The following is a 57,671-nucleotide window of genomic DNA, read 5'->3' as shown; positions in this document are numbered from 1 at the left end:
ACAGCGTGGTCATACGTCCGGGGTCACGCGATCCGTTCACTCCTTTTCGTCTGGCCAGTGCCCTCTTCGAAGCGGGCCTTCCGGCCGGCCGGCTCTCAGTCCTTCCAGGAAGTTACGCGAGTGCGGATTTTCTGATCAGCCACGCAGATCTTGCGCTTGCGTACGGCGGTCCGGACAGTATGGCTCGCTGGTCGGCTGCGCCCTCGGTGGCTCTGCGCGGACCGGGACGAAGTAAGACGCTGCTGGCTCAAACGATTGACCAACAAGCCCTTGATTTTACCTGTCGTGCCATTGCCCACGATGGTGGAGTTCTTTGCACCAATACGTCTGCAGTCTTGACCATCGATGATCCGTTTGAAATCGCTTCGCTGATTGCGATGGAGTTCGATAAGGCTCCGCTGTACACGGCGACTGATACCCGGTGTGTACTTCCCACCTTCAAGCGTGGCCAGGCTGAAGCTCTGATCCGTGTCGTTAATGCGATGACATCGAGCAGTCTCCGCAGAATTGGTGGCGTTACGGATGACATTGTCGAACTGGACGATGGATCTGTGGTGGTGCGGCCTATCGTCTTGGCGACTGATGATCCGCATCATCCGGCTATCGGAACCGAACTCCCGTTTCCGTTCGCTCTCGTCGCGTCCTGGGACCGGGCGCTTGGCGCGGCTCAGTTGAGGAACTCACTCGCCTTGACTGTCATCGGTGCTCCGGATCTCGCGGAGGAAGTCGTGAGGGAGCCGACAATCCGTCGCGTGGTGATTGGGCCCGCAGACCCATGGGCTGTCCATCCCGGCTTGCCTCACGATGGTAGTCTCGTCGGATTTCTTACGGAGGCCAAGGCTCTGATCAAGTCGCCGTAAGTGGCAACCAGCGAATAAAGTGCAGAACGTGCAGTACGTGATCCACCTGCCATTCTGAGCGAGTGGATCGAGGCGGGCGGATGGTTCTTCGACTACCGCAAAGTAACATCGTTACGATGAGGAGTTCCGCAATGATTTTTCCCACTTCGGCCAGTATCGACGAGTCCGCCGCCGCCGTGTCCTCCAGCGTAGTGAATGCCTGGAACGAATGGGATCCGCTGGAAGAAATCGTGGTAGGGCGAGCAGATGGTGCATGCTACGACCCGGCCGAACCCGGGTATCGGCCTATTCTGCGCGGCCTTACACAACCGGGCGAGGTCTTTCCAACGGGACCGAAGCCGGCCGATGTGATCAAGCGCGCGAATGAGGAGCTCGATGGTTTGACGGCACTGCTGGAGTCGCAGGGTGTGGTCGTGCGGCGCCCCGACCCGATCGAATTCGACCGGTCCTTGTCCTCTCCGGAATTCACCGTCGACAGTCAATACTGTTCCGTGTGTCCGCGAGACGTTTTGATCACCGTTGGAAACCAGGTGATCGAGGCCACGATGTCCCGGCGTGCGCGTTTCTTCGAATATCTTCCGTACCGCTCTATCGTCCGAGAATACTGGGACCGGGATTCCGAGATGATCTGGACGGCGGCTCCCAAGCCCTCCATGGCCGACCATATGTATCGGAAGGAGTTCTGGGAGCTGGATGTGGACGAGCGTTACGCCCGCATGCACGATTTCGAGTTCTGCGTGACGCAAGACGAAGTGGTGTTCGATGCGGCCGACATCACAAGAATGGGTCGCGACATTTTCGTCCAGGAGTCGATGACGACTAATCGGGCTGGTATCCGCTGGCTTCGGCGCGAGCTCGAGCCGCGAGGTTTTCGGGTGCATGCTGTTCACTTTCCCTTGGACCTCTTTCCGTCGCATATAGATTGCACGTTCGTACCCCTGCGTCCTGGCTTGGTCCTGACAAATCCGGATAGGCCCATTAAGGAGAACGAGGCGGAGTACTTTTCGGATCATGGTTGGCAATTCGTCGACGCCCCCGAGGCCAGTAGCACGAACGACCAGATGCCGAAATACTGTCAGTCTTCTCGATGGCTTTCTATGAACGTACTGAGTGTGGCACCGGAGACTGTCATCTGTGAGGAATCTGAGAAGAATCTGCAGAGGCTGCTCGAAGCGCTCGGATTCAACGTACTAGTGATCCCTTTCCGCAGCGTCTACGAATTTGGAGGTTCTCTACACTGCGCGACGTGGGACGTGCGCCGTACCGGAGGATGCGAAGACTACTTCGACGGATCTGTCGGTATCGTTGATGGGAGGTGAAGTCGAGGCGAGTAACCGTGGAGGTGTTTTCTGATAAACCCGTGTCATCGAACTGCAATGCTGTCGATTCGAGACATGGAAATGGAGCTTGCGGCACGGATGACCTGAAGCGTCACCTTTTACTCTTGACCAGTATTCTGGTCCAGCCTGCATCGCCAACAAGGCTCGGAACTCGGGTCTTCTGCTTCTAGGTGGCGCCGCGCAGCTGCAGCATCGATGACTCCGCCAGGGTGAATGGCCAGCGCTTCGCGCCAATGGTCTTTGGCTTGGGCGATTTCGAGGCGGGCGAGTGCTGCATGTGCCATACCCTCATGAGCCTGCGCCACGTATCGCTCGGATCCGAAAGACAAACCTATGGACTCGACCTGGACAAACGAACGTTCAGCCGATTCTACGTCGCCGAGGCTGAGGTGTGTGTCACCGATGACGTTTAGCGCCTCACTCTCAAGCTGAAGCCAGCCGACTGAGCGAGCCAGGTCGACTGCTTCGCGGCCAGCTTCGAGAGCCCGGTCCTGGTCGTTTGAGGCCCGATACACGGCGGACAGTCCAACCAGAGCCTCCGCTCTCCCCCGGGGCGAGTTAATAAGACCGCTAAGTTCCAGTGCCTCTCTGTACCGCCTGTGAGCAGCACTCGTTTGACCTTGGAGGTTGAGTATTTCGGCGATATTGCAGACGATGTGCCGGCGCACGGTGTCGTCATCGATCTTGAGCTCGTATGCATGGTTGAAGTAATCGAGAGCCTCTGCGAATCGACCAAGGCCGCGGCTCGTTACGCCGAGGTTATTGGTGAGGCTTGCTTGGAGGTGAAGATCACCGGCCTGGGTCGCGAGATCCAGGGCGCTGAGGAAACATGCTCGGCTTTCATTGAAGTTACTCTCGTCCAAAAGTATGCCGCCAAGGTTTGTCAGCTGGTACGCTTCCGCCAGTAGGTTTCCACTTGCCCGGCTGATCTCGATCGCACGGGATGTGAGCTCACGCGCCTCGGAGGCGGCACCGCGAGCACGCCTCATAGAGGCCAGGCCTACGAGGCATGCCGATTCCGCTTTGTCAAGGCTCAAATGTCGCGCCGAAGTCAAGGCCATTGTGAAGAGCTCTTCCGCTTCACTCCATTGGTTGAGCCGAAAGAAGTAGGGCTGCATTATGCAGACAAGCTGCCACACATGAGAATCGAACCCACGTACTGCGGCATCTCTGACGGTAGCTGCGATGTTGCGGTACTCGTCCTCGAGCAGCGAAAGTGCCGCATCGCGGTTCGGGGCCCTTCGTGGGTGGTTTGGCTCCTCGTGAGGTTCGAACGTGTTATATGGATTCCCGGCTCCCACGGTCCGGCACCAATCGTCAGTCGATACGAGGTAGTAGTCAAGGAGCCTGCGAAGCGTGGACTGCCGCTCGTCATCCCCATCATCGCGGGTGTGCAAGTCTTGCGCGCAGTCTCGGACTAGGTCGTGGAAGCTGTAGCGTCCGGAGCGCCGTTGTTGCAGGAGATTGACATCGATGAGGTCTTCTAGACCATCCTCGGCCTGTTCCAACGAAAGCCCCGAGAGGGCCGCGGCGGTGTACGCGTCGAAGTCGTATCCGGGATGTGCGCTCAGTCGACGGAAGAGAACCTTCTGCGACTCGGAAAGGTGCTGGTACGACCAACCGATAATGGCCATCACGTTTCGGTCGCCGGCAACGAGCGTCCTGGCCCGGCCATCTCGTCGTTGCAGTTGGCCAACCAGATCTGCCACAGACCAGCTCGGGCGATCGCGTAGCCGTGCAGCGGCAATCTGGATGGCTAGTGGCAACCTCCCGCACAGGTCCAGAACGAGCTTGACTTCTTCCGGCTCAGCAGCAGCACGATCAGCACCAGCGATGTGGCTGAAGAGATCATAAGCATCGCTTTCAGGCATCACATCGAGAGAAAGCGGTACCGCACCCTCCAAAGCCGTCATTCGACGTCGACTGGCTATCAGCACAAGAGTGCCGGGTTCGGCAGGGAGCAGGGGGCGCACCTGCGTCACATCAGAGGCGTTGTCCAACAATACAAGCACTCGCCGCCCTGTTAAGGCGCTGCGCCATATAGCGCTACGCGCCGCGAGATCCTGAGGGATTGCCTCGGGAGGAACGCCGCTGCACCGGAGTAGCGTGTTTAGGGCGTGCATCGGAGACAGCGGTTCACTTCCGACGGTGAAACCTTGCAAGTCCACGAAGAACTGGCCGTCCGGATACTGATCAGCCAGCCGATGCGCGAGATGGACCGCCAGCGTCGTCTTGCCAACGCCGCCCATACCATCGATGGCTGAGATCACGAGCGCCGCGGTATCCGAGTTGGCGGCCTTGGCAATTAGGTGATGGATCTCCGCCTCACGCCCGGTGAACTCCGCAAGGTCTCGCGGAAGGAAATTTCCTCCCAGTGGCTCGGGCGTCCTGGCGGCTTCGGCTTTCACGGGCAGCGATGTGGAACCAGCTGACGGATCTGCCACACTGCCGCTCGCAAGGACCTGCCTATGCGCCTCCCGCAACTGAGGCCCAGGGTCCAATCCGAGCTCGTCTGCCAACCGGCGCCGGCCATCTTCGTAGACGGCGAGTGCGTCCGCTTGCCTACCGCTGCGGTACAACGCTCGCACAAGGATGGCCCGAAGTGACTCCCGGAGAGGGAATTCGGCTACCAACTCGGTCAAAACTCCGACGACCGAAGCAGCTTCGTCCAGTTCAATACTGATCGTCGACAGCTGCTCGACAGCGCTTGCTCGTTTCTCAGCCAGCAGGGTGGCTGTACTTAGGAGACTCGGAGCGTCGAACCCGCTCAGCGCTTGCCCGCGCCAGAAAGCGAGCGCTTGCCAGAGATGCTGACATGCTCCAGTGGGGTCCCCTGATGCGACCGCACTCTCGGCGGCAAGCAGCAGTGCCTCGAACTGGAGAACGTCAACAGTATCCTTCGGTAGGCTCAGTTTGTAGCCGGCATCGACCGTCAAGATGTCTGCTGTTCCAGCCGCTGGCCTCAACGTCCTTCGGAGGCCTGCGACGACATTGTGCACCTGCTGACGCGCCGACTCGGGCGGAACTTCCCACAGCACGTCGACCACTTGCTCTACCGGTACAACCCTGTTCGCGTTGATGGTCAACAACGCCAGCGCTCTTGCGGACCGGCCCCCGCCGACCGCGGCGGGTTGGCCGTCGATTTCGACTAGCAATGGGCCGAGTACCCGTATCGCGAGGCTAACTGGTCCGTGGGGACGCAAGCCGTGCTGCCCTGCGTCGTGGTCGTCCCCTGTCACAACCGATGATCCAATCCTTGTGTCCGGCCCGGCGTCCGTTACAGTGTTCGCGGCCACGCGAGACGAGTAGCAACTCGGTAGCCGTAAGGTAGCGCCGCCCCCCAAGCTCACTGTGTCCACCGAAGTGGGCACCAATGGTAGTCGAACGACCGCGCGAGAGGGATTGAGTTTTGAGACGCAAGATCATTTTTGCGGTGATCGCTACAGTTGTCGCGCTGTCAGCAGTCGCTGCGATGGGGACAGGTCCGCAGGCGCTCGTTGTCCATCCAGATGGCATGGATGCGAGTCCCATCAGCTGGGGTTGATTTCGGACATGGCAGCATCGCCAACGGCTGGCGAGCCTTCAAAGTCCGCCAGTTCGTTCGGGTTTGCTGTGACCTTCGCTATCCTCGTGACTGCCCTTGCTTCAACTCTGGGGCTTCAGTTGGTCACTAAGCTTCAGCCTTCATGGACAGGTAGCACTGGCCAGGCGTATCGGGCAATCTGGCCACAAGGTTGGTCATTCTTTGACAACTATGCCGATTCCGCCACCCTGTCTGTGTTCGGGATCGGATCGGACATGAAGGAACCATCGCCGTTAATTCCCCGACAGATGTCGTCGCGCAACCTTTGGGGTCTGGCGGACAGTTCCCAGACGCGCGCAGCCGAAGCTAATTATGTCAAAAGTATTATCCCAGCCGGATCGTGGTATCTTTGTGCCGATCCGGAAACGGCTCGTTGTTTTTCGTCTACCGCGCCGCTGTCGCTGGTCAACCAGACAAAGCCGGCATCTTTGTGTGGGCTAGTGGCGTTTGTGCTGACCTGGCCGGAGACGAATTCGGGGGCGAGGCGTCCCTCGGAGGTTGCGATGATCAATCTGATATGCTCGCCATGAAGCGGTTTCTTGAATCTGCCGCCTTCTTTGACCCGCGAGGTGAATCGCTTGCGGTCGCCCGCTCGCTGCTTGCAATGGCTCAGCTCAGTTTCATTCTGTTCGCGCCGGATCGTGACCTGCTTTTCGCCGTGCCGCATCCTGGGGATCCTGGGCCCTGCGGGGGAGTTGACCGGATCTCCCTGTGGTGTGTAGGTGGCGGGCAGCCGAGCGCGAACCTCGTGGCCAGGGTAGTCGCGGTGGCAATCCTCACCGCGGTGGTCCTGGGGCTGAGGCCTCGGTGGCTATGCATACCTCACTGGTATATCGCCTTCAGCGTGATTGCGCGCCTGGCGACCACTGATGGCGGCTCCGCTATCGCCGTGATAGCTTGCGGCCTTATCATCCCGCAGTCTATGGGTGATTCCAGGTCGAACCACTGGAGGCGCACAGACCAGCCACTTGCGCCGACCTGGCGTGGTAGCTCATACGCCGCGCACTTGGTGCTTCGAGCGCAAGTTGCCATTATTTACCTGGACGCCGCGTTATCGAAAGCACGGCATCCAGCGTGGCGCAATGGGCGGGCGTTGCGCATCATCATGCAAGACCCTCAGTACGGCGCACCAGATCTCGTTCGTTCTCCGATTGTCTGGATCTTGAAGCACGGCTATGTGGGGCAGGTGCTCACCTGGTCGGTGATGATCATCGAATTAGGCATCAGTGTTTCGATGTTCTGCGCCACCGTCTATCGGCGCTACGCGCTGGTGGTCGCTATAGCCTTTCATCTCGCTATCATGATTTTCATTGGATTGTTCAGCTTCGCCCTCATCATGATCGCGGTAGTCACCTTGGCGTCGCTCGAAACCTCTTTAGGAAAGGAAGATCATCATGTCGATGGAAGTCAGTCTGTTTGATCCGTTGTCTGCTTCTGAGGCTGATTTCGCCGAGCATTATGAGGTGATGAAGGCCGTCATGGGGCTGGACTATCCCGAGCAATCCCTGCCGACGCTCGAGGCGTACGTCACGCAGATGCGCCGACATGAGTCGGCGTCGAAACCAAGAGACCGTTGGGTAGCGCGGGAGGACGGCCACATCATCGGCAGTGCCTACGCGGTCTACCCGGAACTCGAAAATCGCCATCTTGCTACTGTGCGGGTCATCGTGACGCCGACACGGCGGCGTCAGGGTATTGGCACCGCGATGCTGCGCGCGATACTCCCGGCCCTACGTGACCACGGCCGGACCGTCGTGGTGGGGGAGGGCGTCAAAGCCGACGCCTCAGGTGACCTGTGGGCAAGGAAATTGGCCTTCGCCCGGACCCACGCGTGGGTCCGCCAGATCCTCACCCTCCCCGAAGTCGCTCCGGGTCTATGGCAACGCCCTGTACCCGATGGATTCCGACTCCAGCGCTGGACTGGTGGAGCCCCTGAAGAGCTACTGGAGCAGTACGCGCGCGGCCGTACCGCCATTCTAGACGCGCCGATCGGGGATTCGGCGATGGAGTTCGCGAAATGGACACCCGAGCGGGTCCGCGCGCACGAAGCGGACTTGGAGGCTCGGAATATCGAGAATCGCGTCGTCGTGGCCGTGCATGAATCGAGCGGTCGGGTAGTCGGCATCACCGAACTCCAGCTGTTCGCCCTCCAGCCCGACTGGGCCTACCAGGGGGATACCGCCGTCGCGGTTGACTTTCGAGGTCATGGCCTTGGTCTCGCCATCAAGGGCGCCATGCTGCGCTGGTTGAGCGCCGAACGCCCTGCGATCACGGCCATTCTCACTCAAACGGCCCACGATAACGCCCACATGATCCGCATCAACCACGCTCTTGGCTTTACGACGACGGCGACCACGGCTGAGCTCGAGGCCGAGATAGCCGCTGTCGCCAAGCAGCTGGGGAGCAGATAGGGGCCCTCGAGTGTACCGTTCCGACGTCAATCCATGCTTTCTCGTTTGAGCAGTAGGTCAGACGCCTGTTGTGACCTGCTGCCCAAACGGTGGTCCGTGGAGCAAAGGCGGAGCGGTTCAAGATCGAAACCCGTGACACATTCGGCTTCGGGTAGACGGTGTGGTCCAGGGTTGGTCCAGGGTTGGCTCCGAACCAGATCACCCTCAACTGGCACGCGATGACATCGGCTGCTCGACGAACATGGACAGAATGGTATGGGCTATCCCGGATTGGCCTAGCTTGACAGAACCGTGGTTGACAACATCGGCGCTTCTAATCCGATGGTCGCAGGTTCGAATCCTGCCGGGGGCACCGAAGTCGAACCCCAGGAAGCCCTGCTGACCTGGGGTTTTACGTTTCTCCGACTCGAGTACTCGAGTCGACTCGACCCGTAAAGTCGTCGAAACGGCCCCGTGTGATGACGGTGTGATGACGGCCGTAGCGACTCCGTATGGTGGCGGCCTGTTTTTCGCCGTGCCGCCGTATTGCTCGCGCTCCGGGCGGGCAGGGTCACGTCACCCGTTCGGGTTCCCGAACGCAGGCAATCTGACTTTTCCCAGCCCGAAGTCCCCGCCGAGTGCCCAGGTCCATTTGTTCAGAGTGTGGACCACTGGGAAGCCCGGTCGCCGGCGCGAATCGATGAGACCCGCTGTCGCAGGAACGTGTAGTACCGCTGGTCGGTGCGGGCCCGGCGAAGCGGCCCAGTGAGTTGCATCATGTCGCGCATGTGCATGAGTGCTTCGTAGCCGGGGGAGTCGGCCACGTTGTACCCGTATTCGTGTGCGAACGCGCTCGTCCAGGCATCGTCGCGGCCATATCTTCGTGCGGCGTGCCAGGTTGGCACGAGATCTATCTCTCGGGGGCCGTTGCTGACCCAGTCCCAGTCGCCGAGCAGCAGGCCGCCGGTGCGGCTGTCCGCGAGCAGATTTCCTGCCCATGCGTCTCCGTGAACAAGGCCCGGGGACGGGTGCCACTCGACGCTGGCGAGTTGTTCGCGCACCTCGATGATCTCCTGCTTGAGCCACTCGATCTCATCGCCGGTCAGCACGGTCTCGGGGATGTACTCGGTGAGCGCTCCTTCCAACGAGGTCAGGGGGACCCAGGGCGGAAGGGGAACCGGGATGGTGTCACCGTCGATCTTGTGCAGTCGGCGCAGTAGCGAGGCCAGATCGATGGAGGAGTAGGTCAGCTTGGCAGGCTGCTGGTGGAATTCCCAGAAGCTGGCTACGGATCCGGATGCCAACGGCACGGGTTCTACGGCTCCGAGCGGTGCCGTTGCGGGGTAGCCGCAGGACCGTGCGAGCCAGCGGGTCACGGTCTGGGTGAGCCTGACCTGCTCCAGATCCGCCGACCCGACGGTGATGCGAACGATCGCGTCGGCTGCCGGCAGTACATAGATCGCGTTGCTGTAGTGGTGAATGAGGCGCCAACCATCATCGCCGCCCGGGTCAGGAGCCGCACCGAATACCGTCTGATCACACGCCGGTTCGCAGAGACAGGCGAAGCCATCCCGACCAGCATGGACGACATTTCTCGGCACCGACACGGCTGGGGCTGCGCTGATGACGGCGGGTCCCGGCGAACAGGTCCACGGACGCCAGTTGCGGCGGATGAAGGGCGCTGCCCGGATCGGCAGCGCTCTTCGGTTGCGCCGGCAGCTTTCTACGGCTGCCTGCTCAGCCCTCGGTTAGTTCTTGGTCAGTGTGATGTCGTCGCAGGCGGAGGTGCCTGGTGTGGATCGGTAGCAGTAGATGTCGACGCTGGTGTTGGTCGCTCCGGTGGTGAATTGGGTGGTGAGTTGGGTCCAGGTTGTGGCGGTGGTGGTGGTGCCGGTGTCGTCAGCCCCGGTGGGGTCGCTGTATTTTTTGGTGCCCAGGTTGGTGACGCCGCCGTCGGTGAGGATCCATCCGGTGAGGGTGTAGGTGGTGTTGGGTGTGAGGCCGTTTACCACCTGTTCGATGGATCCGGTGCCGCCGGCCGGTGCGTTGATCTGTCCGGCGTACGTTCCCGAGTGGGGGTTGGTGGTGGTGACTCCGGCGTTGTAGGCGGCGGTCCAGCCGGCCAGGGATCCCGCTTCGAAGTCGGGGTTGGCGATGGTTGCCGCGGTCTGCGTGAGGCTGATGTCGTCGCAGGCGGAGGTGCCTGCTGTGGATAGGTAGCAGTAGATGTCGGCGCTGGTGTTGTTTGCGCCGGTGGTGAACTGGTCGGTGAGCTGGGTCCAGCCGGTCGCCGTTGTGGTGGCGTCCTGGTTGTCGCCGGCGGGGTCGTACTGCTTGGCGCCGAGGATGGTGCTGCCGCCGTCAGTGCGGACCCAGCCGGTCAGCGTGTAGGAGGTGTTGGGTATCAGTCCGCTGACGACCTGCTCGATGGACCCGTTGCCGCCGGTGGGAGCGTTGATCTGTCCGGCGTACGTTCCCGAGTGGGGGTTGGTGGTGGTGACTGCGGCGTTGTAAGCGGCGTTCCAGCCCGCCAGGTTCCCGGTTTCGAAGTCGGGGTTGGCCACGCCTCCCGCCGGCGGAGTGGCCAGCAGCGTGATGTCGTCGCAGGCGGAGGTGCCTGCTGTGGATCGGTAGCAGTAGATGTCGACGCTGGTGTTGGTCGCTCCGGTGGTGAATTGGGTGGTGAGTTGGGTCCAGGTGGTGGCGGTGGTGGTGACGCTGGTGTCGTCAGCCCCGGTGGGGTCGCTGTATTTTTTGGTGCCCAGGTTGGTGACGCCGCCGTCGGTGAGGATCCATCCGGTGAGGGTGTAGGTGGTGTTGGGTGTCAGGCCGTTTACCACCTGTTCGATGGATCCGGTGCCGCCGGCCGGTGCGTTGATCTGTCCGGCGTACGTTCCCGAGTGGGGGTTGGTGGTGGTGACTCCGGCGTTGTAGGCGGCGGTCCAGCCGGCCAGGGATCCCGCTTCGAAGTCGCCGTTGGCGACGGCCGGGCCGCTGAGGACGGTCACCTTGGTGTTAGTGGTGGCGCTGGTGCTGTTGGCGTCGGTGACAGTGATCTTCACCGGGTAGGTGCCGGCAGCGGCGTAGGTGTGCTGCGCGGTGGGGTTGGCTTGTGGTCCGACCACGGTGCCGTCGCCGAAATCGAAGGTGTAGCCGGTGATCCCCGCCGTGCCGGGGAACGATGCCGAGGCATCCGCGGTCATCGGCACGTTGATGATCCCTGTGGCCGGGGCGTTCAGACCGATGTTAGGGCCGGTCGTCGTCGCCGGTATCAGGTCGATGGTGTCGACGCCGATGTTGTAGCGGTTGCCAGTGGACGCGGAGTTAGTGCCGCTCGCGGTGAAGACGAAGCTGTGCATTCCGGCTGTGAGGTTGACCGTGCCGAAGTGGAACGGCGTAGTGGAGACCCCGGAGGCTTGCCAGCCGTCGAAGGCGGCCGGCAGGGCGGAGGGACTGGAGTCCACAGTGAGCGTGACCTGGCCGTAGTCGGCGGCCTTGGTCATGATAGGCGTCACCTCATAGAGCCCTGGGTAGGCGACGTAAAAGGGCAGAGTCATCGTGGATCCGGCAGCGGAGTTGGCCAGTTGCTGCTGTGCGCCGTTCGACCAGGCGCCTCCGCAGCAGTTGGTCTGTATGGACATGGTTCCACCGCTGTTGCTGCCCCATGGCGCGTGGAGGTTCTCCGCCTCCATCTGCTGTTGTACGCCTTGTTCGGTTGGCAGCGTGAATCGTTGCGCCGCGTCGGGTTGATTGGCCTTATCGCTACACGGCCACAGCTGGAACTGACTGCCGTTGGTGGTGGCGTAGTTGGTGTCGTCGAGGCACATGCCGGCGGAAGGGCTGTAGATCCAGAACCGGCCGGCCGCTCCGGGGGCTGGGATGGTGCGCCACTGCTGTGAGGAGTTGATGCTCTGGGTGCTGTTGCAAGTGTTCAGCATGATGGGCGCGCCCTGGATGACTGCGCCGCCGGTGTCCAGGCACATGCTCGACGGGCCGGGCGGGTTCGGTCCCAAGGTGCGAATAGTGTTGTCGCCTTCGAAGGTCCACGCCTGGGGCCACGTGCCGTTGCAGTCGAAGATGTCGACCACTGCCCCGTTGGACTGGGAGCCGTTGAGGTCGTCGAGGCACTTCTGTCCGCTGGGCCCGCCCGTGACGTCGGAGATGATTTGTCCGGTGTTCCTCGCCGTGATGGTGGCTCCTTGCAAGTTGGTGACGGAGGCTCCGGTGGACCAGGTTGGTGTTGTGGCGGTGCTTTGACTCTGGGCGTTCAGGTCGATGGTGGAAGACAGCGGCCCGAACAAGACGTCCATGCGGCCGTTCTTCATGGTCCAGAGGTCGGGGTTGCCGTCGCCGTCGAGGTCGCCCGCCGAGTTGACCCAGTCGTAGGTCTTGAACTCGCCGGGACTGCCGAGCATGGTCTTCGCGCTCAGGTCGCCCAGTCCAGTTCCGGGCAGACCGGTGTCGGAGCGGTTCGTGAACTGCCAGAGACTGCCGCTGTTGTCCAGTGCCCACAGATCGGGCATACCGCCGGCGGTTCCGGGGTGGTTGGCGGCGTTGCCGGGCGCGATCAGCTTGGTGGTCGTCCAATCCCAGTCGGGCGTGGAGGTGGACAGGAGTACCGGGTTGCGGAGCTGTCCGATGCCGGCGGGGCTGAACATCCACACTCGTGCCGGGCTGTTGCCGTCGGTCTCCACGGTGATCAGGTTTGTCTTGCACGCGATGGTCGGCGTCTTGATTTTGCAGCCGCCGAGTACGGGGCCGAGGGCCAGGATTTGTTTGACGTCGTTCCAGGATGTCTGGTTGTAGCCGATACACCAGCCGTTTGTGGCCGATGGTGTGCAGGTTGGTGAACCGCCCCGGGAGAGGTCCAGACTCTAGTGTTGGGTTGTGAGCTGGGTTGTTGGCTGGTTTTGGTAGAACTCTGTTTCGTATTCTGCGGGTGGTTTGTGTCCTATCTCACCGTGGAGTCGGCGGTTGTTGTACCAGTCGGTCCATTCGGCGGTGGCGAGTTCGATGTCGGTCAGGGTGCGCCAGAGGCCGTGTCGGTTGATCAGTTCGGTCTTGAACAGGCCGATGGCTGATTCCATGAGCGCGTTGTCATAGGCGTCGCCGACTGATCCGATGGAGGCGGCGATGCCTTCGACGGCCAGGTGCGCGGCGAGCCGGAAGCTCGTGTATTGCGATCCGGCATCGGAGTGGTGGATCAGTCCGTGGCGCGGCTCGCCGGTGCGGTCGCGTTGCCACAGGCCCATCTCCAGCGCGGCGAGCACCAGGGGTGTGGTCTTGCTGGTGACAGCGGACCAGCCGACGATCCGCCGGGAGAAGGTGTCCAGGACGAAGGCCACGTAGACGGTGCCGGCGTGCGTCGGCACATAGGTGAAGTCGGCAACCCACACACGGTTGGGTGCCGGGGCGACGAAGGCGCGATTGAGCAGGTCCGGTGCCCGGTCGGCGGCCGGATCCGGCACGGTGGTGCGGATTTTGCGGCGGCCGCGGGTCGCTCCGGCCAGGCCCAACTCGCGCATCAACCGCTCCACGGTGCAGCGGGCGACCTGCTCTCCTTGCCGGTTCAGTGCGGCCCAGATCTTGCGGGCGCCGTAGACGCTGTAGTTGTCGGCGTGGATATCGGCGATGAGTTTCTTCAGCTCGGTATCGCGGATGGTCCGGGCCGAGGGCGGGCGTTTCTTGAAGTGGTAGTAGGTGGAGGGGTCGATGCTGCAGCCGTGCTGGGTGAGGGTGGTGCAGATCGGCTCGACGCCGCCGAAGCGGTCCCGGTGCTCGTCGATGAAGGCTACGAGCGTCTTAGTGGCCGGTCGAGCTCGGCCGCGAAGAAAGACGCCGCGGCTTTGAGGATCTCGTTGGCCCGCCGTAGCTCGGCGTTCTCCCGCTCCAGCGCCTTGATCCGGGCGGCTTCCTCGGTGGTCACACCGGGGCGGGCGCCGGCGTCGATCTCGGCTTGGCGGACCCAGTTGCGCAGCGTCTGCGCGGTCCCGATCCCCAACTTCGCCGCGATCGACTTGATCGCGGCATCCCGGGACGGGTACTGGTCGGTCGTCTGCAAAACCAGGCGGACTGCCCGGTCCCGCAGGTCGGCGGGGTATGGCTTGACATGAGGCATAACGACTTGATCCTTACAAACTGATCGAGTCTGGATCAAATCCGGAGCAGTTCATGGTCTGGTGATCAGTGCCTGTTGGGTTTGGGAGTAGACGTTGATGGTACCTGGGGGGACGTAACCCGGTTGTGTGGACGCTGATGCGGTTTGGGTGTTGTAGTAGTAAAGGTGCCCGGTGCCGTCGCCGGTTTTGTCCCAGGCGAAAAGGTCGTCAGTTGGTTGTACACGTTCGGCACCGCGGTGGGTGTACAGCGCGGTCGACCAGGACACGCCGTTGGGAGCGGCAGTGGCCGGGGCGACTTGGATCGCGTTGGCGGATGCGGTCATGTCTTGGTTGGCCGGATAGACGATAAGGTTTCCGGCGCTGCTGACGCCCATCAGGTTGGGGGTGCCGTCGCCGGTGACGTTGCCGAAGGAAACCGGCTGGAAGGCCTGGGATTCGAAGAAGTCGAAGCGACCGTATTGAGAGACGTTGCCGGCGGCGTCGATGGCGGTGTAGTAGATGTAGTTGTTGCCCCAGTGCTCGCCGTTTCCGGGACCGGCTGGAATGGTGATAGTGCCAGTGGCGTCAAGGCTGCTGCTGACGGACACGGAGCCGTAGTTGTTGCCGGCCAGGGTGCAGTTTCCCGTGCCTTCGTTGGTCGAGGCGGTATTCAAGGCCCAGTCGAAGCGGACGATCGGGGTGGTGGGTGCTTTGGATTCGATGGTGATGTTTCCGCCGTTGCCGACGGTGGGGTAGGAGGCCAGGTGTTGGCCTGTTGGCTGGTATGTGGTGGATATTTCGTGTGGTTGGCGCGGGGGCGTAAGGGCAGCGGTGAACATGCAGGCGATTCCGCCGGTGGCCCCCTTGGGCCCGGCTGGCAGGGGATAATAGGTGACGCCGGTTAGTGGATCACCGGCGTAGGGGATGACGGCGTATTGCCTGCCATCGACGAAGTTGTAGGACAATGGAAGGTCGAAGGTTTTCACCGAGTTGGCGACGGTATACTGCTGGGTTTCAGACCAGCCGGTTGTGGGTGTGGCGTCGTTTCCGATGCCGGCGTTCAGCGCGTAGCCGAGGACCAGGCTGTGTCCAGCGTCCTGGTCGGTGACGCCCATGTGAAGAGTGACCGGGGTCGATGTAATAGCAGGTAGCCGGCGTCGGCCCAGCTGTTGGACCCGCAGATTTGGGTTCGGGCACCGTGGTTGCTGACCGGTGCGGTGTCGACGCTGAAGCTGGCCACCGTGGGTGAAGCCCACCAGTGCGCGGTGAGGGTGGGTTCGTAGCTGCCCCAGTAATTGGTGCCTGAGGCGAAGTAGGCCATGTAGTTCGAGGCGGAGTGGTTGGCCTCGTTCGTGGCCTGCAGGCCGATGGTGATGGTGGGCCAGTTGTTGGAAGCGGCGTTGCGAGCTTGAGCCAGGTCGCTGAAGGTGAACTGTTGCCCCGCGTTGGAGGTGGGGCAAGTCAGGTTTCCACCTGGGATGGGACCTGCGGTGCCACCAGTCCAGATGTTCTTGCTGCCTTAACAACTCCACCCCACCCGGAAGCTGGGCCTCCTGGGCCGACAACCTTCCAGCCCAAACCGTCACCACCTACGACGGGATGTCCCGGCCTCTCACCGTCACCCAGAAACACAACGGCGTGACCGTGCCCGGTGCCGTCACCACCACCGCCTACCCCGGTGTGGACCGCACCGACGTCACCGGCCCGGCAGGTAATGGGACCGGACCGGTATCGGCCACCTCGACCTTCACCGACGTCCGCGGCCGCACCACCGCACTGTGGACCTATCACAACAGCCCGCTGAGCCCGACCGGCAACCGCGCCGACGCCGACGTCACCACCTACGGGTTCACCTACAACCCCCACGGCAGCCCGGGCTCCACCAGCACCGTCACCGACGCCACCGGCAAAAACACCTGGACCACCACGATCAGCGACCTCGCCGGGCACTCGGTCGCCACGACCGACCCGGACACAGGAGTCAGCACCAGCTTCTCCGACGACGCAGGGCTGCTGATGGACACCGCGGACGGCCGCGGACATTTGTTGGCCTACACCTACGACGCGCTGGGCCGCAAAACCGCCGAATTCGACGGCGGCACCATCGCCGACCGCGGCACTCTGCCAAACGCTTACGCAGGCGCGGTCGCAAACAGCGCCAACCAATTGGCGAAATGGACGTACGACCCCGCCGGAAACAACGGCCAGCCTGACGTCTCAATCCGGTATGTCGGCGGCGCCGCTGGTACTCCGTACACCCAACAGGTCACCGGCTACGACGTCGACTACCGTCCCCTCGGCTCCAAGACGATCATCCCGCCCGCGGAAGGGGCGTTGGCCGGCACCTACCAAACCAACAACTACTACACGGCGATGACCGGTCTGGTAGACCACTACGACACCCCAGCGGTGCCCAACGCTGGCCTCGGTGCCGAAACCATATACAACTCCTACAACCAGTACGGGCTGCTGCTCTCCACCGGCGGAAACGCCGACTACCTCGCCGCCACCCAATACGACCACGACGGCAAAATCCTGTCACGCACCGTCGGTGACTACCCATTCCAAGTCGTTCAGCAAAACCTGTACGACGCGGCAACCAACAGGGTCAGCAACACATTCCTCGACGCCACCGCCGGGATGTCCACGGTCGACCCGTCCCAAGTCAACTCCTACACCGTTGACGGCGTGTCTTACACCTACGACGCGGCCGGGCGACTGACCAGCGCCGCAGACTTGCAGAACTGGAGCGTCTCCGGGTCCTACAATCCCGGGCCATCCCAACGCGACCTGCAGTGCTACACCTACGACTACGCCAACCGTCTCACCAACGCCTGGACCGACGCCGGCGACCAGACACCCCCGGCCACCACCAACCCGAGCAGCCCGACCACCGCCACCGGCGCCCTCGGCTCCTGCGCATCCTCGACCACGAATAATGCGCCGACCGCGACCAGCGCCGCGACCCAGATCGGCGGCCCAGCACCGTACTGGCAAAGTTACGGCTTCGACACCACCGGAGCCGCAGGACTGGGCAACGGCGCCCTGACCGGCAACCGCTCCACCGTCGTCGACCACGACCCGGCTGGCAACACTGCCAAGGACACCACTCGCACCTCCGCCTACCCGGCTGCGGGCACCGCCAACACCGCTGGTTCGAACGCCACCACAGGAACCGGGCCCCACCTGCTCGGCCAGGTCGCCACGACAGGCGGCACCACCGCCACCGACACCTACAACTACGACGGCGCCGGTAACACCACCACCCGCACCCTGGCCGCCGGCCCCCACCAAACCCTCACCTGGAACCCCGAAGGCCGCCTCGACACTGTCACCGACACTTCCGGCGGCACTACCAAAACAGCCAACTACCTCTACGACGCCGACGGTAACCAACTGATCCGCCGCGATACTGGAGCGGGCAACGCCGGCGTCACCCTGTTCCTGGGCGCCACCGAGGTCCATCTCACCGGCACCGGCACCGTCACTGCCAATCGCTACTACGACTATCCCGCCGCGCCCAGCATCGTCGCTGACGCCACAGGTGCCATCACCTACGAAATCAGCAACAGCCAAGGCAGCGGTGCTACCACGATCAATGCAGGCACCGGTCAAATCGCGGCCCGGCGCTACTTCAAGCCCTATGGCGACCAGCGCACAACGGGCACGACCATTACATTCGGAACATTTCCTGACGACCACACCTTCCTCGGTAAGACCACCGACACCGCAACAGGACTGGTCGATGTCGGTGCGCGCAAGTACGACCCCACCACCGGCCGCTTCATCTCCGCGGACCCGCTGTTCCAGGCCGGCAATCCCCAGTCGATCGGTGGATACGTCTACGCGGACGACGATCCTGTAAACGGTGCCGATCCCACTGGTTTGGCCAACGAATTTCAGCATTACGGCCCCACTGGTGATGACACTGGCACCGACGCTCCGATATCCGTGCAGCACAGCTCGCAAGTCGGCTCGCAACCCGCGAAGGGGCACAAGCCGTCGAAGACGTGGCTCAACAGCATGCGGAGTAACCACAACTACAACTACAGCGGCTCAGACGATTTCACATGGGATGACGCCTACCAGTTTGCAGCACAGAGCGAGAACGACTGGGACTATGTGTGCTCGATGGTCATTGGCGGCAGCCCAGGGGCCTGCAGCTACGACCCGTTTACGGGTGACAACATCGGCGAGCCATCGACAAAAGACAGTTTCATCGCGTGGGGCGTGGCCGTTGGCGCACCCGCCGCGGTCGGGCTGTGTCTTCTTGGAGGCTGTGCTGTAGCGGCCGACGCTGGGGAAGCCTGCGCAGCGGCTGCGTCACTGTGCGCCGCACGCGTCGCCACCGCAGCTGCCGGACTGGCAGACGGATTCTTCTCCGGCGGCGCGATGGCAGCCACGGGAGCGTTTGGCGGTGGCGCCGCATTGGCGGCCGCCGCGGAGGACACTGCAGGCAGCGACGCCAGCGTTGGAACAAGAATGGTTGCGGACGCAGGCTGCCACAGCTTCAGCGGTGAAACCAAGGTCCTGATGGCAGACGGGACCACGGAGCCGATTGCGGACGTCAAGGTCGGCGACGAGGTTGAAAACGCCCAGCCAGACGGACGCGACGAGAAGCACCGTGTTGATCAGGTGCACGTCACCCGCACGGATCAGGACTTCACCGACCTCACCATCGCCACACCGACGGGTCCCCACACCGTAACCGGTACGCAGAATCACCCGTATTGGGACGCTACTGACGGCAAGTTCACCGACGCGTCCCAGCTGAGGCCTGGCGACCGCCTCCAGACAACAGGTAACGACGTTGCAACCGTGCTCGCGGTTCGTAACTACCGGTCGTCGATGATCACGTATGACCTCACCATCGATGGCTTGCACACGTACTATGTGGTTGCTGGGGACACTCCGGTGCTGGTTCACAACACCAGTTGTGGCCCATCCTTCAACTCAGATATGTCTGCTTGGCGCCACTACATGGACCATGTCTTCGGGGTACCCTTCAATGCGAAGGGTAACTATACGGGCATGAAGGCGTGGCAGGTTCCGGATTTGCCAGAGTTCAACGGGGCCAATGGGTTTGCTGAGTACAAGCAGGCTGCCAGCGACTTTCTTTCAGGTGGTCCCAAGAGGGGTGATCTGGTTACTGATGCTGGTTCGATAATTCGGATCGACGCGCAGACTGGCTATTTCGGAGTGCTGGATAACCGAGGAGTTATTCAGACCTTCTTCCGACCCGACGGCGACCTGACCGCTTACTTTGCGGAGCAGCAGCGACTGTATAGAGGTAGCATTGTTCCGTAACTGCTGCGATGTGGATTACCAGCAAGCAGCGGAAGGGTGATGAACGTGGCTTCACGACAGTTCATTGATAGGTATCGGCAGCTCCAGCTCGATGTCGGCCGTTCCCGCTTTCGATCACATACGGCTGATATTGAAGCCTGGCAGGGTTTCGTGCGATCCTGCGAGTCGGGCTATGACAACACAGTTTATGACTACCTTGATGAGCTAAGAGTCCGCGACTTCATCGAACTTGCCCTCTGCGACAGAGGGCTGATAAATGAAGACGGATATGCCGAGTTTGCGCAAACTATAGATGATATTGACGAACGGTTTCGCGCACTCGTATCGGAAGTACTTCCACCTTCACGCGTGGATCGCCTCGGCTGGTGGTGGAGACGTGTGCCAGGATTTGGCGGGATCGATTTTGTTGACACTCTTTTTCGGGAGTTTGGCGTTGTCGCTCGTAATATTGAGTGAAATCAACTTGTCGAACTCCGACCCGCTTCCGGCGTTGAGCGTGTCGGAAATCCTGTTAGCTGCGGGATCTCTTTGCTGTCGACAACCGATGGCGCAGGGGCGCCGTGCAATGCGTCGTCGTTCACCTCCGTTGCCGGCAGCGTTGCCGTCGTAGGGTCCTGATATTTGCTTGTGGATGTCCTACAACACGCCGCGGCTCGGGAAGCGGTGCTGTCGTGGGTCGGGCAGGCTGTGCCCGTCGACGGGTTCTCACCGGGGGGCAAGGCGTGGGTTTGGCCTTGCCCCCCGGCGAGGTTCCGTCGTAGTCCTTCGGATGCACGACCGGCGGCAACGCCGCGAACTTGTCGCCTGCTCTCGGAGAGAGGGCCGGGTGTGGGCGGAGCCCACGAGTGCGTGTCGGACCGCCATCCCGTGATCCGCTGTGGCCGGACAACCGTTGGCGTTCACGAGGAAGGTGCCAGTCGTCTCGAAGCGTGAGCCGTTGCCGAGACCTGGTCGTCCGGTGCATGCTGGGGCGGTGGGCTGGGCGGGCTGCTGGGCCGAAGGCAGGAAGCAGCCCCGTGGCCCAGATCCTGCCAGTTCACGACGTTCCGGCTTGACCGCCGCCCGGTTCGTTGCCGGTGGGCTTGCGCCGGGATCGCGAGGTCTTGGTCGCCGGCTGTTTCCCCTCGGCGCGGTCCTGGCGGGCCTTCTGCTGGGCCGCTTCGATCCTGTCCAGGTTGCGGCGGGCCCCCGCCATGTCCTCGGGGGTGGGTCGGGCTGCCATAGATAATCCACAGGTAGGTCGGCATGCCCGGAGGTGGAAGCTCGCGGTCCTCGTTCGCGCCAACGTAGCGCAGGAAGTACAGCGTGGTGGCGATCAGCGCAGGGTTGGCTTCGAACATGACCTTCTGGGCTTCGGCGTCGGTCTTGTCGCCTGCCTCCAGTGCTCGGTTGAACGCCTCCATCGCTTGGCCCACCTTGGCGAAGGTGGCGTCCGACGGTTCGGTGTACTGCTCATGGCTGCAAGGCGAAGACCGCAACGAGCAAATCAGCGCCGACGGGCTCGCCGCGCTGCCCTGTGAACGCCGGCCAGCCGCTTTTCTGACGATGCGTTGACGGGCTCGTTGAGCGGAACGACAAGTCGGGTCGTTGAATGCATCTCCCGACACGGCTGAACCGGATGGCCTTCCGCAATGGTTGCGTTGGCCCCTGCGCCAGCACCGTGGTGTTGCTTGCGTTGTCGTTATAGGATTTTTGATATACACAAGTCGCTCGTAGGTCTTCTACGAGATGCTTCGGCTCATGAACGAGGCGCTGCCATCGGTTGAGCAGGCTTGACCGTCGACGGGTTCTCGCTGGGAGCAAGGCGCGGGTTTGGCCCTGCTCCAGACCTGCAACAGCTTTGGCTCGGCGTCGGCGTCCAGCAGCCGATTCAGAACCCGCTTTCAAGCCGCTGCCGATCAATTGATCCCGGCACCGCGACAACACGCTGTGATCGAATCCCGGATCAGCGAGTCCGAAGCCACGCATACTTCCGATCGATCCGGGCTGCTGCAGCGGGTGGAGCCTGCTGCAGTCGTGGCCGCCCACCCACGAGGGCGCGCGGCACGACGTGGCCGGGTGATGCCGCGACCGGGCGGACGCCCGGTCAGGATCCGCCGTCCAACTGGGCGGCGAGGCTGCGGGGCCGCATGTCCGTCCAGTTCGCGTCCACATACTCCACGCAGGAGGGCCGGTCCGCTGGGCCGTGCGCTGTCGTCCAGCCTGCGGGGACCTGGATGTGATCCGGCCACAGGGAATGCTGGCCCTCGTCGTTGATCAGGACGAGGAATCGGCCGTCGGGATCGTCGAACGGGTTGGTCATGGGATGGATCCTTCCTGGTGGCGATCGACAGCTGACAGCAGGGTGTTGATTGTCGAGACGACGGCGGGCAGATTCGGCTCGACGAAGAAGTGGCCGCCGTCGAACTCGGTGAGGCTGAAATCCGCGGAGGTCTCGGTCGCCCACCCTTGCATCAATGAGGGCGCCGCGTATGGATCCTGCCGTCCGGCGAGCGCGGCGATCGGGCGGTCCAGCAGCCGGTCGCCTTGGTGCGGCCAGGTCGCGACGGCGGTGAGATCCGCGCGAACCGTGGGCAGCATCAGTTCCATCACCTCCGGCGCCGCGGCGACTTCGGGTGGTACTCCGCCGGTTCCGACGAGGTAGGCCGTCAGTTCCGCGTCATTCTGGTTCCAGCCCGGTACCGCCGTTCGCAGTACGGGCGCGGGGCTGGCGCCGACGATCAACATCTCGGGCCGGTGCAGCCCGGCCTGGTGAAGCGCCTGCGCTACGGCGAGCCCGACCCGCGCTCCCATGCTCATGCCGAACAGCGCGAACGGGCGGTCCAGCAGTGGAACCACGTGCTCCATGACGCCGTCCACCACCGGCTGCATCCGGTCGAGCGCGGGTTCCTGGAATCGCTCGGACCTGCCGGGCAACTGGACGGCGAGCATTTCGGTGTCCGGGGCCAGATAGCGGGCCCAGGACCGGAAGGCGGCGGCGGTGCCTCCCGCGTGGTGGAGGCAGACCAGGGTTTTACTGCTGTCCGGTCCTCCTGCCAGGAGGTGGGTCCACGAAGCGGCGGTGCGGTGGTCCGTCATTCCCGGACCACCGCGGTGGCGATGCGCTCGGCGATGAGGTCCGTGAGGGCTGGTCGGCCGCGGAGGAACTCCCAGTGGTCGCCGGCGAGGGCGTGGTGGGTGGCCTCGGTACATTCCGACCAGGAGCTCGGCCAGACTGTCTCCGGGGGTACGACGTCGTCCGCCGACCAACTGATGACGTCGACGGGGCAGGGCAGTGCGGGGTCGCCGCTGTACTCGTAGCCGCGGATGAGCCTGAGGTCGATCATGAGGATCTCCGCGACGACCTCGCGCAGGTCCGGCGGCAGAGTGGAGCCGTACCGGGCGAGCGCGGCCGTGTCTATCTCGGCGTCGATGTCCAGGGTGTCCAGGTCGGCGAAGTTGAGCCGGCCGTACAGTCCCTTGTGCGGGGCGCCCCAGGACGAGGCGAAGATCCGGACCGGGGCCGGGCGTCCAGCGCGCACCAGCGCCAGCGCGGTGTCGGCCATGTAGGGCATGGCGCCGCAGTGCCCGACGAACGCGTAGGGACGGTCCGTGTGCGGACTGAGGGCGTCGGCCAGCTCGCTGACGAACTGTCCGAAATCCCCCACGGGTTCCTCGAGGGTCCTGCTTTCTCGGCCCGGTGGTTGGAGCGGGCACAGCTGTCCTTCACCGATGCGTTCAGGCCATTCGCGATAGCTCGCCACCGCGCCTGTCCCGGCGTATGGGAAGCCGAACAGCAGGAAATCGCTGTTGCCGGGCGTGCCGTTGAGGAGCCAGGGGTTCGCCTCGCTCGGCAGGCGTCGGCTGTCGCTCATGCTTCTCCTCCAGAGCACGGGTGGTCAGCCGTACGGCCGGCCATGGCTTCCGTCTTGGAACGGGAGGTCACTGCGATCGGCAATGACGTGATGCCGTTGATGAAGTTCGACTGCAGATGGGTCACCGGGCCCGCCACTGCCAAGCCCTCGGCGATGTCCAGCACTTCCTCAAGCGTTTGCCGGAGCACCAGGCGGGCGCCGGGAGCCCCGTTGCAGTAGTGGATGCCGAAGCCGAAGGCCAGGTGGGGATTGGGGCGACGGCCGACGTCGAACCGATAGGGGTCGGCGAACACGGACTCGTCGCGATTGGCCGAGCCGATCCAGGCCGCGACCAGTTCGCCCTCCTCCACGGTCCCCCCGCTCAACTGGAATGTGCGCGTGGCTCGCCGCACCAGGTGGTTCGTCGGAGTGGCCCACCGTGCCGCCTCCTCCACGGCGCGCGAGGTCAGCGCCGGATTCGCGTGGAGCCTGCGCCACTGGTCCGGACGCTCGGCCAACGCCAGCAGCATGTGGGAGGCCACATGCGGTGTCGTCGTGTTCGCCCCCATGACGAGGCTGTAGCAGTTGAGGATGACCTCGTCCAGGCTCAGCCGCACCCCGTCGACGGTCGTGGCGATGAGTGTCGACACCAGGTCCTCGGCGGGGCGCCGCATCCGTTCCCGGACCAGGTCGTGAAACAACGCGAACAGCTCGAAGTGGGCGCTGCGCAGTGTGGCCTGATCTGTTCCGTCGGCGTACACGGGATCCTCGGGGGCGACGCCCGTCATGCTCCAGGACGCCACGTCCCGCCAGTGCTCTTCGGGGACTCCGATGATGTCGCCGACCACGGTCATGGCCAGACCTGCGGTGAGCTCGGCGACGTCGACGGTCTCCGCGTCCCTGAGAGGTTCGAACGTCTTGCGGACCCGGGCCTTCGTGCGTTCGGCCAAGCGCAGGACGGCTCCGGTGGACAACTGCGGCATCGTCGCACCGCGCAGAGCACTGTGGCGAGGTCGGTCCATCAAGTTGATGGTCCTGCCGGCCGCGCTGTCCCCACCGAGTACGGCGAGGATCGTCCCGTATTCGGAGCTGAAGCTCTGATGGTTCTTGATCACCGCCAGCACGTCCTCGTAGCGGGTCACGGAACAGAACTCGGTGTCGTTGCCAGCCCTCTGACGCCACAGCGGCGCTCCCGCCCGCAGCGTGTGCCAGGACGGGTGTTGGGAGCCCGTGCTGAAACGGGTCGGATCGAAGAGGTCGATGTTCTCCGGCGCGAGGGGCGAACCGGGCGCGTGGCCCGGGATCAGCATCGAGGCCGGGTGGTCGGGAGCGCGGTGGATCGGCTCATGTCCTGTCTTCCTGTCGGGCAGGCGCACGCCACCAGGCGTCCGGTGGGCTCGCTGCGATGCTCTGTGTCAGGTCCCGGCCACACTGGTGAGCTGTGCCGGCGTGGAATGGGCGAAGAACTGGCGGGCGGTGACGTGGACTCCGCGGCTGCGGAGTTGCTCCAGGACTCGGACGGTGCGCAGCGAGTCTCCGCCCAGCTCGAAGAAGTTGTCGTCGGCGCCGACCCGGTCCAGCTGCAACACGTCCATGAACGCGTGCACGATCACGGCCTCGGTCTGGGTGCCCGGCTCCCGGAACGGAGGAAGTATTTGGCTGTACTTCTCTCGCGGCGACAGCACGGTCGGCAAGTCCTGGCGCCGCACTTTGCCGTTCGGGTCCAGGGGCAGCCGGTCGACGACCACGAAGTTGTGCGGTCTCATGAACTCCGGCATCCGGTCGGCGATCCAGCTGCGCAGTTCTGTTCCGTCGAGATCGGAGCCCTTGACGCCGACCGCGTACACGACGACACGTTTTCCGTAGGCGTCCTCGTCCACCACCGCGGCCACGCCGCTGACGGACTCATGGGCCTGCAGTTCGGCTTCGATCTCACCGAGCTCCACCCGGAAGCCGCGGATCTTCACCTGCCGGTCGACGCGCCCGTGGAACTCCACCTCGCCGTTCGGCTGCCGGCGGCCCAGGTCTCCGGTCCGGTACATCCGCCCACCGGACTCCGTCGAGAACGGGTCGGCGAGGAAGCGCTGAGCGGTCAGCGCCGGCATGTCGTGGTACCCGCGGGCCAGGCCCGGGCCGCTGATGTAGATCTCTGCGATCTCGCCGTCCGGCGCCGGGCGCAGATCCTCATCGAGGATGAGCAGGTGCTTGCCCGCTATGCCGGTGCCCAGCGGCACGCGTTCGCCGATGGGACTCGCCGGCGTGACGGGGTGCAAGGAGGCGAACACCGTCGTCTCGGTGGGCCCGTACGCGGCGTACAGCTGCCCACGGGCCCGGGCGGATGCGGTCTGCACGTGGTGCGGCGAAAGGATGTCGCCACCGGTGATCAGGACTCCGATGTCCGCCAACGACTCGGCCGCTTGTTCCACCAGCAGATGGAACAGACCGGTGGTCAGGAACAGCCAGTCCAGCCGCGCCGACCCGAGCCAGGTCCCGAGTTCCGTCGTGCTCATCAGCGTGTCCCGCGCGATGACGACGGTGCCGCCGTGGCACAGCGGGGCCCAGATTTCGAACGTGGCCGCGTCGAAGGCCGTCGGTGCGAGGTGGCCGACTCGGTCGCCCGGCTGCATGCCCAGTTCTCCGGCGTCCCGGACGAGGTTGACGACGGCCTCGCGGGGGATTCCCACACCCTTGGGCGTTCCGGTCGACCCTGACGTGTAGATGATGTAGGCCAGCGCGGCGTCGGGTACGGCAGGGAACTCATCAGGCGCTTCGGAGGGCGTACCGGCCTCGGATGCCAACCGCAGCGTCGGGACGTCGGCCTCGGTCTCCGGACCCGCGTCGTCGACCAGAACGAGTTCGGCTCGCGAGTCCGCGAGCATCATCTTGCGCCGGGCCTCGGGATACCCCGGATCGATGGGTACGTAGCAGCCGCCGGAGCGCAGGACGGCGAGGGCCGCGACGACGAAGCCGGCCGAGCGCGGGATCGCGATCGCGATGCGGCTGTCCGGACCGACACCGCGGTCGCGCAGCGTGGCGGCCGTGCGGTCCATCGACAGCGCCAGTTCGCGGTAGCTGACCGACGTCGATCCGTCCTCGATCGCGACGGCGTCGGGACTGTGGGCTGCCCAGTGGCAGACCGAGTCGACAAGATCCCTGGGAATCGGGACGTCGTCGGATACGGAAATCGACATCATGCCCCCATGAGTGTTCTGTACCCCTGTCCGGACGCTCAGATCCCACCGCGAGACGACCGGATACCGAGCGACTCTACTGACGGCGCGATCTCTAAACAAGTACGGGTCCTGATTGCGGCGGCGCCCGCCCGCGCGGCCCGGGCGAAGCGTATGAGGCCACGTACATCAGGCTATTTAGGCGGCCGGTGGGATGTGGCATAGTGCGTTCCAACCGTATGGAAGGGGTGCGCCATGGCCGTCATCTATCACACCACGATCACACCTACCAAGGTCGAGTTGCTGGCCGGATGGCTGCCGGGCCGGCCGTGGTACGACGGGCCGGCTGAGCCTGAGCTGGCCGAGACCGGCGGGTTCCGGCTGGACGACCCGCAGGGCGAGGTCGGCATCGAGTTCATGGTCGTCACCGAGATCTCCGAGGGGCGCGAGCGCACTTATCTGACGCCCATGACCTACCGCGGCGACCGCCTGGAGGGGGCGGACCACGCGCTCATCGGCACGACCGAGCACGGTGTGCTCGGCAAGCGCTGGGTCTACGACGCGGCCGGCGACCCGGTCGCCGTGGCCGAGCTGGTCGCCCTGCTGGCCGGCCGCACCGAGGCCCAGATGCAGTCAGACAGCGACCGGGTCGACTCCGACGTCCGGGTGAGCTGGGACGGCCCCGGCCTGTCGGGCGCGGTCGACTCCTTCAGCACCTCCGACGATCCCGACGGTACGCAGGTGAGCGTCCGCTTCGTCGGCGCGCCGGCGGACGCGCCGCAGCACGCGGTGATCCGGCTGGCGCGTGCGCTGGAGGTCGGCGAGGGGCCGGCTGCCGACGGACGTGTCGTGGCGCACTGGCTGTCGCAGGACGGGGCGACAGCGCGCGGCTGCTTCCTCTGGGCTCGTCCGGACTCGCCGGCTTCCTGAGTTCTAGTCCATCGGATAGCGGCGGAAGCCGACCGCGTAGTCGCACCCGGCGCCCATGCCGACGTAGCCTGCCATGTCCCGGAGGAACCCGTCGGCGTCGAAGTCGCCGCCCAGGCCCTCCAGGTAGGCGCGATGCTCGCGCAGGGAGGCGATGCCGGCTTCGATGGTGCCGGTGACGTCGGCGAAGTAGTTCGGGTCGTCGACCGCCGCCACATAGGCGTCCTTGATGCCGGTCCAGGGCGGGCCGGCGTCGGGGAAGATCCACTCGTTGGCCGCGTCCCGGCAGGCGTCCAGGACGGCCAGTCCGACGGCGCGGTGGTCGGCGTGGTTGACCGGACCGTGCTCGCCCCAGGTCAGGTCGAAGCTGGTGGTGATCACCACGTCGGGGCGCGCCCGCCGCAACGCGGCGGCCAGATCGCGCCGCAGCGGCACCCCGTACTCCACGAGGCCGTCGGGATGCTCCAGGAACGACACCGTGTCCACGCCCACCAGCCGCGCGCTGCGGGTCTGCTCCTGTACCCGCAGCGGCCCGGTCTGGTCCGGGTGCAGGCCGGCGATGCCGGCCTCGCCCTTGGTGACCAGCAGGTAGTCGATCTTCTTTCCCTGGCCGGTCCACCGGGCGACGGCGGCGGCGACGCCGTATTCGAGATCGTCGGGGTGCGCGACCACCGCCACGGCGCGGTCCCAGTCCTCCGGCATCGGCTTCATCAGGCTCATCCATTCCCCGTTGGGCGCGTCGGCGGACAGGTCCTGCCGGCCTGCGAGGCCCGGCTTGCCAATGCCGGACTGCTTGCCAGCCGATCCATGGTCAGACTACAGTACCTACGGGCTCTGATCTCAGCCTGCTGTCAAATATCAGAACTCAAACTCGGTCCGGCAATCTTCGTATCCGCGCTGTATCTGAGGCGCTGTTCTGCCCGGGGACCCGTCAATTCGGTCGACGGGGGCTGGCAGCGTTCTTCGGCGGGCTCCAGGCAGGCGGTTCGGAGCCGACCGCTGGCTCACACGGGGAAGTGAATCTTCACATGGTCAATGACGTGCGGCATGAGTGTCTCCTCAAGCGGTTTGTGCGCGGATGAGGCTCAGTCAGGAAGCGGAAAAGTTCTATTCACTCCCTGAGCTGATCTCCCTGGTCTCAGCTGATCGGCTTCAGGCCGTCTCCCGCGACATCGCGGCCGCGGGCTGCTACACGCCGACCCCGGATGAGCTGCTGGCCGGGGCCAAGATCGCCTGGCGCAACCACGCCCGCTGCTCCGGCAGATACAGCTGGCGCAGCCTACAGCTCCTGGACGCCCGCTCGTGCGAGAGCCCCGAAGAGGTGGCCGAGGCGTGCTGGGATCATCTCAGAGTCTCCACCAACAACGGCCGGCTCAGGCCGGTGGTCACGGTGTTCAAGCCGCGCCTGGAGCCCGACAACCAGGTCCGGATCGCGAACGCGCAGCTCATCCGGTACGCGGGGTACAAGTCTGCGGACGGGCGGGTGACCGGTGACCCCGACCAGGTGGAGTTCACCCAGCGGGTCATGGACATGGGCTGGCGGGGAGCGGGGACCGAGTTCGACGTGCTGCCGCTGGTGATCTTCGTCGACGGCAAACCCCCGGTCCTGTTCGAGATCCCCCCTGAACACGTTCTGGAAGTGCCGATCATCCATCCGCGGTTCGACTGGTTCAAGGACCTCAACCTGCGCTGGCACGCCAATCCCGCCATCTCGAACATGTGCCTGGAGATCGGCGGCCTGCGGTACACCGCCGCACCGTTCAGCGGTTGGTACGTCGGCTCGGAGATAGGCGCGCGCAACCTCAGCGACGTGGGCCGGTACAACGTGCTCCCGCGGATCGCCGAGAAGATGGGGCTGGACACCCGGCGCAACGCCTCGCTCTGGCGCGATCGGGCGCTGCTGGAGTTGAACGAGGCCGTCCTGTTCAGCTACGCCGAGGCCGGTGTCTACGTCGTGGACCACCACACGGCGGCCGCGCAGTTCGTGGCGCACATCGAGCGAGAGACCGCGGCGGGCCGCGCCGTTCCCGCGGAGTGGTCGTGGATCAATCCGGCCATGTCGCCGAGCACGACTCCGACGTTCCACCGGACGTACGATCCTCCGGACTTCGACCTTCGGCCCAACTTCGTGAAACAGGACCCGCCTGAGCCCTGGTCGACCGACACGCAGGGACTGTGATGCCGGTTCTTCTTCTTGTGGCCGGCGCGGCCCTGGCCTTCTTGTCCCAGTACGCGGTGCGGACCTGGCGTGGCCGCTCCGCCGCGGACCGCCCCGTGGCTGCGCCCGCCGCACTCGAGGAGTCCAGCCGGGTGGTCCTCGGCATCGCGACACAGGGCGTGGCCAGGCTCTTCGAGGACGATCCGGAGCTGGCCAGGCAGATCGCGGCGGAGACCGCTCAACAGACTGATTCGCTGGCCCTGGTGGCCTACGCGAGCCTGGCCGACCCGAGCGTCCTGGCCGCCGCCGGGTCGGTGTTCTCCAACGTGACCGCGGAGGGCTATCCCGGACGGCGTTTCCACCCGGGTGCCGAGCACTTCGACGCGGTCGAGAGGATCGCCGTCGACCGGGCGAAGTCCCTCTTCCACGCCCGGTACGCGAACGTCCAGCCGCACTCCTGCACCTCGGCGAACCTCGCCGTGCTGTTCACCCTGCTCAAGGCCGGGGACACGTTGCTGGGCCTGGATCTGGACTCCGGCGGCCACCTGACGCACGGATCCCGGGCGTCGGTCACCGGAAACCTGTTCAACGCCGTGCCCTACTCCGTGGACAAGGCCGGCCTGATCGACTACGACCAGGTCGAGGACCTGGCCCGGAAGCACCGGCCGAAGCTCATCATCGCCGGCGCCAGCGCCTATCCCCGGATCATCGACTACGAGCGGATGCGCGCGATCGCCGACGAGTTCGGCGCCTACCTGCTCGCCGACATCTCCCACATCGCCGGCCTCGTCGCCGGCGGCGTGCTGCCGAGCCCGGTGGACGTCGCCCACGTGACGACGACCAGCACCTACAAGCAGCTGGGCGGACCACGCGGCGGCCTGATCCTGATGGGCGCCGACGGCGATGTGCCGGCCGCCGACGGGGCGCCCTTTCCCGACGCCCTCGACCGTGCTGTCTTCCCCCGGTCGCAGGGGACGCCGAATGCCGCCGCGATCGCCGCGAAGGCGCGGGCGTTCGAACTGGCGGGGCGCGAGGATTTCAAGCGCACGGCCCGGCTGATAGCCGAGGACGCGGCCGCGCTGGCGAGCGCCCTCGACGACCGCGGATTCACGGTCCTGACCGGCGGCACGGACACCCACATGGTCCTGGTCGACGTCTCGGCGTCCGGTCTCACCGGCGTCGTCGCCGAGCGGGCCCTGCAGGAGTGCGGGATCCTGGCGAACCGCAATCGCACGCCCGGCGACACGCGTCCGCCGCTCATCGCCAGCGGCCTGCGGTTCGGCACCAACATTCCGGCCCAGCGCGGCATGACCGCCGACCAGATGTCGGAGTGCGCGCGACTGGTCAGCCAGGTCCTGTCCTGCGTGCAGCAGGACGGGGCCGACACGTACTCCCTGCCGTCGCCGGTACGGCAGAGCGTGCGTGCGGAGGTCGCGCGGCTTTGTGCGGCCTTTCCGTTCCGGGCGTACGCGTTCGACGGCCAGAGCCCGCTCTAGTCCTCCCCGACTCACATCCCCCAACGCCACTTCGTCTGGAGGTTCGCCACCGATGATCACCGCTCGCGCAGCGCTGCTTTACGGGCCCGGTCAGGACTACGTCATCGACACCATCGAGCTCGACGAGCCGGGCCCCGGCGAGGTGCTGATCGAGATGCGGGCCTGCGGGCTGTGCCACTCCGACGAGCACGTGCGGACCGGGAACCTGCCGCTCCCGAACTACCCGGTGATCAACGGCCACGAGGGCGCGGGCGAGGTCGTGGAGGTGGGGGAGGGCGTCACGTCGGTGACGCCCGGCGACCACGTCGCGATGTCGTACATCCCGTCCTGCGGATCGTGCGGGCCGTGCCGGGTCGGCATGGGGTTCCTGTGCGACCAGGGCGCGAGGCTCTTCGACATCGGGATGATCACCGACGGCCGGGTGGCGCACCGGGTCAAGGACCAGCCGGTCGCGCGGTTCTCGCAGCTCGGCGCCTTCGCCGAACGGCAGGTCCTGGCCGAGTCCTCGGTCGTCAAGGTGGACTCCGACATCCCGTGGCCGGCGGTGGCGCTGGTCTCCTGCGGGGTGGCCACGGGGTTCGGCTCGGCGGTCAACCGCGCCGGGGTGCGTCCCGGCGACACGGTCGCCGTCCTGGGCATCGGCGGGGTCGGCGCCAGCGCGATCCAGGGCGCGCGGGTGGCGGGGGCCCGCCGGATCATCGCCGTGGACCCGGTGGAGTTCAAGCGCGAGCAGGCGCTGCGCTTCGGCGCCACGCATGTCTTCGCCTCGCTCGACGAGGCCATCACCGGAGTCGGCGCGCTGACCTGGGGTCAGATGTGCGACTCCGTCATCTGCACCTTCGGCGTGATGCTGGGCGAGCTGCTCGAGCCGGCCCTCACGCTGACGGCCAAGGGCGGCACCTGCGTCGTCACCGCCGTGGCCCCGCCCGCCCAGAAGCAGGTCGACCTCAACCTGTTCGTGCTGGCCATGGAGAACAAGGAGATCAAGGGCTGCCTCTACGGGTCGGAAAGCCCTCGCACCCAGATTCCCCGGCTGCTGAACATGTATCGCGACGGCATCCTCAAGCTGGATGAACTGATCACCAAGACGTACACCCTCGATCAGGTCAGCCAGGGCTACGCCGACATGGAGGCCGGCCGCATCCTGCGCGGCGTCATCACCTTCTGACCCGATCCGCCATCACAGGAATCGCCCGTCCACCGACGGCGAGGAAGGACCCGGAACCCGTGCCCGACCTGAGTGACGAAGCCAGTGAGCCGTCCATGACGATCCCGAGTCTGCCCGGCTTCGGCCCCCTCGACGAGCCGCCGCCGACTGCCGCCCACGCCCACGGCGTGCAGTCCGTCGGCACGAGACTGGACGCCGACCTGGTGGCCGGTCTGCGCGCCTGGGCCGGCGCGGGCCCGGTCACGGTGCGGCGCCTGGTGCTTGCCGCCCTCGCCTGCGTCACGGCGCGCTACGGCGACTGCTCCACCGAGGTGCGGATCTCGGTCGCGATGGACGCCGGGGCCGAGGAGTCCCGGCGGCGCACCATAGCGCTGCGACCGGATGCCGACATGTCCTTCGCGGACCTCGTACACGGCGTGGACGAGGCGTTGTCCTCCGGCGAGACGGCCGCGGGAGCCTCCTCGACGGGATTCGGGGCCGGCCCGGCACAGGCGAAGCCGCCTTATGCGCTCGCTGAAGGACTCGCTTACGACCTCTGTCTGACTGACGACGGCGGTGACGACGGTGACGACGGCGGCGTCGAGCTCGGGGTCCGGTACCGCGCGGACCTGGTCAGCGCCGACGCCGTGTCCGCACTGCTCGGGCACATCGTCACCGTGCTGACGGCGGCAGCGGCCGACCACGGCGGCACCCGGCTGAGCCGGCTGCCCCTGCTGACCGCCGCCGAAGAGCAGCGCATGCTCGTCGAGTGGAACCAGACCGCGGTGGAGTGGGACGGCGACGCGTGCCTGCACGAGCTGTTCGCCCAGATCGCGGCGGCCTCCCCGGACCAGCCTGCGGTGATCTACCAGGACCGCCCGCACAGCTACGGAGAGATAGACCAGGCCGCCAACAGGCTCGCCAACCACCTGCGCGCGATGGGGGTCGGGCGCGGCAAGCGCGTCGCGGTGTGCCTGGACTGTGGTCCCAGCTTCCTGACCGCGATCATGGGCGTCCTCAAGACGGGCGCCGCCTACGTGCCGTTCGATCCGCGCTACCCGGCCGGCCGCCTTGAGTACATGGCCGAGAACGCCGAATGCTGCGTGCTGATCAGCGAGACCGAGTTCCGCTCGGCGGTGCCGAACCAGGAGATACCCGTCGTCCTGCTGGACCGTGACGCCGCCCAGATCGCGCAGTCCTCCTCCGACTGCCCGGACGTGGGCAGCCGGCCCGACGACCTGTGCTACGTGATCTACACGTCCGGCTCGACCGGTCAGTCCAAGGGCATCGCCCTGCGGCATCGCGGCGTCGTCAACAACCTTCTGGACCTGCGCACCCGCTTCGGCATCGGAGACGGGGACCGGCTGCTCGCGCTGTCCTCGATCAGCTTCGACATGTCCGTCTTCGAGTTCATCGGGATGACGATCTCGGGCGGGACCGTCATCGCCCCGGCGACCTCCCAGGCCCAGGACCCCAGCCAATGGGACGCGCTGATCACCAAGTACTCGATCACGGTGTGGAACTCGGCACCGGCGCTTCTGGAGGCCTACCTCGCGCACCTGGAAGTGGGCGTCACCGCGACGCGTCCGCTGCGACTGGTCCTGTTGGGCGGGGACTGGGTCAACCCCGAGACGCCCGACCGGCTCCGCAAGTTCGCTCCGGACGTGCGGGTGATCGTGATGGGCGGGGCCACCGAGGCGTCCATCCACACGACGCTGACCGAGGCGGGCTCACCGCTGCCGGGCTGGAACAGCATCCCCTACGGGCGTCCGATGGCCAACCAGCGGGTCTACATCCTCGACGGCTCGCGTGCCCCGGTTCCGATGGGGATCTCCGGAGAGCTGCACCTGGCCGGTGTCGGGCTCGCCGAGGGCTACATCGGGCGTCCGGAAGAGACGGCCGACAGGTTCTTCTCCTGGTCGCACGGGCCTGTCTCGGAACGGCTGTACCGCACCGGAGACCTGGCCAGGTTCCGGCCGGACGGACAGGTGGAGCTGCTCGGCCGACTGGACTTCCAGGTCAAGATCCGCGGACTGCGGATCGAGCTCGGCGAGATCGAGGCGACGCTGCGCCGGCAGCCGGGCGTGCGGGACGCCGTCGTGGTCGTGGCCCGGCGGGCCGGGGGCGAGGACGAGCTGGTCGGCTACGTCATCGCCGACGAGGACGACGGTGGGGACGACGGCGGGGACCTCGACCTGGACCTGCTGACTTCGCGGATCGCCCACACCCTGCCGGCCCACATGCTGCCGCGCCTGGTGCAGCTCGCCGAGCTTCCGCTCAACCCGAACGGAAAGGTCGACCGCGGTCGCCTGTCGGCCCTGCCGTCGGCGCCGTCCCGCACCCTGGCTCAGGGTACTGAGCCGGCCACGAAGGTGCAGCGGGAGCTGGCCGAGGTGTGGTGCGAGGTCCTCGGCGTCCCCCGGGTCGTGCTCGAGGACAAGTTCTTCGACCTGGGCGGCCGATCGCTGCGGGCCATGATGGTCGCCTCCCGGATCCGGACCCGGCTCGGCGTCGAGATCGCGCCGAGCGCGGTGCTCGGCGGGGCCACTCTGGCCGAACTGGCGACCGCGGTCGAGGCGGCCTCGGCCCGAGGCGCCGTGAGTCAGGACGCGTTCCTGCCGCACACCACGGAGGCCTTCGGTCCGCTCTCGTTCGCCCAGGAACCCGCCTGGGCGCTGGAACGGACCGCCGCCGGCACGGCTGTCGGCAACATCGCGCTGTCGATGACCTGGTACGAGGAACTCGACCAGCAGGCGTTGCGGCGTGCCCTGAACCGCCTGATCGCCCGGCACGAGGTGCTGCGGACGAGTTTCTCCGAGGTGGCGGGGCGTCCCTGGCAGCGGGTCGGCGAACCCTGGGAGATCGACCTGGAATTCCATGACGCGGGCGATGCCGTTCCCGGTTCGGGCCGGGCTCTGGACGCCGCGGTCCGGCGGGCGTCGGCCGAACCCCTCGACGTGGAGCGCGGCCGCCTGGTCAGGGTGCACCTCGTCAGCGATCCGCACAGCCCTGGGAACGGCCGCACCGCGAAAGCCAGCGGGGCACTGGTCCTGGTCTTCCATCAGATCGCCTGTGACACCTGGACACTGAGCATCCTGCTGCGCGAACTCGGGATCTTCTACCAGGCCGAGACCGAGCCGGACGGGCAGGCCGGCGCCGACGTCCGGGAGCTGCCTTCGCGGTACCTGGACTACGTCCTCTGGCAGCGCGCGCATGCCCATGACGGGTCAATGGACTGTGACACGGACTACTGGCGCGAGCGGCTGGCGGGCGCCCCCGCGACCATGGAGTTCGCCACCGCGCGCGAGCGCGAGGGCAAGCGGACCTATCAGAGCGGCCGGTACTCCTTCACCTGGGACCGTAGGCTGCGCGACCGCCTCTCCGAGATCGCGAAGCGGGGGAGCGCGTCCCTGCCGACGACGCTGTTGGTGGGCCTGTCGGTTCTCCTCTCTCAGTCGACGGGACTGACAGACCTCGTCATCGGAACGCCCGCCACCCTGCGGACCAACCCGAGCCTCGAGCCCATCGCCGGCCTGTTCTCCAACACGGTCCCGATCCGGCTTGACCTGAGCGCGGACCCCGATTTCCACGAACTGATGGGCCGGGTCCGCGACGAGGTCGACGCGGCGTCCGCTCATCAGAACCTGTCCTTCGGGCGGCTGATGGGCGAGCTGGACACCGGGCGGACCAAGGGATCGACACCCGTGCCCGGCATCCAGGTGATGTTCCGGTTCGACGACGCCCCGCTGCGCTCGCTGCGGCTCGGCGGACCGCCCGTCCAGCCCCGGCCGGCCGACACCGGCTCGACCCCCTTCGATCTGTCCGTGACCTTTGCGCCCTCTCCGGGTGGGCTGGCAGGTGTGATCGAGTACAGCGCCGACATCTTCGACGAGGCCGCGGCCCGGGCGATCGCGAACCGGCTCCGGCTGCTGATGGAGACCGTGGCCCGTGATGATTCGGTCCGTCCGCTGAGCGTGCCGGTGGGCTAGACGGCGGAGGCGCAGAGCGGCATCAGCTCTGCGCCTCCGTAGCGCATGGAAAGCACCCGGTCGTCGCCTGCTGCCGACGTCAGCCGTCGGCGTCAGCGGCGTTGGCGGCGTTGGCGGCGGTAGCGTCGTCGGCGGCGAGCGTGGCGACGAAAGCCGGCAGCCGACGCCAGATCTCGGGCGTGTAGAAATGGCCGCCGGGAAGCACATCGTGCCTGAACGCGCCTCGTGCCAGGGCTTCCCAGCGCTTTCCCGCGTCCGCCTCGATGGTGGTGTCCTCCGACCCCGTCAGCACGTGCAGCGGGGTCCGGATCCGGGTGCCCGCGGTGTAGTGGAAGGTGTCACGGACCTTGATGTCGGCGCGCATGAGCTCGACCGCCATTTCCACTAGATCGGGGTCCTCCAGGGCGTAGTCGGGGATGAGTCCGTAGGTGCGCATCCATTCAAGGAGCTGCTGATCGGTCTCCTGTTGGGCGGGGAACATGTCCCGGGACCTCAGTCCGGCGCTCGGCGCGTTCGCCGACGAGACGAGCAAAAACTCTGGCGGTCTGCTCCCGGCCTGCTCGACCCTCGCCGTGACATCGAACGCCATCCACGCGCCCATGCTGTGGCCGAAGAGAACGTAGGGGCCCTCGGCCGCGACGGCGAGCACTGCCTGTGTCGTGTCGTCCGCGAGTGCGTCCCAGTCGGTGGCGAATTCCTCGGAGTGCCGGCCCTCCCGGCCGGGGTAGCAGATGGTGGCCAGTTCGACGCCCGGCGGCAGTACGTCGAGCCACGCGTGGAAGGCGCCGCTGCCGCCGCCGCAGAAACCCAGGCAGGCCAGTGTGCGCGCCGGGTTCGGCAGTCGGCGCTGCTTGACGACGGTCGTGTCCTGGCGGGAAGAAGACATGAGTGATTCCCTTCGCGTCAGCGGTCAGCGGTCGGCGGTCTCGGTCGTCCCGTCCTCGCGGCGGGCGGCCTCGAGGTAGTCGGCCAGGTCGCGCAGTCTCGGGTGCTGATACACCGTTCTGGTCCGTACTGACAGGCCCAGGTCCTTCTTCAGCCGGGCGACCACACGCAGTGCGACCATCGAGTGGCCGCCGAGGGCGAAGAAGTCGTCGTCCGCGCTGATCCGGTCCAGCCCCAGGACCTCCGACCAGACGCTCGCGATCAGTTCCTCGAAGACCCCCGTGGGGGCGTCGGACCCGCCGGCCCCGTCCCCGGCCCCGTCCCCGTCCGTGGCACCGTCCGCGGTCGGCGCCGGCAGCCGTGCACGGTCGACCTTGCCGTTGACCGTCAGCGGCACGGCCTCCAGCGGCATGAAGAACACCGGCACCATGAACTCGGGCAGTCGCGCTCGGCAGTGCTCGCGCAACGCGGCGGCCGGCACCGGATCCGCCGCGACGTAGTACCCCGCCAGCTGCCCGTCGGAGGCCACATCGGCGCGGATCGCAACCACCGCGGCCCTCACACCCGGGTACGCGGCGATCGCCGCCTCGACCTCGCCCAGCTCGATCCGGTAGCCGCGGACCTTCACCTGGCCGTCGGCGCGGCCCAGGAACTCCAGCGTGCCGTCCGGGCGCCGGCGGACCTGGTCGCCGGTCCGGTACAGGCGGGCACCGTTGGCGGCGAACGGGTCGGCGACGAACCGCGCCGCGGTCAGCGCCGGACCGGCGACGTAGCCGCGGGCCAGTCCGGTCCCGCCGATGTAGAGCTCTCCCGCCTCGCCCGGTTCGGTGACGGGCGTCAGATCAGGACGCAGGACATGGATGCGCGCGCCCGGCAGGGCATCGCCGATGTGCGCGGAGCCGCCGGAGATCCAGGCGGCGGTGGAGTCGACCGTGCACTCGGTGGGACCGTAGAGATTGGCCGCTTCCAGCAGCCCGTCCGCCACCGCTGTGCTGACTTCCTGCCACGTCCGCTCCGGGACGGGCTCGCCGCCCATGAACAGCCGGACGGGCCGGCCCGGTGCGAGCAGGCAGGTCCTCAGCAGCTGCCAGTGCGAGGGCGTGAGGTCGAGATCGTCGATCCCGTACTCGTCGATCGCGGCGCGCAGGCGCTCGGGATCGGTGCGCTCCTCCTCGCTGAGGACGACGATCGTGTCGCCCCGGCACACTCGCGCCCACTGCTGGACCGAGGCGTCGAACGACACGCTGGCGTTCCAGCCGACGACACGCGGCTCGGCGGCGTACAGCCCGGCCGACTCCAGCGAGGCGATCAGGCCTGCCACACCGCCGCGGGTCACCTCGACCCCGTTGGGATCGCCGGTGGAGCCGGAGGTGTAGATCACGTATGCCGCGTCGAGCGCGGACACCCGGCCGGCCGCGGCCGGCGGGCTGGGGTCCGGCTCGCTGGGATCGACCACCGCTACCCCGGGGAGCCGCGTCCTGTCGTTGTTGCCGTTGCCCTCGGCCAGCAGCACTCTGACACCGGCCTGTGTAGCCATGTGCTCCCGCCGCCGCGCCGGGTACGCGGGATCCAGCGGCACGTAGGCGGCGCCGGCCCGCCAGACCGCGAGCAGGGCGACGACCAGGCCGGGACCGCGGTCCAGGCTGACTCCGACCCGGTCTCCGACGCCGACGCCGACCCCCGCCAGCCGGCTCGCCAGCCGCGCGGTCCTGTCATCGAGCTCTGCGAAGGTCAGGGTCCGCGCCCCGGCCCGGACGGCTGTCCGGTCCGGCGCCTGCGCGGCCGTGCGGGCGAACCGCTCCACCGGATCGGCGGCACTCGCGTTCGGGGTGCCCGTCACGACCAGGCACCCTTCGCGGGCGGAACGGTCGGCCGGCACGCGGTCAGCTCGACCGGCTCGCCCATGGCCACCACGATCCTGCGGTCACCATGGAACGGATCCCGGCCGTGCGCCGTCAGGATGTTGTCGACCAACAGCAAGTCGCCCGGATTCCAGGGCTGGCGAACCGTCGCGGCGTCGTACGCGCCCTGGATTTCCATCAGGTCCTCACGTGTCAGAGGGCTGCCGTCGCCGAACTCGGTGCTGAACGGGAGCCCGTCGCGGCCGAACTCGTCGACCAGCGCCTCGCGCACTTCTTCGTCGAGCGCCCACTCGTTCCAGAAGAGCTGGTGGTTGAACCAGACCTGTTCGCCGCTCACCGGATGCCTGATGATGCCGGGCCGCACCTGGCTGGTGCGGAGCGTGCCGTCGTCGCGCCAGCCGTGCGCTATCAGGTTCCTGTCACAATACTCCGCCACGTCGGCCGGGTCGTCGGTGGCGAACGCGGTCTGCCAGCTCGTGGAGACGTACTCGGAGAAGCTGCGGTTCAGCCGCCAGCCGGACTTCCGCATCCTCTCCGCCAGAGGCGACGGCACCGCGGGCAGTACCCGGCGGCAGTCGGCCACCGGGGTCGCGCCGCCCTCGGCGGGTGCCGTCAGGCAGCCGAAGAGCAACAGCCCGGGAAAGGTCAGCGTGTAGCTGTTCTCGTTGTGCATCCGGATGGCTTGCGACGGCGGCAGGTCGGTGGAGGAGTAGACGTCGTGGCCGAAGGCGGTGCGCGGCGTGGCCTTCTCCCGGTACGGCGTGCGCTCCGGGATCAGCTCGTCGCGCATGGCCGCGAAGTCCTGGAGGCTCCGGATCGGCAGGCCGCGCAGATACAGGGCACCGTGCTCCAGGAGCGCGGCCCTGATGCCCGGCAGGGCCGCTCGTACCCACTCACCGGCTCCGCCGATGTCCGTGATCCCCGGTACCTGAAGCGTTGCGGGTCTGCCGGCGACCACCTGACAGTCGATCTCTGAGGAATTGGCCATGCTCGGACTCCCTCCAGAACCGCCGCCCCGTATCAGGCGGTCGCGCGGCGGATGTCACCTCCGGCGACGTCGTGTCGCAGGATCCTGTGTCAAACCCCTCATACACGATTCAGAGAACTGTGAAACCATCCCGTTAATGCTTGCCCTGCTCGTCGGGCGTGAGATAGCGTACTACTCAGACACACGGGGGTGATGTCAAAGTTCGTATACATACCTCCCGTCTAGGACGTGGTCCGCCTCCTCGGCGTCGACGGTGAGGCAGGGCCGATGTGTGGTTGCCGCTGCGGGGCGTGCCCCCGGGTGAAGTGCTGATCACTGACTGGCCGCTTGATGCCCGGTCAGGCCCGCACCAGGCCTGTTCCGGACGGGGAACTCGAGGAGGACTTCGCAGCGTGCTCGACATGGCTGAGGGTCGCGTCAGTGGCTTGCGCAAGCTCGTGGATCGAGCCGAACGTCCGATTCGTCCGTCGATCTCGACCCTCCGCGTCGTGCGCGTGACGGAAACCCGCCACGGCTGTCCGGGCCGGTACAGCAGCCATCACACGCCCGGGACCTGCCGGGCTTCCAGAAGCAGAGCCCCCTTCGGGGCCGCGTAGAACACCTCATACGCGTACCGTCCCTGACCTACCCGATATTCCCACCTCGCCGTTGACGATCGGTACGCGTCGCGGTCGAGACGACCAGCGAGCGTCGGCGCGGCGCGCCTTCACCCGCCGGAGAAACCAAAACCTTTGAGTGCAGTGCGGTCACGGCAGTATCGCGACTCTCGGCTTCATGGCCACATACGAGGAACCGAACTGGAGTGCAGGTATGACCACATCGCCAGACCCTGACAAGGGCGTGCCTCTGTCCTTCGTCCAGGAACAGATCTGGTTCCTCGAGAAGCTCAACCCCGGGGCGATGGCGTACCACGTCATTACAGCTGTCCGACTCCGCGGACCGCTTCGTGTCGACGTTCTGCAAGACTGCCTGACGCGACTTGTGGCCCGGCACGACGCGCTGCGGATGACGTTCCACTCGATCGACGGGGTGCCCTTCCAGGTGACGCAGCCGCCGGCGCCGGTCGAGCTCGAGGTGCTCGCGCTCGGCGGGTCCGCCGAGCAGGAGCAGCTGCGGCTGTGCCAGGAGAAGGTGCGCCGGCTGGCCGGTGTCCCGTTCGACCTGGAGCACGGGCCCGTGTACCGGTACCAGCTGCTCAAGCTGGCCGACGACGACCACGTCTTCGTGCAGATCGTGCACCACATCGCGACCGACGGCTGGTCGGACGAGGTGATGACGCGCGAGCTCGGCCTGATGTACGCGGCGCTGCTGGAAGGGCGCGAGCCCGACCTCGATAAGCCGGCGCCGTCCTACGTCCAATACGCGACCCGGCAGCGGGCGCGGATGAGCGGCGAGCGGCTCGACGAGGAACTCACCTGGTGGACGGAGCGGCTGACCGGCCTGCCGGCGCTGGAGTTCCCCGAGGACCGGCCTTGGCGGGAGGGGCCGAGCCGCGGTGAGGCCACGGTCGCCAAGCCCTTCCCGGACGAGTTGCTCTCGCGGGCGCGGCGCCTGGCCGAGGAGCACGGCGCCTCGCTGTACATGGTTTTGGTGTCCGCGCTGAACGTCGTGCTGAGCCGGTACACGGGCCAGGACGACCTTCCGGTGGGCGTGCCCATGCCCAACCGGACGGACGAGGAGGCTGAGCGTGCCGTCGGCTGCTTCGTCAACATGGTCGTCCTGCGTACCGACCTGTCCGGCGACCCCGCCTTCAGCGCCTTGCTGGAGCGGGTGGCGGACGCCAACATGGATCTGTACGAGCATCAGGAAGTCCCGCTGAGCCTTATCGTGGACAAGCTCCAGCCGGTCCGTGCGGCTGGTAAGAACCCGCTGTTCCAGATAGAGGCCCAGCTGCTGCGGGCGGCGGATTCCGGCGCCGGTCTCGATCTGCCGGGCCTGATCTGTACGCCGGTCCCCATGCCCGCGACGGGGTTGGCCTTCGACATGGTGATCGAGTTCATCGAGGACGGCGATCACCTGACGGCCCGCGTCGAATACTCCCGCGACCTGTTCGACGAGTGGCGGATCAGCGCGTTGCTCGATCACCTCGAGGTCGTGCTGGCCGCGGCGGTGGACCGGCCGTCCCTGAGGGTCTCCCAGATGCCCCTGCTGACGCGCAGGGAGCAGGACGAGCTGCTCGGCCTGGGCAACGGCGGGCACGCCGAATACTCGGCCGACCCCTTGTACGCGAGCGTGGACCGGGTCGCGCAGGCCCGGCCGGACGCGGTCGCCGTGGTCTGCGGTGGCGCCGAGCTGAGCTACGGCGAACTGAGCCGGCGCAGCGACCACCTGGCGCGGTACCTGCGGGCACTCGGGGCCGAGCCCGGACAGGTCGTGGCCATCGTGCTGGACCGTCGGATCGACGCGTTCGTGGCGATGGTCGGGGTGCTGAAGGCCGGCTGCGCCTACACGGTGATGGACCCGAAGCTGCCGGCCGCCAGGGTCGGCTTGATGATCCGCGACGCGGCCGCTCCCGTGGTCCTCACCAGTTCGGCGTTCGCGGACTCCCTCGACGAGCCGGCGGACCGGGCCGTCGTCCTGCTGGACGCCGACTGGCAGAAGATCGAGGCCGAGGCCGACGGCGCGCCGCTGCCGGAGGCGGCCCCGGATTCGCTTGCCTACGTCATCTACACATCGGGCTCGACCGGCGTGCCGAAGGGCGTGCTGATCGAACACCGGGGGATGTCGCTGTTCCGCGAGGCGTTCCGCGATTCGTTCGGGTTCCAGGCCTCTGACCGTCTGCTCCAGCTGCCCGCGCTCACCTTCGACCAGTCGCAGGGCGAGATGTGGACGGCATTCCTGGTCGGCGCGACGGTGGTCGCGGTGCACGCCGATGACCTGGACTCCATAGGCGCGCTCAGTACCCTGATGCGCGAGCAGCGGGTCACCTATGCGGCGCTGCCGCTGGCCATGCAGTCGCTGCTCGATCCGGACTCGCTCCCGGATCTGAAGTACATCGTGGGCGGAGCCGAAGGGCTCGATCCGGCTCTGGTCAACAAGTGGAACCTGCCGGGGCGGACCTTCCTCAACTTGTACGGGCCGACGGAATGCGCGGTCGCGCAGACGGAATACAAGGTGGACCACGTCGAGTGGCGGACGTCGCCGCCGATCGGCCGTCCGCATCCGAACCGGCGGGTGTACGTCGTCGACCGGTGGGACAACCTGGTCCCCAAGGGTGTCAACGGCGAACTGCTCATCGGCGGGGACCAGGGCGGACTGGCCCGGGGCTATCTCAACCAGCCTGAGGCGACCGCGCAGAAGTTCGTCGCCGATCCATTCAACCCCCCTGGCAAGGTCTACCGCAGCGGCGACCTGGTTCGCTGGAACGCCGCCGGCCAGATCGACTTCCTGGGCCGGATGGACAACCAGGTGAAGCTGCGCGGGCTGCGTATCGAACTCGGCGAGATCGAGCTCGCGCTGCAGTCCCATCCCGGCGTCCGGCGCGCCATTGTCCTGATGCGTCCGGACAGCCACGGCGAGAACCGGCTGATCGCCTATCTCACGTCCGTGGGCGAGCCGCCGGCGGCCGCGGAGTTGCGTCGGCACTTGGGGGATTCGCTGCCGGACTACATGGTGCCGAGCGCATGGGTGTTCTTGGACGAGTTCCCCATGAACGAGGACGGCTGGAAAGTCGACCACAAAGCGCTGCCCTCGCCCGCCGACACCGCCGAGGGCGGCGCCGCCCCGTCCTCCCCGGCGACGCCGATGGAGGAACAGGTCGCACGCTGCTTCGCCGAGGTTCTGGACGTCGGGCAGATCGAGCCCGGGGGCGGCTTCTTCGACAGCGGCGGGAACTCGCTGCAGGCGATGCGGATGGTGGACCGACTCAGCAAGACGTTCGGCGTCAAGGTGGGCATCCAGGAGCTGTTCGGCAATCAGACCGTGGCCGGACTCGCCGCCGCGATCGAGGAGTTGATCAGGGCTCGATCTGACGCCTGACCAGCGCCGAGCCCCCGAATCGTCCGCTACGGAAAGTGTGAGAAAGCAGCCCGTGGGCAAGAACATCTTCTTCGCGAAAGTACGCGCGCAGCTGGGCGATCGTTTGCTGCTTGCCGACTCATCGGAATACGAGAGTTCCAGGGGCGTCTGGAACGGAATGCACGACCGGCGTCCGCTGGCCGTCTGCCGCTGCCTGACCGCGGCGGATGTGAGTGTGGTCCTGCAAAGCGCGGTCGCCGAGGGCCTGCCCGTCACGGTCCGCGGCGGCGGGCACAACGTGGCGGGGTTGGCCGTGGCCGACGGCGCGGTGATGATCGACCTGTCGCTGATGCGGGAGGTCGTGGTCGATCCGGCGGCCCGCCTGGCATCGGCCCAGGGCGGCTGCCTGCTGCGCGACCTCGATGCGGCCACAGCGCCCCACGGCCTGGCCTGTCCGGCCGGAGTGGTGTCCCACACCGGACTCGGCGGGTTGGCCCTGGGAGGCGGTTACGGCTGGCTGGCGACCAAGTGGGGCCTCACGTGCGACCACATCGTCGCCGCCGAGGTCGTCCTCGCTGACGGCCGTGTGGTGGAGGCCGCCGAAGGCCCGCCCGGACAGCACGAGGACCTGCTGTGGGCGCTTCGCGGCGGTGGAGGCAACTTCGGCGTCGTCACCCGGTTCACCCTGCGGCTGCGGCCGGTTCGGGACGTCGGCCACTGGACGAGCGTCTATCCGCTCGACGCAGCCGGCGAAGCGCTGGCGTCCTACCGGGCCTTCGCCGGCGGGCAGCCCGCCGACCTGCACACCGTCGGCACCTTGAAACACGCCGGCGAGCAGGAATGGATTCCCGCCGTGCTTCGCGGACGTCCGGCCTTGTTCCTCAGCGCGGCCTGGTTCGGTGAGCAAGGCGGCGCACCGGAGGCCCTCGCGCCGCTGCTGGCCGGCGCGAAGCCGGCAGCGGTCTTGGCGCGTCAGATCTCTTATGCGCAGCTCCAGGCTCTCGGGGACAGCAGCGAGCCGTTCGGCAACCGGTACTTCACGAAGTCGTGTTACCTGGCGGAATTGTCCTCCGGGGTGATCGAGACTGCTCTGGCGTCCGCCCGGGCCATCCGCAGCCCCCGGTCTTCGATCGACTTCGAATATCTTCGCGGGGCCATCGCGGACGTACCGGCCGAGAGCTCTGCTTTCCCCTGCCGGGACGCCCCCTATATCTACACTGCGTCGGCCCAGTGGACCGACCCCGCCGATGACGGCGAAAACGCGGAGTGGTCCAGGCACAGCATCGACTCGCTGCGGCCGCACCACTACGGGGGAACGTACGTGAACTACGTCCAGGACGAGGCCGACGGCGACGTGTCCGGTATCTACGGAACGGGGCGCTATCGCAAGCTCGGGATCGTCAAGGGGCGCTACGACCCGAAGAACGTTTTCTGCCACAACAAGAATATTCAGCCGGTTCTGAATGATGCTGCTACACACGGGGAGGACTGATGGCTCAATCGTTCTTGGAAGGCAGCGGGCTCGTGGAGCCGCCTTCGGTGAAGGACTACAACACTCCCGGAGCCTTCGTCGAGGCTCTCGGTTCGCCTTGGCACCAGCTCATTTCCGATCTGCATGACGTCATCACCCGAGCGACGGTGGCCTACGCGTCCTCATGCGGGCTGAAGTGGCTGCATCTGCCCGTGACGACGCGGACGATCACCTGTGCGCCGGCGGCGGGCAGCGACGCCGGGCCGGTTCCCGTGTCGGTCAGCGGGGTGGACTCGTTCCTGGTGGACTCCATGCAGTTCGCCTTGGAGTACGGGTGCAGGACTGCCCGCGGCGGGTGTTACGCCATCATGCCGTCGTTCCGCAGCGACTCCCCGGACGCGACGCACCTGGGTCAGTTCACGCACAGCGAAGCAGAGATCCCCGGGGATCTGGACGACCTCGTCAGATACGTCGAGGGCTACGTTCGGGCCCTGGCCGCGGCTGTGCTCGACGGCATGGGGGACCGGCTGGCCGTCGCGCGCGGCGACATCTCGCACCTCCAGCGCGTGGCGGGCCGCGTCGGGAGCTTCGAGCAGATCACCTATGAGGAGGCCGTGCGGCTGGTCTCGGACATCGACGGTGCGGTCACCACAGGCGAGAACTTCTCGGGCCTGACCCGCAAGGGCGAGAACGTGGTGATGGAAAAGGTGGACGAGATCGTCTGGGTGAGGAACTTCGACACCATGAGTGTGCCCTTCTATCACGCGTTCGCGGATCCGGAGGGCCGTACCGCCGCCAACGCCGACTTGTTCTTCGGCCTGGGCGAGATCGTCGGCTCCGGTGAGCGGCACAGCAGTTCCGGGGAGTTGCGCAAGTCGATGGACATGCACGGGGTGGTCCAGTCGGATTACGAGTGGTACATCCGGATGCGGGACGAGGCGCCGATGAAGACCTCCGGCTTCGGCATGGGCGTCGACCGCTTCCTGATGTGGGTGCTCCGGCACGATGACATCCGCGACATCCCGATCATCTCGCGGATCGACGAGCCGAAGTCCTGGCCCGCCGCCGTCGTGCGTCCGTGAGGGCATGATGACTACTTCGTTGTGCACGGACGCGTCGCAGACCCTGGACTCGATCCTGGTACCGCTGCGGCAGGCTGCCGGGGACAACCGTGTGTACTGCCTGCATTCGGTCGGCGGCGGCACGCTCGGCTACTGGGACCTGGCACGCCTTTGGCCTGCCGGCACCCGACTCATCGGGGTCGAGTCCGCGGGCCTTCACGGTCGCCCGGCGCAGGAGAGCCTGGCCGAGATGGCCCAGGGCTACGCCGCCGCGATCCTGGACGACATCGCCGATGATGACGGCCCGGCGGCGGCGCCGGTACTGGTGGGGTGGGGCCTTGGCGGGCTGCTGGCCTGGGAGACGGCGCAGGCGTTGCGTCAGGCCGGGGCGAAGATAGCCCGGCTGATCCTCGTCGACAGCCCGTCGCCGGGAACCCCCGACGATGTCGACGAGATGGTGCGCGACGCGCTGGACGCGGCCCAGTCGGAGGCACCCGACCTTTCCCGAACTAGGAACACGGAAGGCTCCGCCCGCGCGGTCCGGAGCGCGAACTCCGCAGCGTGGAAGCGGTACCTGGAGGGAGACAGGCCGCAGCATCCGCAGGCCGACTACCGGGTACTGCTCGTTCACGCCAGCCGGGCGGAGACCGCTGACGAACACGACCGCGCCCAGGAAGAACTGCGGCATTGGGATCGCGCGGAGCGCTGGTGCGCGCTGATCGGGCCGCAGCTGTCCGTCACCTCTCTGGCAGCGGGCGGCAACGAGATCATGCGTGAACCCGCGGTCGACCGGCTCGTGGCGCTGGCCGTCCAGGCTCCGGGGACCATCTCGCCGCAGGACCGTGTCGGCGATCAGGGCTCATCCGGTCGCGGCGGTGTCCGTCCGGCTTTGGTGCCGGTGGTGCGGCCGGAGCGGGTTCCGTTGTCGTTCGCGCAGTTCCGGTTGTGGTTCTTGGACCGGGGTGGTGCGGGGGCGGCCTATCACGTGCCCGCAGTGTGGCAGCTGCGCGGGGAGGTCTCCCAGGAGGCGCTGCAGGCCGCGCTGCGTGACGTCGTGGTGCGTCATGAAAGCTTGCGGACCGTGTACGCGGATGTCGGGGGCGTGCCGGAGCAGCGGGTCGTGGAGGCCGAGAAGGTCGGGCCTTTGCTGGTGTCCGCGAGTGCGGATGCCGGTGACGTGGACGCGCTGGTGGAGGAGTTTTCCGCGCGGGAGTTCGATCTGCGCGTGGATATTCCTGTGCGGGCGTGTCTGTTCACGACGGGGCTGGGCGAGAGTGTGCTGGTGGTGGTGGCTCACCACATCGCCACCGACGGTTGGTCGATGGGGGTCTTCGCGCGGGATTTGTCGCAGGCGTATGAGGCGCGGGTGGCGGGCCATGCTCCGGGATGGGCGCCGTTGCCGGTGCAATACGCGGACTTCGCGGTGTGGCAGCGGGAGGTGCTGACCGGCGGGGGCCGCGATGAGGTGCTGGCTGGTCAGGTCGAGTTTTGGCGGCGCAAGCTTGAGGGTGCTCCGGCGTTGTTGAATCTGCCGGTGGATCGTCCGCGGCCGGCGGTGGCGTCGTATCGGGGTGCGGTGGCGCGTTCGCAGGTGTCGGCGGATCTGCACGGGCAGTTGCTGGAGGTCGCCCGGGCGCAGGGATGCACTTTGTTCATGGTGCTTCATGCCGCGTTGGCGGTGTTGTTGTCGGCGTATGGGGCGGGGGAGGACATCCCGCTGGGTACGGCTTTCGCGGGACGTACTGATGAGGCGCAGGAGAACCTGGTGGGGTTCTTCGTGGAGACGCTGGTGCTGCGCACTGATCTGTCCGGGGATCCGGCGTTCCGCGAGGTGCTCGACCGGGTTCACACTGTGGACCTGGAGGCGTACTCGCATCAGGACGTCCCGTTCGAGCGTGTCGTCGAAGCGCTCAACCCCGAGCGGTCGGCTGCCTATCACCCGCTGTTCCAAGTGTTCTTCGCGCTCGACGACGGCTCGTACAGCAGCCGGCTGCGCCTGGGCGACGCCGGAGTGCGGATGGTTCCGGGGCCTGCCCAGACGGCGCAGTTCGACCTGGCGGTGGACTTCGAGGAGCACCGGGACGAGAACGACGCGCCGCAGGGTATGGAGCTGGCGCTGGAGTACGCCAGCGATCTGTTCGACGAAAGCACGGTGACGGAGCTGGCGGACCGGCTGTTGCGGCTGCTGGATCTGGTCACCCGCGATCTGGACGTGCGGATCAGCGATCTGGACCTGCTGTCGCCGGCTGAGCGCGACCGCCAGCTGGTGCGGTGGAACGGGTCGCCGCGCGAAGAGCAGCCGCTCGAGGTCCTGGACTGCGTGCGCCGGTTCGCCGGGAGCAGCCCGGATGCGGTGGCCGTCTCCGGCGCCGTCGGCGAGGTCAGTTACCGGGAGCTGGCCCGGCAGTCGGACGGTGTCGCCCGGGTGCTGGCCGGGATGGGGGCCGGACCGGATGTGACGGTCGCGGTGCTGTCCGAGCGCAGCGCGTGGTACGAAGCGGTGATCGTCGGGATCCTGGGGGCCGGCGCGGCCTATCTGTCACTGGACGCGGGCACTCCGGTCTCCCGGGCGGCGCGGATGCTGGAGGACAGCGGTGTCACGCTCCTGGTCGCCGAGGCCGGACTGCGGGACCGTGCCGCCGCCGTGGCGGCTGAAGCCGCTCACCAGGTCACGATCGTGGATCTGGAGACGACCCCGCCCGACGGCGGTGGCGAGCCGGTTGCCGGGCCGGACCTGAACCGCGACTGCCTGGCGTATCTGGTGTTCACCTCGGGATCGACCGGCCGCCCGAAGGCGGCGGCGGTCCCGCGGCGCGGCCTGTCCAATCACCTGCGCGCCGTCGCCGAGCTGTACGGCCTCACCGCGCAGGACGCCATGGCGTTCAACGCCCCGCTGACGTTCGACGTGTCCGTGTGGCAGGCGCTGACGATGCTGACCGTCGGCGGCCGGGTGCACGTCATGGACCAGGACACCGCACGCGACCCGATCACCATGCTCAAGTGCGTGGACGACCACCGGATCACCGTCCTGCAGATCGTGCCCGCCATGCTCCGGGCGGTGCTCGACGCGGTGGAGGCCGGCAGCGCCCCGCCCGGATGGCTGTCGAGTCTTCGGCTGATGCTGGTGCACGGCGAGGAGCTGCCGGCCGACCTGGTCACGTCGTGGTACGCGCGCTTCCCGCGGACCGCGCTGATGAACGTGTACGGGCCGGCCGAGTGCTCCGACGACGTCTCGATCGCGGCCATCGAGCCCCCTTCGGCCGGCCCGACCGGCCGGGCGTCGATCGGCCGGCCGCTGGTGAACACGCAGGTGTTCGTGCTCGATCCGCACCTGCGCCTGCGGCCCGTCGGCGTGGCCGGCGAGCTGTACGTCGCGGGAGCGGGCCTGGCCCGCGGCTACATCGGCCGCGCGGATTTGACCGCTGCCCGCTTCACCGCCAACCCTTACGGGGCCCTGGGCGAGCGGATGTACCGCACCGGCGACCTGGCCCGCTGGAACAGGGATGGAGAACTCGAATTCCTCGGCCGCACCGATGAGCAGGTGAAGATCCGCGGCTACCGGATCGAGCCGCGCGAAGTCGAGACCGTCCTGCACGCCCTGCCCGGGGTGGGACAGGCTGCCGTCCTCGTACGAGACGACCTGCCGGGAGACAAGCGCCTGGTCGCCTATCTCGTCCCCGCGGCCGGCGCGGCTTTGGCGACCACGGAGATACGCCAGGCGGCCGAGAGCTTCCTGCCGGAGTACATGATGCCTGCGGCCATCGTGGTACTGGACGAGCTTCCGCTTACCGTCCACGGAAAGCTCGACAGCGACGCACTGCCCCCTCCCGAGTACGCGGCGATGTCGGACCGTGCTCCGCGCACCGCGCAAGAGGCGATCCTCCGTGACCTGTTCGAAGAAGTCCTCGGCATTCCGAACATCGGTGTCGACGACAGCTTCTTCGCCATCGGCGGCCATTCCCTTCTGGCGATCCGCCTGCTCGGCCGGATCAGGACCGTCCTGAACATCGACGTGACCGTCCGCGACCTCTTCGACGCCCCGACCGTCGGCCGGCTCGCGAAGCGACTGGACACAATCACCGGCGGTGTCCGTCCGGCTTTGGTGCCGATGGTGCGGCCGGAGCGGGTTCCGTTGTCGTTCGCGCAGTTCCGGTTGTGGTTCCAGGACCGGGGCGGTGCGGGGGCGGCCTACCATGTGCCCGCGGCGTGGCAGCTCACGGGAGCGGTTTCCGAGGAGGCGTTGGAGGCTGCGCTGCGTGACGTGGTGGTGCGCCACGAGATTCTGCGGACCGTGTACGCGGATGTGGACGGTGTGCCGGAGCAGCGGGTCGTGGAGGCCGAGAAGGTGGGGCCTTTGCTGGTGTCCGCGAGCGCGGATGCCGGCGATCTGGACGCGCTGGTGGAGGAGTTCTCGACGCGGGAGTTCGACCTGCGGGAGGACATCCCGTTGCGGGCGTGTCTGTTCACGACGGAGCCGAGCGAGAGCGTGCTGGTGGTGGTGGCTCACCACATCGCCACCGACGGCTGGTCGACGGAGGTCTTCGCGCGGGATTTGTCGCAGGCGTATGAGGCGCGGGTGACAGGCCGTGCTCCGGGCTGGGCGCCGTTGCCGGTGCAGTACGCAGACTTCGCGGTGTGGCAGCAAGAGGTGTTGGCTGGCGAGGGTCAGGACGTGCTGGCTGGTCAGGTCGAGTTTTGGCGGCGCAAGCTTGAGGGTGCTCCGGCGTTGTTGAATCTGCCGGTGGATCGTCCGCGGCCGGCGGTGGCGTCGTATCGGGGTGCGGTGGCGCGTTCGCAGGTGTCGGCGGATCTGCACGGGCAGTTGCTGGAGGTCGCCCGGGCGCAGGGATGCACGTTGTTCATGGTGCTGCATGCCGCGTTGGCGGTGTTGTTGTCGGCGTATGGGGCGGGGGAGGACATCCCGCTGGGTACGGCCTTTGCGGGACGCACTGATGAGGCGCAGGAGAACCTGGTGGGGTTCTTCGTGGAGACGCTGGTGCTGCGCACCGATCTGTCCGGGGATCCGGCGTTCCGCGAGGTGCTCGACCGGGTTCACACCGTGGACCTGGAGGCGTACTCGCATCAGGACGTCCCGTTCGAGCGTGTCGTCGAGGCGCTCAACCCCGAGCGGTCCGCTGCCTATCACCCGCTGTTCCAAGTGATGTTCGCGCTCGACGACGGCTCGTACAGCGACCGCCTGCGCCTGGGCGACGCCGACGTGCGGATGCTGCCGGATCCCCTGTATTCGACGCAGTTCGACCTCTCGGTCGTCTTCGAGGAGCACCGGGACGAGAACGGCGATCCGGCGGGCTTGCGGCTGGCGCTGGAGTACGCCACCGACCTGTTCGACGAGGGCACCGTGACGGAGTTGGCCGAGCGGCTGCTGCGGCTGCTGGATCTGGTCACGCGTGACCTCGACGTACGGATCGGCGAGCTCGATCTGGTGCCTGTGGCCGAGCGCGACCGCCGGCTGGCGCAGCGGGACGCGCCGCGCGAACAGGAATCGGACCAGGGCGTCGCTGACGAATCAGAGCGTGACACTCCGCCCACTCCGCAGGAGAAGATCATCTGCGATCTGTTCATGGAGATCCTCGAGGTCCCCGAGGTCGCCGTGAACGACAACTTCTTCGCCCTCGGCGGCTACTCGCTGCTGACCACCCGGCTGATCAACCGCATCCGGACCGTCCTGGACGTTCGCGCGAACGTCCGCGACATCTTCGCCGCGCCCACACCCGCCCAGCTCGCCAGACGTCTCGACGAACGACAGAAATCGTCCCAGCCCCAGTGACCGGACCTACCAGATCCCAGGAGAGACAGATGGCGCCAACCCTCGAGGCGGAGCCGAAACAAAAGAACATCCTGCGCAGACATCGCGACTTCCGATTGTTCTGGCTGGGCGAGACCATCAGCACGCTCGGCTCGCAGATGGTCGTCGTGGTGGTTCCCCTTATCGCCATCGAGGTGCTTCACACCGGCACGTTCGCCGTGGGTCTGCTGCAGGCCTGCTTGTGGCTGCCCTGGTTCGTCATCGGCCTGCCGGTCGGCGCGTGGGTGGACCGCCACGCCAAGCGGCCCATCATGCTGGTCTCCGACCTCGTCGCCTTCCTGGCGTTCGCCAGTATCGCGATCCTGGCGTGGACCGGGACCATCACGATGGCCGAGCTCGTGGTCACTCTCGTGATCGGCGGCGGGGCGCAGGTCTTCTTCACGATCGCCTACCAGCCCTACATGCAGTCGCTGCTCGAAGAGCAGGACCGCGAAGAGGGAAACGCCGTCCTGGAGGCGAGCGGGACGGCCGGCCAGGTCGCCGGGCCCGGGGTCGGCGGCATCGTCGCCCAGCTGTTCGGCGCTGTCACGGGGATGTTCATAAACGGCCTGACCTTCGCCTACTCGGCTTTCTGCCTCGCCCGCATCCCCGCCAACGAGCCCGCTCGCGAGCCGTCCGAGGAGCCGCAGACGTCGCTGCGCACCGAGATCAAGGAAGGCATCGTCTTCGTGGCGAAGAACCCTTATCTCCGAGTGATGACCCTCTACGAAAGCCTGGGCAACATCGGCGACGCCATGATGATGGCCGTCGCGATCGTGTTCCTCGTCCGGGACATGGGCGTCAACGCGGCCACCGCCGGTGTGCTCGTCGCCGTGACGAACATCGGCGGGATCCTCGGCGCGATGGGGACCTCCCGGCTCTCCCGCCGGCTCGGCACTGCCCGGGCGCTGCTGATTTCAGTCGCCGTCACCGCGCCGTTCACCCTCCTGATCCCGCTCAGCTTCCACAACGCCGGGCTGGCCCTGTTCGTCGTCGGGTCGGCGGTTTACCTGGCCGGCATCAGCGTCGCCAACGTCGTGCTCGGCACGTTCGTCCAGTCGTACGTGCCCGAGCGGCTGCTGGCCCGGTGCAGCGCCGCCTTCACCCTGATGAACAGGGGCTGCATGCCCGTGGGATCCATCCTCGGCGCCGTTCTCGGAAGTGTGTACAGCCCCAGGACCGCGCTCTGGGCGGCGGGGATCGTGATCACCCTCAGCACCGGCGCGCTCCTCATCGGGCCGATGCGGCACGGGCGAGACCTCCCGTCCGAACTCCTGGCAACGGGAGAGTAGGAGTGATCCCATCGCCTGACGCCGCCGCCGATCCGCCGATCGACGTCAACCTGGTGAGCCCGGGGCTCTATTCCGACGGTGACCCGTTCGCAATGTGGCGGTGGCTCCGTGAGAACGACCCCGTGCACCACCACGCCGCGACCGACTACCCCGATTTCTGGGCGCTGACGAAGTATGACGACGTCAGGGCCGTCCTGCGCGACGCGGAGACCTTCAGCTCGGCCGCCGGCATACTCCTGCGGCCCTCGGGGCTCGGCGCCGACCCCGGGGGCGGCCGGACCCTGGCCCTCACCGACGCGCCCCGCCATCGCGAGCTCAGAGGGCTGGTCGATGAGTGGTTCACGGTGCGTTCGGTCCGGGTCTTCGAGGCCAAGGTGCGCGAGGTCGCCGCGAACGTGCTCGACCTCGCACTGGAGCTGGAGCACTGCGACTTCGTCGGGGACATCGCGGCACGGATACCGCTTTACATGAGCTGCAGCATGATGGGCGTGCCGGAGTCCGACTGGGAGCACCTGTTCGCGCTGAGCCGCGAGGCGCTCGGCGGCGGGGATGCGATGACCAGGCGGTTCGCCCACTTGAAGATCATGGAGTACTTCGGGGACCTCGCCGAGGCCAAGGCCGCGGACCCGGGCGATGACCAGGTGAGCGCGCTGGTCACGGCGGAGATCGAGGGTGAGCGGCTCAGCCGGGACGACATCCTGCTCAACTGTGACAACTTGTTCGTGGCGGGGACGGAGAACACCCGTCTCGCGGCGGCCGGAGGGATGCTCGCGTTCCTCGAGCGTCCGGAGCAGTGGCGTCTGCTCGTCGAGAACCGGGCACTCCTGCCCGGCGCGGTCGAGGAGGTGCTCCGCTGGACGTCCAGCGCGACGCACTTGATGCGCACCGCGACGAAGCCGGCCGAGATCCGCGGCCGCCGCATAGGAGCCGGTGACAAGGTGGTCCTGTGGCTGCCCTCGGCCAACCGCGACGAGGAGGTGTTCGCCGATCCCGACCGCTTCGACGTGACCCGGCATCCCAACCGGCACCTGGCCCTGGGTGCCGGTGAGCACTTCTGTGTCGGCAGCACGCTGGCCCGCGTCGAGATCCGGTTCCTCTTCGAGGAGCTCCTCGACAGATCCATAAAGATCGAGCCGGACGGAGTACCCGCGCGGCTCGACTCGATCGTGGTGAACGGCTTGGAACGCCTGCCCGTGAAGCTGCTCGGCTGAACCTCGCGAGGCTGTCGCCGCGGGGCACAGGAAGAGGAGGGGCCCGCACCGTGCTGAGGAACGTCCTCGATCAGCGTCCTGATGTTGTGGTGATCGGGGCCGGTGTCGCGGGCTGCGTCCTGGCGGCGCGGCTGAGCGAGGATCCCGGCCGTTCCGTGCTGGTGCTGGAAGCCGGACCGGTGCCGCGCGACTTGTCAGAGTTCCCACCGGAGCTGCTGGACGCCCGGCTGGTTCCGGGCGCGTGGGCCGAGTGCCGGGCCGTCCAGCACCACGCCGTCCATCTCACCCCGGACCGGCCCTACTCCGTGCCGCGGGGGCGCGTACTGGGCGGTTCCGGCACGGTCAACGGCGGCTACTTCGTGCGGGCCCGGCGTGAGGACTTCGAGCGGTGGTCGGCGGCGGGCGGGGCGGACTGGTCGTATGACCGGATGCTGCCGGTGCTCCGCCTTCTGGAGACCGACCTCGACTACGGGGCCGATCCCGTGCACGGAGACCGCGGACCCGTCCGGGTACGGCGCACGGACCTGCGGCATCCGGCCGTGGCGGCGTTCGCTGCCGCCGCTGACGAACTGGGCCTGCCGGATGAGCCGGACAAGAACGCCCAGAGCCCTCCCGGATTCGGCCCGGTTCCGACGAACGCGGTGGACGGCCGGCGGATCAACACCGGTGTCAGCTATCTCCTGGAGGCCCTCGGGCGCCCCAACTTGACGGTGATCGGCGGCTGCCGGGTCCATGAGATCGTTGTCCGCCGCGGACGGGCCACCGGCGTCGTGATCGAGCACGGTGGCCGCCGCGACCTGCTGGAGGCCGGTGAGATCGTGCTCTGTGCGGGGGCCTTCGGATCGGCGCACCTGCTGCACCGCTCCGGCATCGGCCCGGGCGCCATGTTGAGGGCCGCGGACATCCCCGTGGTCCTTGACAGTCCGGCCGTCGGAGCACGGTTCAGCGACCATCCTCAGGTGGTGGTGGAGTGGACGCCACGCGGCGACGTGGCCGAACCGGTCGGATCCTGGTTCGGCGGGGCTCTGCACGTGTCGTCGTCCGACGGCCAGTACCCGGGCGACCTGGAGATCCTGCAGTCGCTCGTCCCGATGGCCGGTCTGACCACCGGGCGCCCGGCCGTCCCCGGGGCACCCCTGGCGTTCCTGGTCTCCGCGCAGGCACCCCGGACCGACGGGTCGCTGCGCACGAGGTCGGCCGAGATCACGATTCCCATGGACATCGACTACCGCTACCTCCGTACCACTGATGACAGGCGCCGGTTGCGGGAGGCGGTCCGGGTGACCGCGGACCTGCTCGCAAGCAGGGCGTTCCGGGAGGTGTCCTCGGGACGGCTCGAACCGGGCGCCGCGATCCTCGACGACGACCGCCGCCTCGACCACTGGATCCGGGCCCGGCTCGGCACGGCCCAACACACCTGCGGCACGGTACCCATGGGTCCCGCGGACGATCCCCGAGCGGCTGTCGACCCCAGTGGCAGGCTGCACGGGCTGTGCGGACTTCGGGTGGCGGACACCTCGATCCTTCCTACGGCGCCGCTGCGCGGTCCAGCCGCCACAGCGGTGCTCGTCGGGGAGTTCATCGCCGGCGCGATGCGGCATGACGCGGCGTCCGGAACCCGTGGCCACAATGGTGGCTGAGAAGAACCGGTGTCAGGCGGCTGGGCTGGGGGTGCGCTTGTCGGGCAGTGTGCTCAGACCCGCGCCCACCTGTTCGATGGCCCGGCTCAGCAGGAGCGGCAGGTCGGCTCCGTCCGTACTGAGCCAGTGCTCGTACGCGGCGACGGCCGCCGCGAGGACGGTATGGCCCGCGAGCCGGGGAAGCATTTCCGTCGCCGGCAGACCCGTGCGTGCCGCGACGAACTCGACGATGATGGCCCGCCACGAGGCATAGCGAAGGGCGGCATCCGCCTGCAGGGCGGGCACCCGCAGAATGAGCTCCAGTCGCTGCCGGTGCCAGGGCACCACGATGGGATCGAAGTCGTTGAACTCCACGACGGCGTCGCGTAGCGCGTCCACGAGCCTGACGCCCGGGGCGGTTGCCGCGAGCAGCTCGCGCAGCCTGAACAGATGCTCCTCGAAGTCGCCCCAGACCAAGTCTTGCTTGGAGGAGAAGTAGCGGAAGTAGGTACGACGCCCGATGCCCGCGGCCGCGGCGATGTCGTCCACCGTGGTGCCGTCGAACCCCTGCCGGGCGAACAGATCGAAGCCGATCCGCTCCAGCTCGGCCCGCGAGGTCGCCCGCGGCCTTCCCATCCTGGCCGGCCCGGGCGTGACCATGGCTGCGCCGGACGTCGACTTCACAGGTACTCCTGTGGAGCAGGCTGGCAATCCTGATACACAGCGCTGCTTCGCTTCTCTCATCGCGGGCGGGTGGCCGCCGCGCGGGACCGGGACAGGACGATGCGGGGGCGGAGTGCTGCTGTGGAGCGCCCTTTGACGGCGGAGATCCACACGCCGGCACCATAGGCGAGGTCGTCGAGCCGACGGGCGATCCCGTAACGGACCGGGTCCAGGCGGGTCGCGTCGCGATGGTATTCGAGGGCGATGTCGGTGATCGCCGCGACAGCAGCGGCGCGGCGGATCCGAGGGGAGGCCAGGCAGCCGAGGGCGGTGAGCGGCCACCAGTGACGGGTCAGCAGTGCCGAGCCCTGGCTCAGGGCCGATACGGCGCCGCCGGCACTGAGCCGGGCCGCCTGGCGGACCGGCTGCTCGGTGCTCTCCAGCTTGTCGGCGATCCGGGCGGTCGCGACGCCCCACACGCAGGCCGCGACAGGTAGGGACCAGCGGCGCTGGGCGAGCAGGGCGAGCAGCAGCGCGGCACCCCAGGGGGGCAGCAGG

At 66.8% G+C, this 57,671-nt stretch carries 37 protein-coding genes (2 of these 37 cut by a window edge); 20 read left to right on the top strand and 17 right to left on the bottom strand.

Features of this window, described 5'->3' with window-relative positions; translation table 11 throughout:
- Positions 1-860: the 3' portion of an aldehyde dehydrogenase family protein gene (locus tag ABH920_RS15120; RefSeq protein ID WP_370349597.1), read on the top strand. The gene continues 160 nt to the left of window position 1, outside the view; only the last 860 of its 1,020 coding nucleotides appear in the window; its start codon lies beyond the left edge, outside the window; it ends in the stop codon at positions 858-860.
- Between the two features lie 131 nt (positions 861-991).
- Positions 992-2,179 carry a glycine amidinotransferase gene (locus ABH920_RS15115; protein ID WP_370349596.1) on the top strand — a complete coding sequence of 396 codons (1,188 nt, stop codon included), beginning with the start codon at positions 992-994 and terminating at the stop codon, positions 2,177-2,179.
- A gap of 119 nt (positions 2,180-2,298) precedes the next feature.
- Here ABH920_RS15115 and ABH920_RS15110 read toward each other — a convergent pair whose 3' ends face one another.
- The gene (locus ABH920_RS15110; RefSeq protein ID WP_370349595.1) at positions 2,299-5,286 is read right to left on the bottom strand and encodes a BTAD domain-containing putative transcriptional regulator; all 2,988 of its coding nucleotides are present in this window, start codon (positions 5,284-5,286) and stop codon (positions 2,299-2,301) included.
- Positions 5,287-5,752: 466 nt separating this feature from the next.
- On the opposite strand from ABH920_RS15110, the gene ABH920_RS15105 reads away from it, so the two are divergent.
- Genes ABH920_RS15105 through ABH920_RS15095 form a run of 3 tightly spaced genes read left to right on the top strand, consistent with a single transcriptional unit; the run spans position 5,753 to position 8,194 of the window.
- Positions 5,753-6,313: a hypothetical protein gene (locus ABH920_RS15105; RefSeq protein ID WP_370349594.1), complete on the top strand. Its 561-nt coding sequence runs from the start codon at positions 5,753-5,755 to the stop codon at positions 6,311-6,313.
- Entirely contained in the window at positions 6,301-7,203 is a 903-nt protein-coding gene (locus ABH920_RS15100) for a sporulation-delaying protein SdpB family protein (protein ID WP_370349593.1), read from the top strand. Before ABH920_RS15105 ends, ABH920_RS15100 begins: the two co-directional genes overlap by 13 nt.
- A complete protein-coding gene (locus ABH920_RS15095; protein ID WP_370349592.1) occupies positions 7,178-8,194 on the top strand; it encodes a GNAT family N-acetyltransferase in 1,017 nt (338 codons plus the stop codon). Before ABH920_RS15100 ends, ABH920_RS15095 begins: the two co-directional genes overlap by 26 nt.
- Positions 8,195-8,829: 635 nt before the next feature.
- Here the strand turns inward: ABH920_RS15095 and ABH920_RS15090 are convergent.
- The 4 genes from ABH920_RS15090 to ABH920_RS15075 form a co-directional block, all read right to left on the bottom strand.
- Positions 8,830-9,780: a phosphotransferase family protein gene (locus ABH920_RS15090; protein WP_370349591.1), complete on the bottom strand. Its 951-nt coding sequence runs from the start codon at positions 9,778-9,780 to the stop codon at positions 8,830-8,832.
- 141 nt (positions 9,781-9,921) lie between these two features.
- A complete protein-coding gene (locus ABH920_RS15085; RefSeq protein WP_370349590.1) occupies positions 9,922-12,867 on the bottom strand; it encodes a carbohydrate binding domain-containing protein in 2,946 nt (981 codons plus the stop codon).
- A 180-nt stretch (positions 12,868-13,047) separates the two neighbouring features.
- Positions 13,048-14,291, bottom strand: a protein-coding gene (locus ABH920_RS15080) for an IS3 family transposase (RefSeq protein WP_370349882.1) whose coding sequence is annotated in 2 segments (ribosomal slippage) — positions 13,048-14,009 and positions 14,009-14,291 — 1,245 coding nt in all. Because the reading frame shifts where the segments join, the coding sequence is not laid out codon by codon here.
- A 51-nt stretch (positions 14,292-14,342) separates the two neighbouring features.
- Positions 14,343-15,386 carry a hypothetical protein gene (locus ABH920_RS15075; protein ID WP_370349589.1) on the bottom strand — a complete coding sequence of 348 codons (1,044 nt, stop codon included), beginning with the start codon at positions 15,384-15,386 and terminating at the stop codon, positions 14,343-14,345.
- A 484-nt stretch (positions 15,387-15,870) separates the two neighbouring features.
- Between ABH920_RS15075 and ABH920_RS15070 the strand changes: the two genes are divergently transcribed.
- Together ABH920_RS15070 and ABH920_RS15065 are read left to right on the top strand one after the other, a co-directional pair.
- Positions 15,871-19,578, top strand: a complete 3,708-nt coding sequence (locus ABH920_RS15070; protein WP_370349588.1) for an RHS repeat-associated core domain-containing protein — start codon at positions 15,871-15,873, stop codon at positions 19,576-19,578.
- A 45-nt stretch (positions 19,579-19,623) separates the two neighbouring features.
- A complete protein-coding gene (locus ABH920_RS15065; protein WP_370349587.1) occupies positions 19,624-20,034 on the top strand; it encodes a hypothetical protein in 411 nt (136 codons plus the stop codon).
- A gap of 580 nt (positions 20,035-20,614) precedes the next feature.
- Here ABH920_RS15065 and ABH920_RS15060 read toward each other — a convergent pair.
- Positions 20,615-20,800: a hypothetical protein gene (locus ABH920_RS15060; protein WP_370349586.1), complete on the bottom strand. Its 186-nt coding sequence runs from the start codon at positions 20,798-20,800 to the stop codon at positions 20,615-20,617.
- A gap of 83 nt (positions 20,801-20,883) precedes the next feature.
- Here ABH920_RS15060 and ABH920_RS15055 point away from each other — a divergent pair, with 83 nt between their 5' ends.
- Complete coding sequence (locus ABH920_RS15055) at positions 20,884-21,132, top strand: hypothetical protein (protein WP_370349585.1); 249 nt, start codon at positions 20,884-20,886, stop codon at positions 21,130-21,132.
- Positions 21,133-21,664: 532 nt separating this feature from the next.
- On the opposite strand, the gene ABH920_RS15050 is transcribed toward ABH920_RS15055, so the two are convergent.
- The 5 genes from ABH920_RS15050 to ABH920_RS15030 all read right to left on the bottom strand — a co-directional run bounded on the left by ABH920_RS15050 (position 21,665) and on the right by ABH920_RS15030 (position 26,602).
- Positions 21,665-21,880: an MbtH family protein gene (locus ABH920_RS15050; RefSeq protein ID WP_370349584.1), complete on the bottom strand. Its 216-nt coding sequence runs from the start codon at positions 21,878-21,880 to the stop codon at positions 21,665-21,667.
- A complete protein-coding gene (locus tag ABH920_RS15045; protein WP_370349583.1) occupies positions 21,877-22,656 on the bottom strand; it encodes a thioesterase II family protein in 780 nt (259 codons plus the stop codon). The genes ABH920_RS15050 and ABH920_RS15045 overlap by 4 nt, the downstream gene beginning before the upstream one ends.
- Positions 22,653-23,432 carry a thioesterase II family protein gene (locus ABH920_RS15040; RefSeq protein ID WP_370349582.1) on the bottom strand — a complete coding sequence of 260 codons (780 nt, stop codon included), beginning with the start codon at positions 23,430-23,432 and terminating at the stop codon, positions 22,653-22,655. Before ABH920_RS15040 ends, ABH920_RS15045 begins: the two co-directional genes overlap by 4 nt.
- Positions 23,429-24,721: a cytochrome P450 gene (locus tag ABH920_RS15035; RefSeq protein WP_370349581.1), complete on the bottom strand. Its 1,293-nt coding sequence runs from the start codon at positions 24,719-24,721 to the stop codon at positions 23,429-23,431. Before ABH920_RS15035 ends, ABH920_RS15040 begins: the two co-directional genes overlap by 4 nt.
- Positions 24,722-24,826: 105 nt before the next feature.
- Positions 24,827-26,602, bottom strand: a complete 1,776-nt coding sequence (locus ABH920_RS15030) for a non-ribosomal peptide synthetase (RefSeq protein ID WP_370349580.1) — start codon at positions 26,600-26,602, stop codon at positions 24,827-24,829.
- A gap of 234 nt (positions 26,603-26,836) precedes the next feature.
- Between ABH920_RS15030 and ABH920_RS15025 the strand changes: the two genes are divergently transcribed.
- A complete protein-coding gene (locus tag ABH920_RS15025) occupies positions 26,837-27,511 on the top strand; it encodes a 1,4-alpha-glucan branching protein (RefSeq protein WP_370349579.1) in 675 nt (224 codons plus the stop codon).
- 3 nt (positions 27,512-27,514) lie between these two features.
- On the opposite strand, the gene ABH920_RS15020 is transcribed toward ABH920_RS15025, so the two are convergent.
- Positions 27,515-28,219: a PIG-L deacetylase family protein gene (locus tag ABH920_RS15020; protein ID WP_370349881.1), complete on the bottom strand. Its 705-nt coding sequence runs from the start codon at positions 28,217-28,219 to the stop codon at positions 27,515-27,517.
- Between the two features lie 367 nt (positions 28,220-28,586).
- Between ABH920_RS15020 and ABH920_RS15015 the strand changes: the two genes are divergently transcribed.
- The 4 genes from ABH920_RS15015 (at position 28,587) to ABH920_RS15000 (ending at position 36,298) form a co-directional block, all read left to right on the top strand.
- Positions 28,587-29,687: a nitric oxide synthase oxygenase gene (locus ABH920_RS15015; RefSeq protein WP_370349577.1), complete on the top strand. Its 1,101-nt coding sequence runs from the start codon at positions 28,587-28,589 to the stop codon at positions 29,685-29,687.
- A complete protein-coding gene (gene glyA, locus ABH920_RS15010) occupies positions 29,687-31,162 on the top strand; it encodes a serine hydroxymethyltransferase (protein WP_370349576.1) in 1,476 nt (491 codons plus the stop codon). Before ABH920_RS15015 ends, glyA begins: the two co-directional genes overlap by 1 nt.
- Positions 31,163-31,214: 52 nt before the next feature.
- On the top strand, positions 31,215-32,330 hold the full coding sequence (locus ABH920_RS15005; protein WP_370349575.1) for an NDMA-dependent alcohol dehydrogenase: 1,116 nt from the start codon (positions 31,215-31,217) through the stop codon (positions 32,328-32,330).
- A gap of 95 nt (positions 32,331-32,425) precedes the next feature.
- Positions 32,426-36,298: an amino acid adenylation domain-containing protein gene (locus tag ABH920_RS15000; protein WP_370349574.1), complete on the top strand. Its 3,873-nt coding sequence runs from the start codon at positions 32,426-32,428 to the stop codon at positions 36,296-36,298.
- A gap of 79 nt (positions 36,299-36,377) precedes the next feature.
- Here the strand turns inward: ABH920_RS15000 and ABH920_RS14995 are convergent, their stop codons facing one another.
- Genes ABH920_RS14995 through ABH920_RS14985 form a run of 3 tightly spaced genes read right to left on the bottom strand, consistent with a single transcriptional unit; the run spans position 36,378 to position 40,033 of the window.
- The gene (locus tag ABH920_RS14995) at positions 36,378-37,184 is read right to left on the bottom strand and encodes a thioesterase II family protein (RefSeq protein WP_370349573.1); all 807 of its coding nucleotides are present in this window, start codon (positions 37,182-37,184) and stop codon (positions 36,378-36,380) included.
- Positions 37,185-37,208: 24 nt separating this feature from the next.
- The gene (locus ABH920_RS14990) at positions 37,209-39,023 is read right to left on the bottom strand and encodes an amino acid adenylation domain-containing protein (protein ID WP_370349572.1); all 1,815 of its coding nucleotides are present in this window, start codon (positions 39,021-39,023) and stop codon (positions 37,209-37,211) included.
- Positions 39,020-40,033, bottom strand: coding sequence for a TauD/TfdA family dioxygenase (locus ABH920_RS14985; protein WP_370349571.1), 1,014 nt, complete (start codon positions 40,031-40,033; stop codon positions 39,020-39,022). The genes ABH920_RS14990 and ABH920_RS14985 overlap by 4 nt, the downstream gene beginning before the upstream one ends.
- Before the next feature lie 810 nt (positions 40,034-40,843).
- Between ABH920_RS14985 and ABH920_RS14980 the strand changes: the two genes are divergently transcribed.
- From ABH920_RS14980 to mftG, 7 genes are read left to right on the top strand one after another with little or no spacing between them, the layout of a single operon-like run.
- Positions 40,844-44,011 carry an amino acid adenylation domain-containing protein gene (locus ABH920_RS14980; RefSeq protein ID WP_370349570.1) on the top strand — a complete coding sequence of 1,056 codons (3,168 nt, stop codon included), beginning with the start codon at positions 40,844-40,846 and terminating at the stop codon, positions 44,009-44,011.
- A gap of 52 nt (positions 44,012-44,063) precedes the next feature.
- On the top strand, positions 44,064-45,482 hold the full coding sequence (locus tag ABH920_RS14975) for an FAD-binding oxidoreductase (protein ID WP_370349569.1): 1,419 nt from the start codon (positions 44,064-44,066) through the stop codon (positions 45,480-45,482).
- Positions 45,482-46,543: an amino acid--tRNA ligase-related protein gene (locus tag ABH920_RS14970; RefSeq protein WP_370349568.1), complete on the top strand. Its 1,062-nt coding sequence runs from the start codon at positions 45,482-45,484 to the stop codon at positions 46,541-46,543. Before ABH920_RS14975 ends, ABH920_RS14970 begins: the two co-directional genes overlap by 1 nt.
- 7 nt (positions 46,544-46,550) lie before the next feature.
- Entirely contained in the window at positions 46,551-52,310 is a 5,760-nt protein-coding gene (locus ABH920_RS14965) for an amino acid adenylation domain-containing protein (RefSeq protein WP_370349567.1), read from the top strand.
- 29 nt (positions 52,311-52,339) lie between these two features.
- Complete coding sequence (locus ABH920_RS14960; RefSeq protein ID WP_370349566.1) at positions 52,340-53,620, top strand: MFS transporter; 1,281 nt, start codon at positions 52,340-52,342, stop codon at positions 53,618-53,620.
- A gap of 2 nt (positions 53,621-53,622) precedes the next feature.
- On the top strand, positions 53,623-54,831 hold the full coding sequence (locus tag ABH920_RS14955) for a cytochrome P450 (protein WP_370349565.1): 1,209 nt from the start codon (positions 53,623-53,625) through the stop codon (positions 54,829-54,831).
- 50 nt (positions 54,832-54,881) lie between these two features.
- Positions 54,882-56,471: a mycofactocin system GMC family oxidoreductase MftG gene (gene mftG, locus ABH920_RS14950; RefSeq protein ID WP_370349564.1), complete on the top strand. Its 1,590-nt coding sequence runs from the start codon at positions 54,882-54,884 to the stop codon at positions 56,469-56,471.
- Positions 56,472-56,483: 12 nt separating this feature from the next.
- Here the strand turns inward: mftG and mftR are convergent, their stop codons facing one another.
- Together mftR and mftF are read right to left on the bottom strand one after the other, a co-directional pair.
- Positions 56,484-57,110 carry a mycofactocin system transcriptional regulator gene (mftR, locus tag ABH920_RS14945; RefSeq protein WP_370349880.1) on the bottom strand — a complete coding sequence of 209 codons (627 nt, stop codon included), beginning with the start codon at positions 57,108-57,110 and terminating at the stop codon, positions 56,484-56,486.
- Between the two features lie 80 nt (positions 57,111-57,190).
- A protein-coding gene (gene mftF / locus ABH920_RS14940; RefSeq protein ID WP_370349563.1) for a mycofactocin biosynthesis glycosyltransferase MftF crosses the window boundary here: on the bottom strand, positions 57,191-57,671 show its final stretch. 962 nt of this gene lie beyond the right edge of the window; the window shows 481 of its 1,443 coding nt (coding positions 963-1,443); its start codon lies off the right edge, out of view; it ends in the stop codon at positions 57,191-57,193.

This window comes from Catenulispora sp. EB89, assembly GCF_041261445.1.
In the GTDB taxonomy this organism is placed as follows: Bacteria; Actinomycetota; Actinomycetes; order Streptomycetales; family Catenulisporaceae; genus Catenulispora.
Note: the sequence above shows the minus strand (reverse complement) of the source record. Positions and strands in the feature narration are given on the sequence as shown.

Bases quoted from the DNA above. Each gene is read 5' to 3' on its own strand.
- ABH920_RS15115 (WP_370349596.1), top strand. From the start codon at position 992: ATGATTTTTCCCACTTCGGCCAGTATCGACGAGTCCGCCGCCGCCGTG.
- ABH920_RS15105 (WP_370349594.1), top strand. From the start codon at position 5,753: ATGGCAGCATCGCCAACGGCTGGCGAGCCTTCAAAGTCCGCCAGTTCG.
- ABH920_RS15100 (WP_370349593.1), top strand. From the start codon at position 6,301: ATGCTCGCCATGAAGCGGTTTCTTGAATCTGCCGCCTTCTTTGACCCG.
- ABH920_RS15095 (WP_370349592.1), top strand. From the start codon at position 7,178: ATGTCGATGGAAGTCAGTCTGTTTGATCCGTTGTCTGCTTCTGAGGCT.
- ABH920_RS15075 (WP_370349589.1), bottom strand. From the start codon at position 15,386: ATGGGCGTCACCGACCAGGACGCTGGACACAGCCTGGTCCTCGGCTAC.
- ABH920_RS15070 (WP_370349588.1), top strand. From the start codon at position 15,871: ATGTCCCGGCCTCTCACCGTCACCCAGAAACACAACGGCGTGACCGTG.
- ABH920_RS15060 (WP_370349586.1), bottom strand. From the start codon at position 20,800: ATGGCAGCCCGACCCACCCCCGAGGACATGGCGGGGGCCCGCCGCAAC.
- ABH920_RS15050 (WP_370349584.1), bottom strand. From the start codon at position 21,880: ATGACCAACCCGTTCGACGATCCCGACGGCCGATTCCTCGTCCTGATC.
- ABH920_RS15045 (WP_370349583.1), bottom strand. From the start codon at position 22,656: ATGACGGACCACCGCACCGCCGCTTCGTGGACCCACCTCCTGGCAGGA.
- ABH920_RS15040 (WP_370349582.1), bottom strand. From the start codon at position 23,432: ATGAGCGACAGCCGACGCCTGCCGAGCGAGGCGAACCCCTGGCTCCTC.
- ABH920_RS15035 (WP_370349581.1), bottom strand. From the start codon at position 24,721: ATGCTGATCCCGGGCCACGCGCCCGGTTCGCCCCTCGCGCCGGAGAAC.
- ABH920_RS15030 (WP_370349580.1), bottom strand. From the start codon at position 26,602: ATGTCGATTTCCGTATCCGACGACGTCCCGATTCCCAGGGATCTTGTC.
- ABH920_RS15025 (WP_370349579.1), top strand. From the start codon at position 26,837: ATGGCCGTCATCTATCACACCACGATCACACCTACCAAGGTCGAGTTG.
- ABH920_RS15020 (WP_370349881.1), bottom strand. From the start codon at position 28,219: ATGAAGCCGATGCCGGAGGACTGGGACCGCGCCGTGGCGGTGGTCGCG.
- ABH920_RS15015 (WP_370349577.1), top strand. From the start codon at position 28,587: ATGAGGCTCAGTCAGGAAGCGGAAAAGTTCTATTCACTCCCTGAGCTG.
- glyA (WP_370349576.1), top strand. From the start codon at position 29,687: ATGCCGGTTCTTCTTCTTGTGGCCGGCGCGGCCCTGGCCTTCTTGTCC.
- ABH920_RS15005 (WP_370349575.1), top strand. From the start codon at position 31,215: ATGATCACCGCTCGCGCAGCGCTGCTTTACGGGCCCGGTCAGGACTAC.
- ABH920_RS15000 (WP_370349574.1), top strand. From the start codon at position 32,426: ATGACGATCCCGAGTCTGCCCGGCTTCGGCCCCCTCGACGAGCCGCCG.
- ABH920_RS14995 (WP_370349573.1), bottom strand. From the start codon at position 37,184: ATGTCTTCTTCCCGCCAGGACACGACCGTCGTCAAGCAGCGCCGACTG.
- ABH920_RS14985 (WP_370349571.1), bottom strand. From the start codon at position 40,033: ATGGCCAATTCCTCAGAGATCGACTGTCAGGTGGTCGCCGGCAGACCC.
- ABH920_RS14980 (WP_370349570.1), top strand. From the start codon at position 40,844: ATGACCACATCGCCAGACCCTGACAAGGGCGTGCCTCTGTCCTTCGTC.
- ABH920_RS14970 (WP_370349568.1), top strand. From the start codon at position 45,482: ATGGCTCAATCGTTCTTGGAAGGCAGCGGGCTCGTGGAGCCGCCTTCG.
- ABH920_RS14965 (WP_370349567.1), top strand. From the start codon at position 46,551: ATGACTACTTCGTTGTGCACGGACGCGTCGCAGACCCTGGACTCGATC.
- ABH920_RS14960 (WP_370349566.1), top strand. From the start codon at position 52,340: ATGGCGCCAACCCTCGAGGCGGAGCCGAAACAAAAGAACATCCTGCGC.
- mftR (WP_370349880.1), bottom strand. From the start codon at position 57,110: ATGGTCACGCCCGGGCCGGCCAGGATGGGAAGGCCGCGGGCGACCTCG.